The sequence below is a fragment of the Azohydromonas australica DSM 1124 genome (assembly GCF_000430725.1).
Classification (GTDB): domain Bacteria; phylum Pseudomonadota; class Gammaproteobacteria; order Burkholderiales; family Burkholderiaceae_C; genus Azohydromonas; species Azohydromonas australica.
Genome location: NZ_AUMO01000064.1, coordinates 1 through 56,922 on the forward strand (window position 1 = coordinate 1; position 56,922 = coordinate 56,922).

Below are 56,922 nucleotides of genomic sequence, written 5' to 3' on the forward strand. Positions count from 1 at the left end.
CGAGCCACCGCCGCCTGAGCTTGCAGAACTTATGGAAGCCGTCGCAGCTGGCTTCGGAATTGACCTCTATCTCCGGGAATAACAAAGTACCGATAGGGCCCGTCCAACATCTACATTCCATACTCGCTTCGCCAAGGAGCGTGTATTTCACGCAGCGGGCGCGGTCGCAAGGTGTAGTTCCATCGCAGGCTCACCAAGTGGTGCGGTAGATGAAGCTGCGCCATGTCTGCGGCGCTGACTCGTTCGCCGGCCTTCGAGTAACCCAGTTTGCGCAGCAGCCGCGACACCGTCGTGGGACATGCGCTGTGAAATGCCTGGCGCAGTCCCTGGCTGAGCGGCGTAGAGAACCGAGCGTGCGCCGTGGATCAGCAGCGTGCGAAGGTACGTATCGCCGCCCTTGCTGATTCCCAGAAGCACGTTTTTGCCGCCGCTGGAGTTCTGGCGCGGCACGAGTCCCAGCCAAGCCGCGAACTGTCGCCCGTTGGAGAAGTTCGTCGCGTCACCCACCGCCGCCACCAACGCACTGGCCGTGATCGGGCCAATGCCCGGCACGGCGGCGAGCTGTAGGCTCAGAGGGTCGTCGCGATGCCAGGCCGCGATCTGGGCTTCAACATCATCGGGCTGGCGGTCAAGCTCCTTGAGGTGCTCCAGCAGCCGAAACGCTCTCGGCATTTCATTCGTTGCGTCTTCAAGCAGCTTAGGCACCGTCCGAGCAATGTGTGTTGTGCCCTGCGGAATGATCAATCTGAACTCTGCCAGCAAGCCCCAGAGCTGGTTGGCTTGTGCCGTGCGGGCTTTGACAAAGCTTTGGCGAGCACGGTGCAACGCAAGCAACCCTTGCTGCTCGACGTTCTTGACCGGCACGAAGCGCATGTTCGGCGGCGCCACGGCCTCACAGAACGCCTCGGCATCGGCCGCGTCGTTCTTGTTCGTTTTCACGTAGGGATTAATGAATGCATGGTGCAAACACTGCAATCGCGATTATGTGAAATTCGGTGCAGTATCAACGAAGCACATTCTTTGGGTCAAAGCAGCTGCTGGAAATCATGGCGGATCGTTCGTCCGTCTACCAGTTTCATCCTTCGACGCGACTGTCGTGATAGATAAGACCTATCGCTATAGCGGCTCGCTTTCAACCTTGTTCTTCAGCGGCCTGCCTTGCCCAGCGTGGCGCGAAGTCCAGCAGGAACGCCCGGAAGGCCTCAACGGCAGGAGCCAGGGAATGGCCTGCGCGCGTCAACACCGCGTACTCTCGGTCAACCTCCGGTCGACATAGCTTGATCAACCTCAGGTCGAACCCGGAAGCCAAGCCGCCTGCATACACCGGGCACGCTGTGACGCCAAATCCGGCTTGCACCATGGCAAGCGCCGTGTTGATGCGCCGCACGAAAAGGATTTCCGTTGGGAAAGTCGGTGCTGCCTTGGAGCTGCGCCGAGCCGGCATCCATTCGTCAAAACCTCGGAAGAAGGTGACCAACTTCCGGTCCCTCACATCCGCCCATGTCACCTCGTCCGTGCGCGCAAGGACGTCGTCCTTGTGCACCGCCAGCCTCAACGGTGCCCGCATGAACGGCAAACGTTCGATCTCTGGCTGATCGACAGGCCCTGGCGCGATGCCAATGTCGACCTCGCCCCGGGCCGTGCGTGTGATCACGTCTTCGATAGGCACGTCCAGAAACCGAACTTCGACGTGAGGATGAAGCTCGCGGAACGCAGCCATGGCCCGCGGTACGAGAGTGCAGGACATGACTTCAGGCGCAGCGAGCCGAACGATGCCACGGCGCTTCTCTTTGAGGTTTGAGATGCTGACAACGGCGTCATCCAGGTCTTGAAGCACCCGCTCGGTCAGCGGGAAGAACTCCTCGCCCACCGCTGAGAGGCCGACCTTGCGCGTATTGCGGTCGAGCAGTCGAACGCCGAGCTGCGTCTCGAGTTCCTTGATCAGCCCGCTCAGTGCGGCCGGGGTCAGGTGCAGTTGCTCGGCTGCGATGGTGAAGCTGCCACTGACGGCAATAGCGCGAAACGCACGAAGCTGGCGAAGCGTCAGATTATTCATTTTTTCCTAAGAGTCCACAAGAAAACATTGCTTGTCTAACAAGTCAGCATAGTCGAAAGTTCGTTCCATCGCAGTGCAGTCCATCGGCAGTGCGGCGTCGGCAGCGTTGGAGACAAGGGACGAAACAGATGCTTAACGAGACACTGAGACAAGAAGCAGCTCACCAGTTGCTTCAGGCAGAACGGATCGGCAAGCCGCTGCCTCGGCTGTCCGATACCTATCCCGAGATGGACATCGAGGACGCCTACGACGTACAGCTCAAGGTCGTCGCAATGAAAGTCGAGGCTGGAGCCCGTGTTCGGGGCTACAAGATCGGCCTCACCTCAAAGGCCATGCAAGATGCCGTGGGCATCTCGGAGCCGGATTTCGGACACCTGTTCGAAGACATGTTCCATGCCGATGGTGCAAGGCTCTCGGCGAGCCGATACCACGCGCCCCGCCTGGAAGTCGAACTTGCCTTTGTTCTGAACCGTCGACTCAAGGGTCCTGGCGTCACGGTGTCCGACGTGCTCAGCGCCACGGAGCATGTCGTTCCGGCACTGGAGCTCATCGACTCGCGAACCGTGCTGCCTCGCAAGTTCGTCGACACCCTGGCGGACAACGCTGCCAGCGCCGGCGTAGTGATGGGCGGCCGCCCAGTGCGCCCGATGGACGTGGATCTGCGCTGGCTGGGCGCCGTGGTCTACAAGAACGCCGTCATCGAGGACAGCGGCATGTCGGCCGCCGTGCTCGGTCATCCCGCCAACGGAGTTGCCTGGCTTGCGAACCGGCTTGGCGAGCGTGGCGTCTGCCTTGAGCCCGGACAGGTGCTGCTTGGTGGCTCCTTCACCCGGCCGCTTGCCGCGGCAGCGGGCGACATCTTTCACGTCGACTACGGCCCCCTGGGCGGCATCGCAGTAGGTTTCACCGAGTAGGACTTCTCATGGAAAACATCATCGAGATCGACGGCATCCAGGTCAGCGGCGATCACTTTATCGGGGGCAAGCGAGTGTCCTCAACGGAACGCTTTCCCAACCACAGCCCGATCGACGGGCATCTCATCGGGTACGTCGCCGCCGGGTTGCCGGAGCACTGCAACGCAGCGATCGAGGCCGCCCAGGCTGCGTTCCCTGCCTGGGCCGCGCTTGGGCCGGACAAGCGCCGTGAGCATCTTCACCGCTTCGCCGACGAATTGAAGGCCTGGGGCGAGAAGCTGGCGCGCGTCGAGTGTGAAGACAACGGGATGCTGTACGCGCGCCTGAAGGGACACCAGATCGAGCGCTGTGCTCACAACATCAGCTTCTTCGCGGACGAGGCGCTGAAGTTGAAGGAGCACCGCATTGAAGGGCGCAATGCCAAGCATCATGTTCGCTTCGATCCCGCGGGCGTGTGCGTGCTGATCACGCCGTGGAACTCGCCGATGATGCTGACGACGTGGAAGCTCGGACCAGCACTTGCCGCAGGCAACACGGTCGTGATCAAACCGCCCGAGTGGGCCCCGCTGACCTGTTCGATGCTCGCCGATGTGGCGGCGGCAGCGGGCATGCCGCCAGGCGTGATCAACGTGGTGCAAGGCATCGGTGCGACCACCGGTGCCGCGCTGGTGGCCGATCCTCGCGTCGCCCGGGTTTCGTTCACGGGGTCCGTCCCGACGGCCAAGACCATCGCGAAGTCGACCGGCCAGAACCTGGTCCCGGCCAGCTTCGAGCTCGGAGGCAAGTCCGCCTTCATCGTGCTGGAAGACGCAGACCTGGACCGTGCCGCGCAAACCGCTGCATTGCAGTACCGCAACGCCGGCCAGGTATGCCTGGCGGGTACTCGCATCCTGGTCCACAGCAAGGTGGCGGACGATTTCGTGGCACGCATGCAAAAGGTGGTGGCCGGGCTGCGTGTGGGAGACCCGCGGGACGCGTCCACGGAGATCGGGCCGATCATCCATCCAAGGCAGTTTGACAAGGTCGCTGGCTTCGTCGACCGCGCACGCGATCGCGGTGCACGCATCGTTTGGGGTGGCGCCAAACACGAGGCTGGCGATCTTTACTACCAACCCACTTTGATCAGCGACGTGGACCAGGGTGACGAAGTCGTGCAAAGCGAAATCTTCGGTCCGGTACTCGTCCTGCAGCGCTTTGACAGCGATGACGAGGCAGCGAGCATGGCCAATGGGACGCGCTACGGCCTTGCGGGTGTCGTCTTCGGCTCCGAGGGCCGAGCGCTGCGCGTGGCAGAGCAACTGCGCACCGGCATGGTCTGGGTCAATTCGTTCTTCCTCAGGGATCTGGAAGCGCCCTTCGGTGGCGTCCGCGATTCAGGTATCGGACGCGAAGGCGGGCAGTGGAGCTTCGAATTCTTCTGCGACATGAAGGACGTGATGCTGCCGCAGAAGCCGTATGCGCCGGTGTTCGCCGGCCGCTGAGGACCGAGGGCTCCTGGCGTAGGCCGCAAGAGGCCGGCCAGTGTTCCGACATTCCGACATCCCTGGAGACGACGGCATGCATCGCAGAGACTTCCTTCGAACTGTAGGGCTCGGGCTGGGTTCGCTGTCTACGGCGGCAGCTGCCTGGTCCCAGCCAGGCAAGTTGCTGACCGTCTACGTTGGCTACCCGGCCGGGGGTTCTCCCGACCTCGTAGCCCGCACCGTCGCGCCGCGACTGAGCCAGGCACTGCAGCAGAAGGTGATCATCGACAACCGTGCAGGCGCCGGTGGCGGGATCGCGATGGATGTCTTGCGAAAAGCGCCCGCGGATGGCAGCGCGTTGGTGCTGACGCCGAGCCCGCCGTTGACGATCAACCCATTCGTCTATCCCAGGCTCGCCTACAACGCGTTCAGCGACTTCACGCCGGTGTGTCGTGTCGTGACGTTCGATCTTGCGCTTGCAGTGCCCGCCACTCACCCTGCAAAGACGATGCGGGAGTTCGTGGAATGGGCAAAGAAGAACCCCAACCTGGCGTCCTATGGCGTCCCGGGGCTGGGCTCGACGCCTCACTTTCTGGGATACCTCATTGCCCAAGCCTCAGGCATCGACTATCGAGTGATCGGTTACAGGGGCGGGCCCCAGATGTCGGGCGATCTGATCGGGGGGCAACTTCCCAGCGCGATTGGGGTGCTGTCCACTTTCCTGCAAGACCATCGAACTGGCAAGGTGCGCGTGCTCGCCACGGCGGGCGCCTCTCGCTCCAGCTTGCTGCCTGATGTGCCCACGTTGGCGGAAGCGCTCGGAACATCGGCCATTCGCGACGTCATGACGGCGACAGAGTGGTACGGGCTGATGGCGCCGGCAGGTACGGCGCCGAGTGTCATCGCGTCCCTCAACGCAGCCGTCGAGGACGTCTTGAGGGAGCCAAAGCTTGTCCAGCAGCTGACATCGCAGGGACACGATCCGGCGCTGCTGCGCGGTGCCGCCTTCGGTGACCTTATCCGAAAAGACCAGGATCGCTGGCGAGCCGTGGTGAAGGAGTCCGGCTTCAAGCTGGAAACCTGAAAAGCCGACCCCAAAAACTGACCCCAAGGAGACAGACATGACCACGATGACTCAACCCGCGACTGAACTGACCACCAGCGAGATCAACCTCGCTTCGATCGACACGTTCTCCAGGCCGGACCTGCCGGCGCTGTTTCGCAAGCTGCGCCAGGAGGCACCCGTGTCTTGGCATCAGCACCCTGACTCAGGAAAGAACGGCTTCTGGGCGGTTGTCTGCTACGACGACATCGTCGCGGTGAGCCGGGACACGGCCACCTTCAGCAACCGCCACGGCGTCCAAGTGCTGTTCGAGGGCGACATGCCGCACGCCGGCGAAGGGTCGATGATCGAGATGGACCCGCCGGAGCACACGCGGTTCAGGCGCCTGGTGGGCCCGACCTTCAGCTCGATGAGCGTGGCCAAACTGCAGGACCAGATCCGCTCCAGGGTGATCGAGATCCTGGACGGCCTGGAGGGCAAGGACGAGATCGACTTCGTGCGCGACTTCGCGACCCCTTTGCCGCTTGGCGTTTTCTATGACCTCATGGGCGTGCCTGCTGCCGACCAGCGCCGCATGCTCGAACTGGCGGACCGCACCTTTTTCTCGGCCGATCCTCGCTTCGGGGGTGATCAGCACGGGATCGGAGAAGCCGGCAGAGAAATCCAGGCTTACGGCCGGTGGCTGGCCGAGCAACGGATCAAGGAGCCCAAAGACGACGTCATGAGCTCGCTCGCTGCGGCAACCATTGACGGCCAACGCCTGACGCCTGCCGATCTCGGTGCCTTCTTCGGGCTGTTGGGCGCGGCGGGGGCCGATACCACGCGTGCCTCGCTGAGCTACGGCCTGCGCGCGCTTTCCGACTTCCCCGAGCAGAAGACGGCCTGGCTGCAAGACCTTGAGGGGCAGGCGGCCGGGGCCGTCGAGGAGATCGTGCGCTGGGCCTCGCCCACGATGCACATGCGGCGCACGGCGACCCGGGACACGCAGATCGCCGGTCAAGCCATAGCTGCCGGCGACAAGGTCGCGGTGTGGTACGCGTCGGGGAACTTTGACGAGTCGAAGTTCGACCAGCCCTACCGGTTCGACATCGGCCGAAAGCCCAACCCGCACATGGCCTTCGGCATGGCCGGCCCCCATTTCTGCCTGGGCGCGCATCTGGCCAAGCTTGAGATCCGCATCGCCTACACCGAGCTTCTGCGTCGTTACCCCGAGATCGAGGCAACTGGTCCGGTGGACCGCCTGCGCAGCAACTTCATCAACGGGCCGTTCTCGCTGCCGGCTCGTCTGGGCCCTCGCAAGTCCTGAAGGAGACGGGCATGGACAGGATCGCAGTGCGCGTTCGGCGCATTCACAACGAAACCGACGATGTCCGCGTCTTCGAGCTCGCGAGCTCGGACGGACAGCCCCTGCCGGCGTTTTCGCCCGGAGCACACATCGACGTGCATCTCGGTGACGGGCTTGTCCGCCAGTACTCGTTGTGCAACGGGCCTGCGGATGCCGACTGCTACATCATCGGCGTGAAGCGTGAGCCCAGCTCCCGCGGCGGTTCCTCGGCCTTGCACGACTTGGTGCAAGAGGGGGACATGCTGCAGATCGGTGCCCCGCGAAACAACTTCGAGTTGCGCGACACGGCAGGGCACTACATGCTCGTGGCTGGAGGCATTGGCATCACGCCGATGCTGTCGATGGCACGCCATCTTCTGGCACGCGGCGCATCGTTCGAGTTGCACTACTTTGCGCGTTCCATTGCGCAAACCGCATTTCACAAGGTGCTGTCAGCGCCGGCCTTCGCCGGACGCGTGGACTTCCACTACGCGCTGGAAGCGGATGCCGTGCGCTCGAAGCTGCGCAAGCTCCTCTGGGAGCGCCGGGCCAATGCACATCTGTACCTGTGCGGTCCCCGTCCCTTCATGGACACGGTGCAGGACGTTGCAAGCGCCACTTGGCCGCCCGATGCTGTCCACCTCGAATACTTTTCGGCGGATGCCAACGCGCTTGCCGCACCGTGCGCCTCATTTGTCGTGAGGCTGGCACGCAGCGGTGGCGACTACGTGGTACCGGCTGAACAAAGCATCGTGCAAGCGCTTGCGCAGTACGGGGTAGCGGTGGACGTGTCGTGCGAGCAGGGTGTGTGTGGCACGTGCCTGACCGGCGTGCTGGCCGGAGAGCCCGATCACCGGGACTCGTTTCTCACCGATGACGAAAGGCGCGCATGCGACAAGCTGATGCCGTGCGTGTCCCGCTCGCGTACTGACGTGCTGATTCTTGACCTGTAGACCTTTGAGGAAGACTGACATGGGACACATCGTCGGCGCGGCCATCGTGTCGCACCATCCTGGCCTGTTCCGGACCCAGGCCGATCGCATCACGATGGGCAACGGACGCGACTCGGACCTGATCGAAGGCTATGCCCGGCTGCGCAACAGGATTGACGCGGTCCAGGCCGACACGCTGATCATCTTCGACACGCACTGGTTCACAAGCGGGCGCCACGTCGTGGCAGGCGCGCCGCACTACAAAGGCATCTACACGTCCAACGAGATGCCGTGGATCCTTCACGACATTCCGTTCGACTATGACGGTGCACCGGATCTCGCAGCCGAGATGGCACGCGTGGGTGAGCAGTGCGGCGTACCGGTGGAGAACGCGCGCAACGAGCACATCGAACCGGAATACCCGACCGTCAATTTGCTCGGGCCGCTGTGGAGAGGCGAGCGCGTGCTCTCGGTGGGCATCTGCCAGAACGCTCGCGCGCACCATTTCCTGGCAATGGGCGAAGTCATCGGGGAAGCGATCCGCAACACTGACAGCCGGGTCGTCTTGCTGGCATCCGGTGCACTGAGCCACCGCATGGTGGACCTCGACTTCCTGGCGAGGAATCCGCGCTGGTGGGATCCGGAGAACATCAGCGATCCCAAGCATGTGCAGCTCGATCACGAAGTCATGGCTTCCTGGGCGAAGGGCGACCACGCGAGTGTGATCGACCGGTATCCCGAGCTGCGCGCTGCCGCCTACGAAGGACTTGGCGGGCATTACCTGCAAATGGTCGGTGCTCTTGGCGGACGCCAGTGCACGGCGCGCGGGGAACAGCTGTCCGAGTACGAGAACGCCATGGGCACGGGCAACGTGCACATCTGGTTTGAAACGCAACCGCAAGAGGCATCCGAATGAACGTGCTACAGGGACCGCGCCACGAGGTGCGCCGCGTCGTCTACAACGGTTCGACCCACTGGGCGACGGTCGAAGGAGAGGGGCTGCGGCTGGCCGATGGCCGACAGGTGGCGGTGGCGGATGTCGTGCATCTGCCCCCCTGCGATCCGAGCAAGATCATCTGCCTGCACCTGAACTACGCGTCGCGTTACTACGAGCTGCGCGGCAAACGTCCGGCGGACAAGGCCGAGTTCGGTACGCCCAACTACTTCATGAAGCCGATCACGACGCTCAACGCGCACGGCGGCGAGATCGTGCGGCCCCAGGGCTACCAGTACCTCAACTATGAAGGCGAGATTGGCATCGTCATCGGCAAGCCCACGCGCAACATCACTCCCGAGGAGGCCTGGGATCACATGGCAGGCTTCACCTGCGCGCTGGACATGGGGCTTCAGGACATGCGCGACACCGATGCGGGGTCGATGCTGCGGGTGAAAGGCTCCGATGGCTTCTGCCCTGTTGGGCCTGGGATCGTTTCCGGCATTGACATCCGGGAGCAGACGCTGCGCACGTGGCGCAACGGGCGGCTGGTGCAGGAGGCCGTGCTGGCCGACGAGATGATCTTCGGCTTTGACTACCTGGTCGCCGATCTGGCCCGCCACATCACGTTGATGCCCGGCGACCTCATCCTCACCGCTACGCCGGCCAATTCCCGACCGCTCGACGTCGGTGACCTGATCGAGGTTGAGGTCACCGGCCTGGGCCGCCTTTCCAATCGGGTGGTCGCTGCACCTGCGCCGCGCGCCAGCGTGGGACACCAGCCCAACAGCAGCTCCGAGGTGGTCCGCGTGGCTTACGGTGATGACAGCCGCCTGCCCGAGCACCTGAAACCGCGCTGACGGTTGATCGGCACCGTTCTCGCATTCGCGCCGACAGGCGCGTCCATTACACGACGGAGACAAACCATGCATTCACGCCGTCAGGTTCTGAGGACCTGTCTTGCCGCCGCATTGGCCGCGGCCGCATCGACCGGTGCGGTTGCCCAGAGCAGCAAGCCGATCACCATCCTGGTGGGTTTCGCGCCGGGCGGCGCCCCGGATGCCGTCGCACGCATCGTAGCCGAAAAGCTGCAAACCAAGCTCAAGCGAACGGTCATCGTCGAGAACAAGTCCGGCGCCAACGGGCAATTGGCTCTGACTGCTTTGCAAAACGGTCCGACCGACGGCAGCGTCTATGCGCTGACGCCGCCTGGGATGCTGACCATTCATCCCACGCTCTACCCGAAGCTCGCATACGACGTTTCCAAGATTGAGCCGGTGATTTCGGCATGCACGTTCGAGCACGCCGTGGTCACTGGGCCGAGCAATCCGTTCAAGACGCTGGCCGAGTATCTCGCCTGGGTCAAGGCCAACCCGAACCGGGGCTTCTATGCGGTACCAGCGCTGGGATCCGCACCGCACTTCGTCGGGGCCCTCCTGGCGAAGGAAGCCGGTGTGAGCCTGCAGCCGACACCCTACCGCGGTGGCCCTCCGATGCTGCAGGACCTGCTCAACGGCGAAGTTCCCCTGGGCATCAACGTCCTGTCCAACTTTACCGAATTGCATCGCAGCGGGAAGTTGCGCGTGCTCGCCACGACCGGTGAAAAACGCAGCGCACTGCTTCCGGACGTTCCCACTCTGGGAGAGCTTGGCTACAAGCAGGCACAAGCGCAGGAGTGGTTCAGCTTTGTCGTCAAGGCCGGCACGCCAGCGTCTGAAACCGAGGCATTCGCGTCGGCCGTTCGCGAGATCGTCGGGATGAAGGACGTCGGCGCATCGCTGGCTGCCGCAGGCTTCACTCCGGCAGCCCTTGGAGCGGACGAGTTGCGCCAGGACATTGCCTCGGACACCAAGCGCTGGGCCCAGGTCATCAAGCAGACCGGCTTCAAGCTGGAGAACTGATCACACGGCGCAGCGGCACGCGACATGACACATCATCCCAACTACATAGGCGGCGAGTGGGTCGCCGCAGAGGCTCACGTTCCCAACGTGAATCCATCCGACACCGACGACATCGTTGGCGAATACGCGTTGGCGGATGCTTCACAGGCCCGTGCCGCCATCGCTGCCGCCAGGCAAGCGTTCCCTGCTTGGGCTGCTCTTTCTTCCCAGCGCCGGTTTGAGTACTTGGACCAGATCGGCAGCCTCCTCATCGCGCGCAAGCATGAACTGGGCATGCTGCTGGCACGCGAGCAGGGCAAAACCCTGTCCAACGCGATGTTCGAAGTCGAGCGCGCGGGATATACGTTCAAGTTCTTCGCCGGTGAGTGCCTGCGCATGCAAGGTGACCACGTTGCATCGCTGCGCCCGGGCATCGACATCGACGTGACCCGGGAACCACTGGGTGTGATTGGCGTGATCACGCCCTGGAACTTTCCGATCGGTATCCCGGTGTGGAAGATTGCGCCGGCGCTGGCGTACGGCAACTGCGTCGTCTTCAAGCCGCCTGAGCTGGTACCGGCCTGCGGCTGGGAACTCGCGCGCATCATCCATGAGGTGGGCCTGCCGCACGGCGTGTTCAACCTCGTCGTGGGCAAGGGGCGTGTCGTGGGCGAGGCCATGACGACAAGCCCGGACGTCAACGGCATCAGCTTCACCGGCTCGGTGGCCGTGGGGCGCCAGATCGGGCTGGCCGCCATGCAGTCCGGCAAGAAGGTGCAGCTGGAGATGGGAGGCAAGAACCCCATGGTCGTGCTCGACGATGCCAACGTGGACCTGGCTGCCGATGCTGCCTTGGATGCGGCGTTCTACTTCACTGGCCAACGTTGTACGGCTTCGTCCCGCTTGATCGTGACCGACGCCATCCACGACCGCTTCGTGGCGGCGTTACGTGAGCGCATGCGCCGGATAACGGTCGGGCATGCGCTGGACCCCGCCACCATGATCGGACCCGTCGTCAGCGAGGCCCAACTGGCGCAGAACCTGGAGTACCTCGATGTCGGCAAGCGCGAGGGTGCCCGGCTCGTCGAAGGCGGCGAACTGCTCGAGCGGCCGACGAAGGGGTATTACATGTCCCCGGCGTTGTTCGTCGACACCGCCAACGGCATGCGCATCAACCGGGAGGAAATCTTCGGACCTGTCGCGGCCGTGATCCGGGTTCGCGACTACGAGGAGGCACTGCACCTTGCCAACGACACGGAGTTCGGCCTTGCTTCCTCGATCTGCACGAGCTCCCAGAAGCATGCGGCCCACTTCCGGCGCTACAGCCAGGCGGGACTGGTGATGGTGAACCTGCCTACCGCCGGATTCGAGTACCACGTGCCGTTTGGCGGCACGAAGGCGTCGAGCTACGGCTCTCGCGAGCAGGGCCGCTATGCCCAGGAGTTCTTCACGACGGTGAAGACTTCCTACATGCGACCGATCTAAGCACGAGGGAAACTTCCATGATTCGTGATCAAGTTCAATTGCAGGCACTGCTTGAGCGAACCCGCCAATGGGTCAGGGAACGCGCCATACCGGCGGAAGACCTGGTCGCCGAGAGTGATGAAGTGCCTTGCGATCTCGTGCAGGAAATGCGTGCCAACGGATTCTTCGGCTGGAGCATTCCGCAAGAGTATGGCGGCGCGGGTCTGACAACCGAAGAGCTGGTGCTCGGTGCGTTCGAGATCTCGCAGTGCTCCGTTGCTTTCCGCGCGCGGGTCGGCACCAACACCGGGATTGGCTCCGAGGGCATCGTGGTCGACGGCACCGAGGAGCAGAAGGCGCGTTATCTGCCACGGCTGGCGAGCGGCGAGTGGACCGGATGCCTCGCCGTGACCGAGCCCGAGGCAGGGTCCGAGGCGACCAATGTCCAGACCACTGCCCGGCGCGAAGGTGACCATTACGTGCTCGACGGCACCAAGTGCTTCATCACCAATGCGCCGATCGCCGACGTCTTCACGGTGACGGCCCGCACCGAGCCTGGCACTGCGGGAGCCAAGGGTGTATCAGCTTTCATCGTTGAGCGAGGGATGCCTGGCCTGTCCACGGGTGCTCCATACCGGAAGATGGGCCAAGCCGGATCTCCCGTGGGAGAGGTGGTCCTCAAGAACTGCGTCGTGCCGGCCGCCAACCTGATCGGTGGCGACGAAGGCCGCGGCTTCAAGACGGTGATGAAGACGCTCAACAAGCAGCGTATTCACTTGGCAGCGCTCTCGACGGGGCCGGCCATGCGCATGCTCGAACTGGCCATCGCGCACACCACCAAGCGTGTCCAGTTCGGACAGCCGGTGGCCAACTTCCAGCTGGTACAGGCCATGATCGCCGACTGCCAGACCGAGATCTACGCGGCTCGATCGATGATCCTGGAAACAGCGCGCAAGCGCGACCGCGGAGAGGACGTGGTGCTCGAAGCCTCGATGTGCAAGTACTTCGCCACCGAGATGTGCAATCGCGTGGCGGACCGATGCGTGCAGATGTTCGGCGGCTCCGGCTATGTCGCGGACTACTCCTGCATCGAGCGCTGGTACCGCGACGTGCGCCTGTTCCGGTTGTACGAAGGCACGAGCCAGATCCATCAACTCAATATCGCGAAGCAGACGCTCGCACAGGGCTGAGGCAACATGTCACGCTTTGAGAAGTTCTTCAATCCGCGCTCGGTTGCGGTCATCGGTGCATCGCAGGACCTGAGCTCCATCAGCGGACAGCCGATCGCCCATCTGAAGTCCAAGGGGTACAAGGGCCAGGTATTTCCGGTCAACCCTCGGTATGCCGAAGTGGCCGGCTACACCTGCTATCCGGATGTGGATGCCTTGCCTGAGGCTCCGGACGTGGCGGTGATCGCGGTGGCAGCCAAGCGCGTTCCGGACGCGCTGACACAACTCGGCAAGAAAGGCTGCCGATTTGCGGTGGTCCTGTCGTCCGGGTTTGCGGAGGCTGGCGAGGAGGGCGCACAGGCCCAACGTGCGCTGGCCGAGATCGCACGTTCCTATGGCATGGAAGTCATCGGGCCCAACTGCCAGGGCTACATGAACGTCAGCGAGGGTATCCATGTCGGATTCGGCGCCCCATACGGGCTCGCCTATCCCGCGGGACAGCTTAGCCTGACCTCGCAAAGCGGCGCATTCGGCAACTCCATCGTGATGGTCGCCAGCGCGGAGGGCGTCGGCTTTCGCCATTACGTGTCGACCGGAAACGAGTCGGTCACGACGTCGCTCGACTTCATGGAGGCCATGGTCGACGATCCGGGTACCCGCGTGATCGCTGGTTACGTCGAAGGCTTCAAGGATGCACACCGACTGCTGGACATCGGCCGCCGCGCGCTGGCCGGTGCAAAGCCGATGCTGGTCTGGAAGGTCGGTGTCTCGGAAGCTGGTGCCAAGGCCGCCGCCTCCCACACCGCGAACCTCGGTGGCGCGATGGCCCTGTACCGGGCGGCGTTCCGCCAAGCCGGCATTATTGAAGTCGATGACATTGGCGACATGGCGGATTGCGCCAAGGCGCTGCTTCCCGCGCGGTGGCCGCGCGGAAACCGCCTGGCGATCGTGACCATTTCGGGCGGCGCTGGCATTGCAATGGCGGACCGGGCCGCGCTGGCCGGCGTGACGTTGCCGGCACTGGCCGAAGACACGGTGACTGCTTTGCAGGAGGTGCTGCCCTCGTTTGCCGCGGTGGCAAATCCGCTCGATGTGACGGCTTCGCTCTTCAACGATGCAAGCCTGCTGCGCACGACGCTCGACAAGCTGGCCCGTGATCCCAATGTCGACATGATTGCACTCGCGCTGGCAGCGGCCAGTGGCAAGCTGGCGGTCGAACTGGCCAATGAAGTGGTTCGCGTATCCAGGGAAACGGGCATCCCGATCTTCGTGGCCTGGAATGCCGACCCGCAGACGAACCGGGCCGCCTACGACATCCTCGACCGCGAGGGAATCCCCCGCTACACCTCGCCGGTGCGTTGTGCACGGGGCATCGGTGCCTTGTGGGCGTTTGCTGCCGCCATGCAGCGTACGGCACAGGCTCAGGGCGAGGAGCCTCTGGTGCTGAAGGTGCCGCAGTGGGAGAGGGTCCTGCGCGCTCACGGCGGCCGCGACCTCACGGAGTCTGAATCCAAGCAACTGCTGGCGTCGTACGGCATTCCGGTCACGCGCGAGGAGCTGGCGCGGGATGCCGGAGAGGCCGTTCGCATCGCGTATGCCATCGGCATGCCGGTCGTGATGAAGATCCAGTCGCCCGACATCCCTCACAAGACGGAAGCGGGTGGCGTGCGGGTAGGGCTGCGCAGCGCGTCCGAGGTGCAGTTAGCCTTCGAGCAGATCATGGCCAACGCGCGTGCCTATGTGCCGACGGCGGTCATCGAAGGTGTGGTGGTCCAGGAAATGGTGTCTGGTGGCACGGAGCTCATCCTCGGTGTGAACAACGACCCGCTTTTTGGGCCAGCGGTCATGGCGGGGTTGGGCGGCGTATTCACCGAAGTCATGAAGGACGTCAGCTTCCGCATCGCGCCCATCACCCGCAGTGAGGCGGAGTCGATGCTGCGGGAACTGCGTGGCTTTGCGCTGCTCGACGGGGCGCGCGGACGTCCCAAGTCCGACGTGCCTGCCGCGGTTGACGCCTTGATGCGGCTTTCGGCACTGGCCATGGACTTGAAGGAGTCGCTGGCAGAGCTGGACATCAATCCCCTGACGGTGTTGCCTGCTGGACAGGGAGTACGGGCACTGGATGCCCTGGTAAAGCCACAGCGGAGGGATGCTCAATGAAGCTGCCGCCCAACGAGTTCAAACGAGCATTGAAAAGCGGGCGGGCACAGGTGGGCTTTTGGCTTTCCCTGGGCAACGCCTACAGCGCTGAAGTGGTGGCCGGAGCAGGCTACGACTGGCTGCTGTTGGATGGCGAGCACTCTCCCATTGGAACCGAGACCACGCTGGCCATGCTGCAGGCGGTTGCGGCCTACCCGGTGTCGGCCGTGGTCCGGCCTGCCAGCAACGACACGGTGCTGATCAAGCGGGCACTGGACATCGGGGCGCAGACACTGCTGGTGCCCTACGTGGAAACGCCCGAGGAGGCGGCCCAAGCCGTGGCCGCAATGCGCTATCCGCCACGTGGCCGGCGGGGGGTAGGGGGCGGGACCGTGCGTGCCACCCGCTTCGGTCGCATCGCCGACTACGCCACAGCTTGCGAGAACGAGTTGTGCCTGCTGGTGCAGGCCGAGACACGGCGTTCGCTGGACAACCTGGAGGCCATTGCAAGCGTCGATGGTGTGGACGGGGTCTTCATTGGACCGGCTGACCTAGCCACCGACATGGGGTACCCGGGGCAAGCCAGCCATCCACAGGTGGTGGCGGCCATCGAGGACGCCATCGGGCGCATCAATGCCTGCGGCAAGGCCAGCGGCATCCTGACCCTCGATGCGGCATTCGCCAAGCGTTGTCAGGAGTGGGGCGCGCTGTTCACGGCAATCGGTGTGGACGTCGTCCTGCTGGCTCGTGGCTGTGAACGCCAACTGGCCTCGTTCAAGTCCGACACCGCTGAGCCGCGCGCTCCTGCGTCGTACTGAAGCAGCGACGCCAAGTGCCGTCCAGCTACCGCGACCTCTTTTCATCGAAGCATCATGACTGCCACACGCCCCAACTTCATCTTCATCCTGGCCGATGACCTTGGCTATGCCGACCTGGGTTGCACTGGTGCGCGTGACGCCTACAACCGCCCGGCAGATGTGTCTCCCAACTTGGATCTCATGGCTGCGCAGGGCATGCGCTTTACGCACGGCTATGCGAACTCGGCCGTCTGCTCTCCCACGCGGTTTGCGCTGATCACCGGGCGATGGCAGTACCGGCTTCGCGGTGCAGCCGAGGAGCCGCTGGCCAACGCGCGCGGCGACAAGGTGCTCGGGCTGCCCCCCGAGCACCCCACATTGCCGTCGCTGCTTGGTGCCGCAGGCTATGCCACCGCCCTGGTCGGCAAGTGGCATCTGGGCTTTCCGCCGCACTTCGGTCCGCGCCTTTCAGGCTATCAGGAGCATTGGGGCTTTCACTCCGGCGGCGTGGACTACTTCGCGCACACGGATCCTCGTGGCAACCCGGACCTCTGGCACAACGAGGAGCCGGTCGAGCAGGCTGGTTATCTCACCGACTTGCTCAGCCGTCGTGCGGTCGAGTTCATCGAACGGCAGTCGACGCAGCGCCCATTCCTGCTGAGCCTGCACTACAGCGCCCCTCACTGGCCGTGGTTAACGCGCGATGACGAGGCGGAGTCGGCGCGTACCCGGGCAAACGGCGTGCATCTGGACGGCGGCTCCATCGCTACCTACCAACGCATGATCCATCACATGGACGAGGGCATCGGCTGGGTGCTCGCAGCGCTTGAAAGACAAGGCTTGGCCGACAACACCGTGGTGGTCTTCACCAGCGACAACGGCGGCGAGCGTTTCTCGAACAACTGGCCGTTTATGGGCCAGAAGATGGACCTGCTCGAAGGAGGCATCCGCGTGCCGCTGCTCGCGCGCTGGCCCGCGCGTATTCCGGCCGGCACTGTCAGCCACACGCCAAACCTCACGATGGACTGGACTGCGACCATGTTGGCTGCTGCGGGAGTCGCTGCCGATCCGGCTTATCCGCTCGACGGTGTCGATCTGAGTCCGGTGTTCGATGACACCGGCTGGACACGGCCAAGTGATCTGTGCTGGCGCATGAAGCACCGGGAGCAGCGTGCGCTTGTTCGCGGTCGCTGGAAATATTTGCGCTCCGATGGCGTGGACTTTCTTTTTGATTTGCAAACCGATGCCCGTGAGCGCGCCAACCTCGCGCGCCGAGAGCCCGAACATTTGGCAAAACTGCGGGAAGCTTGGGAAAACTGGGATGCTTCATTGCCTGCAATTCCACCCGAGGCACGAGTTTATAAGCTCTACTCGCACAACGACATGCCCGTTGCGAGCGCGTGATAACACTCCTATTTCAGACGCCTTCGAAGTAAAACTCCACAAGCAATAAGCTTCAACGCCGTTCATGTGAGCGGCGGGGCGAAGGCTTGCCGGAGAGGAAATGTTGATCCATGCGCGTCAATGGTGGCATGCACAATTCCGGGTCTAAGACGCCTGCAGTCTAGCCAAATCGCCGGGTCGCCGCAGGCGTGGCATTGATAAGCTGGGATTCTGGAATCCGCTGTTGTGTGAGATCTTGGAAAAGACCGCTTGAATCTAATCTCGGGTCCTGCGATGAACGTGCCATTTTGCGTTGAATCGGCTGCTTGGTCATAGATGCGTCTGTACGCGTTAGCAGCAAAACTTCTAAAAGTCGTTCCAATGGAGACAATGACCGTGAAAAAATCGATTTTCGTCCTGGCACTGCTGGGAGCCGTTACGGGAACAGCCACGGCCCAATCCTCTGTCACGCTGTATGGACTGGTTGATGTCAGTTACCAGAACATCCGTTCAGGCCACAACTCCGCACTGGGCGGGGCATCGCTTAACCGCTTGGCTGATGGCAGCACTTTCGGACCAGGTTCCCGCTGGGGCATCCGCGCTGCGGAAGATTTAGGAAGCGGCCTGAAGTCCAATGTGGTGCTGGAGTCCGGCTTCTTCACCGACGTAGGCTCCTCTGCACAGGGCGGCCGGCTGTTCGGCCGCCAAGCCTTCATCTCGTTGGCATCTACCAGCTTGGGCGAGATTCGTCTGGGACGTCAGTACATTTTCCATGATGAGGTGACAATACTGAACAATCCGTATGGTAACGCCACGATATTGAACACCGGAGCACCCATTACTTTGCCCAACGGATTGATTACGATGTTCATCGATGCGCCGCGCATCGATAACGCCGTACAGTATCTTTCGCCCGTATTGGGTGGCTTCAGGGTGCAGGCGATGGTTGCTGCAGGCGAAGGAGTCGCTGATCGCTACCATGGCCTGAAGGCAAGTTATGTGCGGGGTCCGCTCAATATTGCTTTGTCTTACGAGCAAAGCAAATCACGTGCAGGCCGACCGGCCAGTCCAGGCACTTCTGCCATTGCGGCGGGCGATGGTGTGAATAAAATAGTTGAGATGGGTGGGAATTATGATTTCGGCGCATTCAAGGTCTTCGGCGGCTACCAACAGGGCAAGGACCTTACGACTGGCACCTTGGGTGTGCCGAGCACGGGTGGGGTCGGTACGCAAATCACATCGCTGACCATAGCTGGATTGACAGGAGCGGCTACCGAGTTGAAGGCCTATACCGCTGGACTATCCGTTCCGTTTGGATCAACAGTACTGGCCGCCAACTATACGCGCAGCAAGTTTGAAAATTCGGCGGGTGCAGGCCGCACACTGTCCCGCATCGGCCTGGGGGCACATTACAACTTATCCAAGCTGACGTCGTTATATGCTGCCATCGGGGTACATCAGGGCGATTTGAGGGAATTTGTCAACGAGAAAACTGTTTTCCAGTTAGGCATGCGCAAGGCTTTTTGAAATTCTCCGGGGGTCAGGATCATTTTTGATCCTGTTGCGCGCCCTACGGGGCGCCTTTTTCCCTCCCACATCGCTGTAGTTGGGTGATTCATACGAAGTCTGGTCCATGTCAAAGGCAATCGGGGCTCCAATGGCGTCTTATAGGAAACCGCAGGGCAACGGTGTATCGGAAGGCTGGTCTTGTGCGCAGCGACTGCGCGGCAGCCTAATGTTGCCCACGTCGTTGCGAGCTGACCTGCTGGCCGGACTGCTGGGCGCAGTACTGGTGTTGCCGCAGGGCATCGCCTTCGCCACCTTGGCTGGGCTGCCGCCTCAGTACGGCCTGTACTCAGCCGTGGTGCCCTGCATCGTTGCGGCGCTCTTCGGCTCCAGCCGCCACGTTGTCTCGGGACCGACCAACGCCAATTCGCTGGCTTTGTTCGCCATGCTGGCACCGCTGGCCACCGTGGGCAGCCCGGCCTACATAGAGCTCACCCTGGCGGTAACGGTGCTGGTCGGGCTGCTGCAGTTCGCCACAGGCGTGCTGCGGCTGGGCGCGATCGCCAACTTCATCTCGCCCACGGCGCTGCTTGGTTTCACGGCTGGCGCAGCGGCGCTCATTGCCGTGCACGCGCTCAAGGACGCGCTGGGGTTGACGTTGCTGCCCGGGTCCGGCGCCGCCGGTGTGTTGAATGCAGCCTTCGACCAGGCGCCGCTGCCCGGTGCGCTGCTGGTGTCCGCCATGACGCTGAGCGTGGCGGCGGTGCTGCGATGCTGGCGGAGAGGCTCGCCTTTCATGTTGATTGCGCTGAGCGTCGGAACGCTGTTGGCGTGGGGACTGAATCGCTTGGCGTCACCCGCATGGCACGTGCACCTGCTGGGGCCGCTGCCGTCGCCGCTGCCGCCTTGGCATGTGCCCAGCGTGCAAGTGCAGCAGCTGCCGCAGTTGCTGGGTATCGCCGCGGCCTTGACCGTGGTGGCGCTGGCGCAGTCCATCGCCATCGCCAAGGCCGTGGCTGCCCAATCCGGCCAGCGTATCGACGCCAACCGCGAGTTCCTGGGCCAGGGCCTGTCGAACCTCATCGGCGGTTTCTTCTCCTGCTACGTTTCCTGTGGCTCATTGAACCGCTCCATGCCCAATCTGGAGGCTGGTGCGCGCTCGCCGCTGGCGGCGGTGTTCTCGGCGTTGCTGGTTGCTCCGCTGGTGGCGCTCACGGCACCGGTGCTGGCACTCATTCCATACGCCGCCATCGCCGGCCTGCTGATCCTGGTGGGTTGGACGCTGCTGGACCTGCCGCGCTGGCGCCGCCTGGGTGCCGCCAGCCGCCAGGAGCTGGCTGTCGCACTGATTACCCTCGCCGCCACGCTGACGTTGCGCCTGGAAGTGGCGGTGCTCATCGGCAGCGCGCTCTCGTTGGGTCTGTATCTGCACCGCACGTCGCGTCCGGCCATGCGCACCATGGGACTGGCTGGCATGCAAAGCGATCCGCATCGCCCCTTCGTGGTGATGGCGCACACGCCCGAAGCGCTGCCTGAGTGCCCGCAACTGAAGCTGCTGCGCATGGAAGGCTCTGTGTACTTCGGCGCCACCGCGCACGTATCTGATCGGCTGCAGGCCTTGCGAGACCAGCCGCATCCGCAGAAGCACTTGCTGGTGATGGCCAAAAGCATGAACTTCATCGATGTGGCCGGCGCCGAGGTCTGGCATCAGGAGTTGCACGCGCGCCGGACCTTGGGTGGTGACCTGTACTTTCATCGTCCCCGCCCGCGAGTACTGGACCAGTGGCGGCGCGACGGTTTCCTCGACGAATTAGGTTGCGATCATGTCTTTGACGACAAGCGCTCTGCCATTAGCACCATCTGCAGCCGGTTGGACCCGGCTATCTGTGGCCACTGCAGGGTGCGCGTTTTCCAGGAGTGCGCAGACCCGGCAATCGTTGCGCCGTTTCATGAAGCAGAGAAGCAATCGCTGACTGCATCTGTTTCAGGAGAAGAGTCGGTTATTGATGTTTCTTCAGCAACTACAACGGACGGGAAAACGGCATGAAGATCAATCGAATTGGCATTATTGGCGCGGGCACCATGGGCAACGGCATCGCGCAGGTGTGCGCCGTGGCCGGGCTGCAGGTGGTGATGGTGGACATCTCGGACGAGGCGGTGCGGCTCGGCGTGAAGACGCTCGCCGGCAGCCTGGACCGTCTGGTCAAGAAGGAGAAGCTCACCCCCGCGCAGAAGGATGAGGCGCTGGTCCGCGTGCAGGGCAGCACCGACTACGCGGCGCTCAGGGACGCGCAGATCGTCATCGAGGCCGCCACCGAGAACCCCGACCTGAAGCTGCGCATCCTGCGCCAGGTCGAGGCCATCGTCAGACACGAGGCCGTGATCGCATCCAACACCTCGTCCATCTCCATCACGCAGCTGGCCGCGGTGCTGGACAAGCCCGAGCGCTGCATCGGCATGCATTTCTTCAATCCGGTGCCGCTGATGGGGCTGCTGGAGCTGATCCGCGGCCTGCAGACTTCCGACGAGACGCACGCGCTGGCCGCGGCCTTCGCGCAAGCGGTGGGCAAGACGCCGGTGACGGTGAAGAACAGCCCCGGTTTCGTGGTCAACCGCATCCTGTGCCCGATGATCAACGAGGCCATCTTCGTGCTGCAGGAGGGCCTGGCCACGGCCGAAGACATCGACGCGGGCATGAAGCTGGGCTGCAACCATCCCATCGGCCCGCTGGCGCTGGCCGACCTGATCGGGCTGGACACCATGCTCAGCATCATGGAGGTGTTCCACGAGGGCTTCGGCGACACCAAGTACCGCCCCGCGCCGCTGCTGCGCGAGATGGTCCAGGCCGGCCGCCTGGGCCGCAAGAGCGGGCGTGGCTTCTACAGCTACGCTTGACCCTCCATCGGTTGATTTTTTCGGCAAACCAGTCGGGCTTATGTTAAATCAGTTGCGCTTGCAACTTGATCAGCGCATTGGATAAACGTAAACATTGTTCTCGTACTGCTCAAACCAGTTCCAAGTTTTGCAGCCGTAGTGCCACTGGAACTCTTGGTGGATCACTTTTGGTTTAGCCCGTTTTCTTCTGCGATGCAGCTATTGTGATTCTCGGCCGCCTGCGCCAACCTGCAGCCGCGCAACAGTACGCAGAACTCTTCACCGCCCCAGCGGTACACGAAGTCCCAGACGCGGGTGTACTCAGCGATCAGGAATGCCGCAAGGCCAAACTGCAGGTCACGGCAATCAGTTGTCTCTCGGCTTGGCTGAACGAACTACAGCAGCGCGGTGGTTCCGGTTCGCCGCTCACGAAACATTCCTTCGGTTCTCTTCAATAGGATTCCGACTGGGCGAAGCCTACTCTTCGGACATGGCACAAAGGAGTCCGATATGTATACGACTCAAAGCACGCGAGAGCTGAATTTCCATCTCTTGAAGGACGGCACGTGCGGCTTTGCCTTTCCATGCGACGAGACCGGGCAGGTGAACCTTGACACGCTGAGCGAGCATGCGCGCAACCAATATTTCTATGCTCGCGCCCTGGTCGGCCGGGTCTTCCATGCACCGACGGTCAGGGCCGCGGACTTGCGCCACACACCTTCGACTGGGTTACAACGGCCCCGGCAACACGCTACAAGCTGAAGGCAGGCCCAGCGCTGAGCAGCTGCTGTAGGTTTGACGCCGCCCGCGCCAGGCGTTGGCCGGATAACACGCTGACCAACGCCATTCGGGGTACCGACGTCAAACGGGTGCGTGCTGCAACCCAGAACCGGCGCTTCACTTTGGCCGAATCGGTCCTTCGAGAATTGCGACTTGGTGGGTAAGGGGGCTTCACCTACGCTGGTGATGCCTTGTTGCGGACGATGACGTCGCTGCCAGGCGAGCTTTTCCTCAAAGCATGAACCTCTCGATCGCCACGACGCCACCGCCCTTGATACCCGCCTGGCCTCGAGCCGATGAGCGGCTCCCGGCTTATGCGCCCAGGTCGGTGGTGACCCCATTCGCGCGCGCCCTTTCGCTGCTTGAGGCCTTCACGCCGCACGACTGCTGGTTGAGCAGTCGCGAGCTGTCGGTGCGCTGCGGCATGCCGGCGTCAACGACCTGGCGCATTGCGCAGTCGCTGGTCATTCTCGGCTACTTGCTGTACGACGACGCATTGCGCAAATACCGGCTGGCGGCATCCGTGCTGGCGCTCGGCTACGGTGCGGCTCACAACAGCGGACTGCAGCGATCCGCGCTGGAGCAGATGCAGACCTGCGCCGATCACCATGCTGTGCACATCAGCCTGGGCACGCGTGATCGGCTGGAGATCGTCACGATCACCAGCTGCAGGCCGATGCGAACGATGCGGGACCTTCCGACTCCCCGGGCGCATGCGGGCCTGTCGTCGTCGCCGATGGGATGGGCGCTGCTGTCTTCGTTGCCGGAGTCCGAACGCAGCTTCCTGATGCACAACGCCGAGCGACGCGCGCCGCAAGACGGCCCGCGCCTGCGCCGCCAGCTCTGCCGGGCGGTCGCGCAGGTGCGCGAGCTGGGGTATTGCACGTCCATCGGCGACTGGGATCGCGACGTCGGCATCCTGTCGGCACCCGTACTTGTGGAGGGCCGGGCGCCACGGGTAATCAGTTGTATGTGTGCGGCCAGCCGGTTCACAACCGCTCGCGTCCAGCGCGAGCTCGGCCCGCGCCTGCTGGCCCTGGCCGCAGCAATTCAACGATCGGGCGGCGCTGAATGAGCGCGGTGCCTGCGCTGCACGGCGATGCCGCGGCCTTGCTCACCGTCAGCCGGGGCCTTGCCGTGTTGCGCGCGTTCCGGTCGGACGGCACGCCGGTGTCCAATACCGAACTGGCGCGGCGCACCGGCTTGCCTAAAGCCACGGTCTCGCGCCTGACGAGCACGCTGCTTCAATTAGGCTTCATCCGCCGGGTGCCTGGCGGTCGCGAATTCGAGCTCACGGCCGGCGCGTACGGCATGGGTCATGCGCTGGTGGCTGCCAGCGAACTGGTCCGGACCGCCGAGCCTGTGATGCAGACGCTGGCCGACCGCCTGCAAGCATCCGTCGCGCTGGCGATGCCGGACGGTCTGGACATGCTCTATGTCGCGTACCGGGCGGGCTACGGCGTCGCGACGCTGAGGCTCGGTCGGGGGACGGTGCTGCCGATGGCCACCACGGCCATCGGTCACGCCTATCTCGGCGGGCTGGATGAGCCCGAACGACGGCGCCAGCTCGACCGGCTGACCACGGTGGCCGGCGACGATGCGCAGGCCATCGCACGAGGCATAGCACGCAGCCTGGCTGATCTTGCAGCGCAGGGGGCCTGCACGGTACTGGGCGGCTACCAGCGCGATGTCGGCGCCACCGCGGTACCGCTGCGCGTTGGTCGGCGGGCCGTGCTCATGGGCATGAGCTGTGGCAAGGCAAGCCTGCAGATCGATGTGGAGCTCGATGCTCGCGTCGTCGTGCCTGCGATCAAGGACGCTGCCGTCGAATTGCAGGAGCGGCTGGCCCCGCTGGACGGGCTGTTGTGAGAGATGCGGCCGAACGATGGCAGCGGCTCTGCGGCCGGCGTCCTGGTGGCATGACATGAACTGGAGAACGACACCATGAACGCTGGAGAGCGGCTTCCCGGCACGCCGGAGCCAACGCACGTCCAATTGACCGCCGACGGTTTGCGCATTGCCTTCGACACCTGGGGTGATCCAGACGCACCAATGGTGCTGTTTGGCCACGGTGGCGGGCAGACCCGCCATGCCTGGACGTCAACGGCGCAGCGCTTTGCTGCGGCCGGCTACTGGGCGGTGGCCTTCGACCTGCCAGGGCATAGCGATTCGGACTGGATGCCCGATGGCGACTACAGCTTCGAGGCGCGCCTGCGCCACCTCGAGTCGTTCGTGCAACTGCTCAGCAAACCACGGCCCGTGCTGATCGGCGCGTCGCTGTCCGCCGAGACCTTCCTGCTGGCCGCCGGCGAGCGGCGCATCGATGCCGCGGCATTGGTGCTGGCGGACTTTGCACCGCGCACGATGGACGAAGGCTTCGAGCGCAATCGTGCATTCATGCGAGCGCACGCAGCCGGATTCGCCTCGCTGCAGGAGGTGGCCGACGCCATCACGCAGCACCGGGGGACAACGCGGCCGCTCCGGCATGATGGTCTGGCGAAGGTGGTGCGTCGTGGCCGCGACGGGCGTTACCACTGGCATTGGGATCCACGGCTGCTCGACTGGCGCACAAAGGAGTTTCCGCTGCGCCACGCGCGCATGGTAGCGGCCTCGCGGGAACTTGCGGTGCCGACGCTGCTGGTGCGCGGGGAGCATTCCGACGTGCTCAGCGAAGACGGCGCGCAAGAGTTCCTCCGTCTGGCGCCGCATGCGCACTATTCGGTCTTGCAGGGGGCCGGCCATATGGTCGCCGGTGACCGCAACGACGCCTTCGGCGACGCTGCGCTGGCGCTGCTGCGGAATGTGCCAGCGGCTGGCTCCTGAGGCCAACTACTTCACGCCGAAGACCACTCCTTGCCGCACGAGCACCTGGTGGGCTTGGCGCTCAAGCTCGGCCCGGTGCTCCGGCGCGGCCACGTCGAGCATGCGTTGCACGCGGCGTGACAGCGTCTGTCCGCGCAGGTCGGCCACGCCGTGCTCGGTGACGATCAGGCCGGCATCGCACCGCGGCGTGCTCACTGGGCCAGAGAGCCGCGCGACAACGCGCGTCGCTCCCCTGGCCGTGGCGGGCAAGGCGACGATCGGCAGGCCTCCGCGGCTGCGCGCAGCACCGCGCAGGAAGTCCACGGCACCGCCGACGCCACCGACGTAGACGCCGCCCGCTACCTCGGCATTCACCTGCCCGGTGAGGTCGACCTCGATCGCGGAATTGATGGCCACCAGCGCGTTGAGGCTGGCCAGCACGGCCGGGTCGTGCGTGTACTCGGTGCCGCGCACGGCCAGCGCCGGATTGCGATGCGCCCAGCGACGCAAGCGCTCGCCACCCATCAGGATGCCGGCGACGCCGACGCCCGGGTCGCGGCCCTTGCGCGCATTCGTCAGGACACCGGCCTCGGCCAGCGCAACGATGCCGTCGCCGGCGGCACCGGTGTGCAGCCCCAGGTCGCGCCGGTCATGCAGTGCGCACAGAACGGCTTCGGGCAGCTTGCCGATGCCAACCTGCAGCGTCGCGCCGTCTTGCATCAGGGCGGCGATGCGGCCAGCGATGGCCTGCTCGACCGGCCCGGGCTCCGCGCGTTCCGGATCCGGCAGCGGATGCTCGGCATCGACAAGCAAGTCAAAGTCGCTCGCCGCCAGCGCCACCCCGCCGTGAGTCCACGGCACGGCCGGGTTCACCTCGCCGATCACGACGCGCGCTTTCTCTAACGCTGCCGAGAGATATTCGTTGGCCAGCCCCAGGCTGTGCCGACCCTGCTCGTCAGGCGGCGAGACCTGCAGCAGCACGACGTCCGCCGCCAGTGCGCCGCAGCGGATCAGGTCCGGCAACTGGGAATAGTGGCTGGGGATGACGTCCAGCACACCCGCCTGCGCCAACAGCCGATTCGTGCCACCGGTGATGCAGCCGAAGAAGTCGATCACGTCCGCATGCTCGGGCTTCAGCGTGTCGCACTGCCCGATGCAAGCGAACATGCGCAGCCGGCCACCCTGCGCCAGCTCGCGGCGGTGCCGGACGATGGCGCGCGTCAGCGTCTGCGGCTCGGCCGCAGCCTGTCCCCACCACAGGGTATCGCCGGGGCGCAGCAGGTCGCGAAGCGGCGACGCAAGATCCTGTTTTGGTTGACGCATCATCTTTCTCCGGTAGAGGTCGATCGATGCTAGCGCTCGCGACGGCGAGGGGCGTGCCGCTCGCCGCCGAATTCCGTACACCGAGATGGACGCAGCGCTTCGGCCCCGGCGAAGACGCGATTCATGAACCCTCAATTGATGAAAGGCGGAGGCGTTCGTAGAGTCAATTCAAACGGAGGTGACGATGAGCCAGAGCACGGCGAAACTGAAGGTCGACAGCATCGAGGTCGCACTCGACGCCATTGCCCATGGTCGGATGGTCGTCGTGATGGACGACGAGGACCGCGAGAACGAAGGCGACCTCATCATGGCCGCCGAATTTGCCACACCGCAAGCCATGGCCTTCATGGTGCGCTGGACCAGTGGCGTGCTGTGTGTGGGGCTGCCCGGCGAGCGGCTGCAGGCTCTGGACCTGCCGCTGATGGTGCAGGCCAACGACGATGCGATGGGCACGGCCTTCACCGTGACCGTGGATCTGCGGCACGGCACTACCACCGGCATCTCGGCCGCTGACCGGGCGCTGACGGTGCAGGCGCTGGTCGATCCCGACGTCACGGCGTCCGACCTCCGGCGTCCGGGCCATCTCTTCCCGCTGCGTGCCATGCCGGGCGGTGTGCTGCAGCGACCGGGTCACACAGAAGCCTCGGTCGACCTTACCCGCCTGGCCGGCCTGGAGCCGGGCGGGGTGCTCGCCGAGATCGTCAACGACGATGGCAGCATGGCCCGTGGGCCGCAGCTGGTCGATTTCGCGCGCACGCACGGTCTGCCCATCATCACGATCCGCGACCTGATCGCCTACCGGCGGCGACACGAGCAACGCGTCGAGCGTTGCTCGTGTGCACGCATGCCGACCCGTCATGGCGCCTTCACGGCGCACGTCTACGTCGACCGGCTCACCGGGATCGAGCACGTCGCCATGGTGATGGGCGACATCAGCCGGCAGCCGGACGTGCTGGTTCGCGTCCATTCCGAATGCCTGACGGGAGAGGTCTTCGGTTCGCTGCGCTGCGACTGCCGGCCCCAGCTCGACCTGGCACTGCAGCGGGTGGCGCAGCAGGGGAGCGGCGCGGTCGTTTATCTGCGTGGCCACGAAGGCCGAGGCATCGGCCTGACGCACAAGCTGCGCGCCTATGCGCTGCAGGACGAGGGTTGCGACACGGTCCAGGCCAACCTGGCGCTGGGCCGGCAGGTGGACGAGCGCGACTACACGGTCGGCGCGCAAATCCTGCGCGACCTGGGCGTGTCGCGCATGCGGCTGATGACGAACAACCCGCTGAAGTACGAGGGGCTGTCCAATCATGGCTTGGTCATCGTCGAGCGAGTGCCGCTGGTCACGCCGCCCACCCGCGACAACGAGCCCTACCTGCGGGCGAAGCAGCGCTCGCTCGGCCATACGCTCGGACTCCGGGTGCCGGCTTGAACGCTGCGCGCCGCGCGAGCCATGCTGCTTCCGGAACCCCGCTCGCTGACCAGCCTGGCCGAGCTGTACGGCGCCCGCTACCGGTGGATGCTGCTGGCCGTGGTGGGCATCGGCACGGTCGGCGGGGTGCTCGAGACCTCAAGTTTCAACGTCGCCATTCCGTCACTCGGCCGCGAGTTCCAGCTCGGGCAGGAGCGCGCGCAGTGGGCCATGACCGCGTTCATGGCCGCCATGTGCCTGGCGATGCTGCCGGTCTCGTGGCTGCTCGAGCGCATCGGCTTCCGCCGCCTGTTCCTGCTGGCGGTGACGACGCTGGGCCTCGCCAGCCTTGTCGGCTTCTGCTCGGAGAGCTTCGAAGTCACCGTGCTGGCGCGCGGCCTCCAGGGCGCCGCAGCTGGCGTGCTGCAGCCGCTGGGCATCCTCGTCATCGTCAGGCTCTTCCCTGTGGCGATGCAGGGCCGCGCCTCGGGCGTGCTGATGCTCGGGCTGGCCGCGACCCCGGCCGTCGCACCCGCCATCGGCGGCGTGCTCGTGGACGCGCTGGGCTGGCGGGCGGTCTTTTTGCTCTGCATGCCGTTCTGCGCCGTGGCGCTCATGCTGGGGATCTTCCTGCTGCCACGGCCCAGGAAAGCCAAGCGGCACCGCTTCGACGGCGTCGGCTGTGCGCTGCTCTGCGCGGGGACGCTGTGCCTGATGTCGGGCATCGCCGGCCTCGGATCGGGGGGCGGCTCGTTCCTCGTCGCGGCGGCAGAACTGCTCGTCGCGGCGCTGCTGGTGGCCGGCTTCGTCGCGCACGCGCGCCGCAGCGAATCGCCGATTGTGAGCCTCGAGCTGTTCTCGAGCCGTCCCTTTGCAATGGGATCGCTCGTGTCTTTCACCTACGGATTCGGGCTGTTCGGTTCGACCTACCTGATTCCGGTCTTCCTGCAGGACGCTCTCGCCTACTCGGCCGCATCGGCGGGCAGCGTGCTGATTCCCGGCGGTGTGGCCCTGGTGCTGGCCACGCCCGTAGCGGGCCGCCTGTCGGACAGCCTTCCCCCACGTCTCGTGGCCATGGCTGGTCTGCTGCTGCTGGGCGGATCTTTCCTGGTGCTCGCGGCGCTCGGCCACCAGCGTGGGCTGCTCGCCTTCGTCGCGGCGACTGTGGTTGGACGCATCGGCCTGGGACTGATCCTGCCGGCGCTCAATCTGGCCAGCATGCGACAACTGCAAGCGCAGCAACTGGCGCAGGCCTCCGTGGTCGTGAGTTTCCTGCGGCAGTTGGGCGGCGTGCTCGGCATTGCCGCAACCGCGGTTTTCGTGGCATGGCGGCAGCAGGCGCAGGGGCATCGGCCCGATGGTGACGTCGCCGCGTTTGCACAAGGCTTCCTGCTGCTGGGCGCCATCGTGCTCGCATCCGTCGTAGCTGCGGCGCGGATGGCGAACGGCCGAGATTGACCTCCCTCGTAGCACCGAGGCCCTGGGCACCGGCGCACGCCGGCCCGAATTCCTGAATGGAGACGAAAGCGATGTTTAACGAACCCGATGAGTACCAGGAAATCCGTGACGCGATCCGTCAGTTGTGCCGGCAGTTCCCCGACGAGTATTTCCGCCAAGTAGACGAGAAAAGTGCGTATCCGGAGGCCTTCGTCGATGCGCTGATCGGCGCCGGCTGGCTGGCCGCGATGATCCCGGAAGAGTACGGCGGCACGGGCCTTGGCCTGACCGCGGCGACGGTGATCATGGAGGAGATCAACCGCAGCGGCGGCAATGCTGGCGCGGTGCACGGCCAGATGTACAACATGGGCACGCTGTTGCGCAACGGAAGCAAGGCGCAGAAGGAGAAGTACCTGCCGCCCATCGCCGCTGGCAAGCTGCGCATCCAGTCGATGGCGGTGACCGAGCCGACCACTGGCACCGACACGACGAAGATCAAGACGACCGCAGTCCGGCGCGGCGACCGCTACGTCGTCAACGGGCAGAAGGTCTGGATCTCGCGGGTGCAGCACTCCGACCTGATGATCCTGCTGGCGCGCACGACGCCGCTTGCCCAAGTGAAGAAGAAATCGGAAGGCATGTCGATCTTCATCGTTGACCTGCACCAGGCGATCGGCAAGGGGCTGTCCGTGCGGCCGATTCCCAATCTGGTCAACCACGAGACCAACGAGCTGTTCTTCGACAACCTCGAGATTCCTCAAGAGAACCTCATCGGCGAAGAGGGCCAGGGCTTCAAGTACATCCTCGACGGACTGAATGCCGAGCGCACGCTCATTGCCGCCGAATGCATCGGAGACGGCTACTGGTTCATCGAGCGCGCGCGCAAGTACGCCTGCGAGCGCATCGTATTCGACCGACCGATCGGCAAGAACCAGGGCGTGCAGTTCCCGATTGCCGACGCCTTCATCGAGGTCGAGGCTGCGAACCTGATGCGCTTCGAGGCGGCACGCCTGTTCGATGCCCACCAGCCATGCGGTGCACAGGCCAACATGGCGAAGTATCTGGCCGCCAAGGCCTCCTGGGAGGCAGCCAACGTGTGCATGCAGACGCATGGCGGCTTCGGCTTCGCGAACGAGTACGACATCGAACGCAAGTTCCGCGAAACCCGGCTGTACCAGGTGGCGCCGATTTCGACCAACCTGATCTACGCCTACGTGGCCGAGCACATCCTCGGCCTGCCTCGGAGCTTTTGATGACTCAGGCCCTGCTTGAACAATTCGGCCCGCGCGAAGCGATGGAGTACGACGCCGTGGTCGTTGGCAGCGGCCCTGCCGGCCTGGCCACCGCTATCCGCCTGAAGCAGCTCGCCGCCCGGGAAAATCGCGAGATTTCGGTCGTCGTGCTTGAGAAAGGCTCGGAGCCCGGCGCGCACATCCTGTCCGGCGCGGTGATGGACCCGCGGGCGCTGGCCGAGCTGTTCCCAAACTGGCAGGAGCTCGGTGCGCCGCTGCTGCAACCGGTCACGCGCGACGACGTGCTGATGCTGTCCGAGACGGGCGCGAAGCGGGTGCCCGATGCATTCGTACCTCGCGTGCTGCACAACGAGGGCAACTTCGTCATCTCGCTGTCCGATGTCGTCAAGTGGATGGGCAGCCAAGCCGAGGCGCTGGGCGTCGAGATCTTCCCCGGTTTCGCGGCCGCCGAGATCGTCTTCAACGACGACGGCTCGGTGAAAGGCGTGGCCACCGGCAATCAGGGCATCGGCAAGGACAGCGAGCCCACCGCCGATTTCCAGCTCGGCATGGAGCTGCACGGCCGCTACACCGTCTTCGCCGAAGGCGCGCGCGGCCACCTCGGCAAGCAGCTCATTGCCCGCTACCAGCTCGACAAGGGCCGCGACCCGCAGACCTATGGCATCGGCATCAAGGAGCTGTGGGAAATCCCTGCCGACAAGGCCCAGCCCGGCCTCGTCGTCCACACCGCCGGCTGGCCGCTGGACAAGGCGACCTACGGCGGCGGTTACCTCTACCACCTGGCCGGCAACAAGGTGACGCTCGGCTTCGTCGTCGGCCTCGACTATCAGAACCCCTGGCTGGCGCCCTTCGAGGAGATGCAGCGCTGGAAGACGCATCCATCGATCCGCGCCCACCTCGAAGGCGGCACGCGGATCGGCTACGGCGCCCGTGCGATCACCGCCGGCGGGTTGCTGAGCCTGCCGAAACTCACATTCCCCGGCGGCGTGCTGGTCGGCTGCGATGCCGGCTTTCTGAACGCCGCGCGGATCAAGGGCAGCCATGCGGCGATCAAGACCGGCATGCTCGCCGCTGAAGCCCTCTTTGACGCCGTCAAGGCCGACCGCAAGGCCGACGAGCTGACGGCGTACTCTGAAGCGTTCGAGAAGAGCTGGCTGCACGAGGAACTGCGCCAGTCGCGCAACTTCAAGGCCTGGTTCAAGAAGGGACTGACCGTTGGCACGCTGATGACCGGCATCGAGCACTGGCTGCTGCCCAAGCTCGGCATCCAGAGCCCGCCCTGGACTCGACACCGCGACAAGCCCGACCACGCGTTCCTGAAGCCGGCCGCCGACTGCCCGAAGATCGACTATCCGAAGCCCGACGGGAAACTGACCTTCGACAAGTTGAGCTCGGTCTTCATCAGCAACACCAACCACGCCGAGGACCAGCCGGCGCACCTGACGCTCAAAGATGCGGCGGTGCCGGTGCAGGTCAACCTCGCCACTTACGCCGGGCCGGAAAGCCGCTACTGCCCGGCGGGGGTCTACGAGTTCGTGAAGACGGACACGGGGCAGGACCGGCTGCAGATCAACGCGCAGAACTGCGTGCACTGCAAGACCTGCGACATCAAGGACCCGACGCAGAACATCGTGTGGGTCACGCCCGAGGGGGGCGGCGGACCGAACTACGCCGGGATGTGAGGACAGCGGCGCCGCGGGCTGGCATGCGTTGCTCAGCCGCGGCGCAGCAGCCCATGCGCCGCCTGCTCGAGCGCGTCGCGGTGCTGCGGATCGGCAATGGCAATCATGCGTCGGATGCGCTTCTCGAGGCTGAGCCCTCGCAGATCGGCCACACCGTGTTCGGTCACGATGACGCAGGCATCGCTGCGCGACACCGTCACTGGACCGGCCAAACTGGGCACGATCCGGCTGCGCGTGCTCGCCACGGAGGGCAAGGCGATAACGGGAATGCCACCGCGGCTCGCCTGCGCGCCGCGAACAAAGTCAACGCTCCCGCCGATCCCGCCGACATAGCGACCGTCGTCGACTTCGGCGTTCACCTGGCCCGTCAAGTCGACCTCAAACGCGCCGTGGACGGACACGAACCGCTCGAGGCGGGCAAGGACCTGCGCGTTGTGCGTGTACTCCGGTCCGCGCAGCTCCAGTGCGCGGTTGCGGTGCGCGAACCGGCGCAGTCGCTCATCCCCGACTAGCGCGCCGGCAATGCTCGCACCGACGTTGATCCCCTTGTGGCTGTTAGTGATCACTCCGGCCTCGTGCAGCGGCACGTAGCCTTCGCCAATGCAGTCCGCGTGTACACCGAGTTCGCGCCGGTCCGTGAGCTGGGCCAGCACTGCCTCGGCGATCGCCCCGGTGCCGACCTGCAGCGTCGCGCCGTCGACGATCAGGCCTGCCACGTGGCGGCCGATCGTCCACGCCACCGGGTCCAGCGCTGCGGCCCTTGCCTGCGGAAGCGGGTCTTCCGAGGGCACGAGCATGTCGAAATCCGCCTCGTACAGGTAGGGGCCGCCGTAGGTCCAAGGAACATCCGGATGGACCTCGGCAAGGATCGTCCTGGCGGTGCTCACGGCATCCACGAGGTAGCCGCGTGCCATTCCCAGGCTGTACCGGCCGAGCGCGTCGGGCGGTGAAACCTGCAGCATGACCGCCTGTGCCTGCAGCGGACCCTGCTGGATCAGCCGCGGCAGGTGCGAATGGTGCACGGGCAGGATCTGCAGCCGGCCGGCGTCTGCCAGGGCGCGATGAGACCCCGTGCCGCACCAGGACGTCAACTCGAAGGCGCCGCTGCCGTCCCCGCTCAGCGCGCCATGCGTGCCGGTGCCGAGAAAGATGCGTACACCGGCCAGGCGTTCGCGCTGCGCCACCAGCGCACGGATCAGGCTCAGCGGCTCGGCGTGCGACTGTCCCCAGATTACCGTGTCGCCCGGGTTAACGAACCGGGAGATGTCGGGTGCGAGTGTAGGCAGGGTGTTGGTCTTCATGGCTGTGCACGAAGCTACGCGCCGACCTGTCGGATGCCAACTGAGCAAATCGAAAACGCCGATTCACCCGGCGCGAAACCGCGCCGGATGCGTGCCGCAGGCCACGCCCAGGACTATCATCAGCCCGAGCCATGACATTCAATCGATTGCACCTCATCCGCCAGGTCGACCTCTTCACACTGCGGCTGTTCCTGTCCGTGGTGGAGGAGGAACAGATCGGTCGCGCGGCAATCCGGGAGAACATCGCCGCGTCCACTGCGACCAAGCGGATCCATGACCTTGAGGAGATCGCCGGCATCCTGCTGTTCGAGCGCACACCCAAGGGGGTCAGCCCGACGGCGGCCGGTCAGGTGCTGGCGCGTTACGTCCGCGCGATCTTTGGCAATCTTGACGACATGCGCGCGGAGATCGCCGCGTTCAGCGAGGGCGTGCGCGGCGAGGTCACCGTGGCGTCGGCGCGCACGATCATCGTCCCCTTCCTCGCGCGCGAGCTGGGCGATTTCTCGCGTGACTTCCCAAAGGTCGACGTGGTGGTGCGCGAGCTCGACAACGCCGACATCACGCAGGCGGTCGCGCAGGGCGAAGCCGACGTCGGCGTCTTTGGCGTGGTGCGCGACATCAGCTTGAACGGCGTGGAGACGGCGGACTACCGCACCGATCGCCTGGTGGCCGTCGTGCCGCGTTCGCACGCGCTGGCGGATCGGGGCAGCGTCTCGTTCGAGGACCTGATGCCGGAAAACCTGATCGCCGCCAGCGCGATGCATGCGACCTTTGCCACGGCCGCCCGCCGGCTCGGCGGCGAATACCGGCCGAAATTCAGCGTGCGCAGCTCGGGTGTCGCCATCAGCCTCGTGCAGGCGGGTCTCGGCGTGACGGTGCAACCGGAGTGCGTGCTCAGTGTCGAGATGCTCGACACAGTCAGCGTCCTCAATCTGACCGAGCCGTGGGCGAAGCGGATCATCCGTATTGCCACGCCCCAAGGCCGCACGCCCAGCCCCGCGGCCCGGGCGCTGATCAAGCAGCTGCTGGACCGCCCTGCGCCGGACAGCGCGGACACGGGCGGCGCGTCGGCACAGGACTGAAGGTTGACCGAGCGCAGCGACTTCGCTGGCGCCGAATTGCAGCTTCATGAATCGCCACTTGGTTCCCGGCGTCTTCGCAACTTAATCTGGCTCCAACGTGGCGCTTGTCGCCAGTCGCGTTGAGCGAGTACCGCAGCGCAGTCTCGCATGGTGGCGGACCAGCCGCTGCGACGAAGCCGGAGAACCTCATGACTCAGAACCCCAGGGGCCCACTCGCGGGCGTCAGGATCGTCGAACTCGGCAGCATCGGGCCCGCCCCGTTCTGCTGCATGCTGCTGGCCGATCTCGGCGCGGACGTCATCCGCATCGACCGGCCGCCCGGTCACGACGGCGGTGCGCCCATAGCCGCGCGCTTCGATTTGCTCAACCGGAGTCGCCGCAGCGCGATGATGGACCTCAAGAAGCCCGAAGCCGTGGCGGCGGTGCTGCGGATGGTCCGTGATGCGGACGTGCTGGTCGAGGGCTTCCGGCCCGGCGTTGCCGAACGCCTGGGCCTCGGGCCGCAGGCCTGCCACGCGGTGAATCCGCGCCTCGTCTACGGCCGCATGACTGGCTGGGGCCAGGAGGGGCCGCTCGCCCAGGAGCCCGGGCACGACATTAACTACATCGCGCTGACCGGCGTGCTGCACAGCGTCGGTCGGGCTGGCGAGGCGCCGGCCATTCCGCTCAACCTGGCGGGCGATTTCGGTGGCGGCTCGCTGTACCTCGCGCTCGGCATCGTCAGCGCCGTCCTGGAAGCGCGCGGCTCGGGACACGGCCAAGTCGTCGATGCGGCGATGGTCGACGGCTCGGCATCCCTGATGACGCTCCTCTACGGCATGCGCGCTGCGGGCTACTGGGGCGATGAGCGCGGCACCAACCGGCTCGATTCGGGTGCTCCCTGGTACAACGTGTACGAGACCCAGGATGGCAAGCACGTCGGCATCGCAGCCAACGAGGCGCGCTTCTATCGCAACGCATTGACGCTGCTCGGCCTCGACGACGTGGATCCGCGGCAGCAGCACGACCAGTCGACCTGGCCGGCGATGAAGCAGCGCTTTGCCGCGGCGTTCCGCACCCGCAGCCGCGACGCATGGGCGGCACTGGCTGCAGGCACCGAGTCGTGCATCACGCCCGTGCTGTCGATGGGCGAGGCGCCAGCACACCCGCAGCTGCAGGCGCGCCGCACCTTTGTCGAGGTGGACGGCGTCGTGCAGCCGGCGCCGGCGCCGCGTTTCAGCCGCACGCCGCCTTCCATCCAGTGTCCACCGGCACGTGCCGGCCAGCACACGGACGAGGTCCTGAGCGACTGGGGATTCTCCCCGTCGGAAATCGAAGTCCTGCGGGTGGCTGGTGCGGCCCGCCAGTGCTGATCCGAACTTTCATCCTTGAGCGGCCCCTTGACCATGCACGAAAGATCCTCCGCATCCCCGCACGACGACCTGCCCCTTGCCGGCATGACCGTGGTCGAACTGGGCGACAGCGCCTCCGCGCCGTTTGCCGGCCACGTCCTGGCTGGGCTGGGCGCCGAGGTCTGGAAGATCGAGCGCCCCGGCGGCGATTCCTCGCGCGGATGGGGGCCGAGCCAGTGGAAAGGCTGCGGCGCTGCCTTCCATGCGCTGAACCGCGGCAAGCGCTCGATCTGCCTCGACATCAAGGACCCGGTGCAGCTCGCGACGCTGCATGACCTGATCGAGCGCCATGCCGATGTCTTCCTGCACAACCTGCGACCGGGCAGCGCCGGCCAGTACCGGCTCGACCCCGACAGCCTGCGCGCGCGCAAGCCCGCTCTGGTGGTGTGCGAGGTGGGCGCCTATGGCCACGTCGGCCCGTTCAACAAGCTGCCGGGCTACGACCCGTTGATGCAGGCCTTCTCCGGCATCATGACGCTGACCGGCGAGGAGGGGCAGGCGCCCGTGCGCGCCGGCGTGTCGATCGTCGACTTCGGCACCGGCATGTGGGCCGTGATCGGCATCGTCTCGGCGCTGCTGCGGCGCGAGCGCAAGCAGCTGGGCGCCACCGTCAACAGCTCGCTGCTCGAGACGGCGATCGCCTGGATGTCGATCGGCATCGCCAACTACGCGGCCGACGGAGAGCCTGGCGGGCGCCACGGCTCGGGCGTGGCCTTCATCGTGCCCCACCGGGCCTACGAGACCGCCGACGGCTACGCGATCATCAGCGCCGCCAACGACCGCCTGTTCGCGCGTCTGTGCGAGGCGCTGGGTCGGCCTGAATGGGCGAGCGATCCGAAGTTCGCGACCAATGCCGGGCGCCTGGCAAACCGCGCGGAGATCGACGGCCTGATCGGACAGCGGATGAAGGAGCGCACGCGCGAGCACTGGCAGAAGCACTTTGACGGCTTCGGGCTGCCGTGTGCGCCGGTGCAGACCACGGCCGAGCTGTTCGCGCACGAACAGACCAAGACGCTGGGCATCCTGGGCAAGACGAGCGACGACGAAATCGAGCTGGTGGGCGTGCCGCTGTCCTTCGACCGCATGCGCCCGCCGCCGCTGGACGCAGCGCCCGGGATCGGGCAGGACAACGAGCGACTGCAGCGCCTGCTCGACGCAAGCTCGCACTGAGCGGTTGCGCCGACAACATCCCTCAAGCCATCGCGACATCCCATCATGTACCCAACATCGAAACTTCTGCTGGCCACCGCGGTGGCCTGCTGCTTCCTCGCGCCCAACACCGGCGCGGCACAGGCCTTCAAGGCACCGATCAAGGTCGTCGTCCCGTATGCCGCCGGCGGCGGGACCGATGTGCTGGCCCGACTGCTCGCACCCGGCCTGTCAAAGGAGCTTGGCCAGTCCATCATCATCGAAAACAAGCCGGGCGCGAGCGGGCAGATCGGTACCCAGCAGGTGCAGGCTGCGCCGCCGACCGGGGCGACACTGCTGTTCACCGTCGACCATGCGTTGATCGCAGTGCCGCTGACCGTGGCGGAAGCGCGCTACAGCGCCCGGGACTTCGTGCCGCTGGGCCAGGCGGCGCGCTCGTACTGGACCTTGTCGATACCGCCCGGCGGGCCGTACGGCGATTTCGCCGGCTATGCGGCTGCCGCCAAGCGCGACCCGCAGCTGCGCTCGTATGGCGTACCGCTGCTCGGCGGCGGGCCGACGGTGATCGGCGACGCGATCGGCAAGCAGCTCGGCGTGCACATGGTGCCGGTGCCCTTCAGCGGTTCGGCGCCGGTGATCTCGAACGTGATGGCGGGCCAGGTCCCTGCCGGCATCACCGGGATGCCGGAAGCCATGTCGGTGCATCGCTCGGGCAAGGCCCGGATCGTTGCGGTCTCCGGGGCGACGCGGTCAGCGCTCCTGCCACAAGTGCCCACGTTCCGGGAACTCGGTATAGAGGGACTCGAGTTCCACAGCTTCATGGGCTTCTTCGCGCCCAAAGGGTTGCCCGCGCCGATGGTACAGGCCTTCAATGCGGCCCTGCGCAAGTCGCTCGCCGATCCGGCGGTGCTCGAGCAGATCCGGCAAATGTCGCTGCAGGCAGCGCCCACGACCCTCAATGAAGCGAGTGTCGAGGTCGAACAGACCGAGCGCTTCTGGAAGGCCACCCTGTCCGTCAGCCGATGAGCACGCCGTCGAAACTGGCCACCGGGATCGTGCGCGACGGGGGCGGCGTCGGGATGACCGACGCGATCGCATCGCATGTCACCCAGGTTGCAAGCACGCCGCTGGGCAATGCTGACGTCGAGGGCGTCCGCCTACTGCTGCTCGACAACTTCATCGTGTCGCTGTGGGGTGCCACGCGGCCCTGGACACGCCAGATAGTGGCGTGGACGCGCCGCTTCGCCGGTACGGGCGACAGCCCTGTCCTGGGCGGCGACTGGTGCGCTGACCCTTCGGTGGCGGCGCTCGTGCACGGCACGGCGGCGCACAGCTGCGAGCTCGACGATACGCACGACGAAACGCTGAGCCACCCAGGGTCGGCCGTCATCCCGGCCGCCCTGGCCGTGGCCGCCGGCCAAGACGCCTCGCAGGCCGATCTACTGCGCGCGCTGGCCGCCGGCTATGAGGCCATGGCGTTGCTGGGCGCGTCCGCGGGCGGCATGGACACCGTGCATCGCGGCTTTCACCCGACGTCAGTCTTCGGCGCCTTCGGCGCGGCGACGGCCTGCACCTGCCTGCACGCCTGGGACCGCGGTGAGGTCGTCACGCCCGACCGGCTGATCTCCGCCTGGGGCCATGCGCTGTCGCAGGCCAGTGGCTCGATGCAATTCTCCGTTGAGCCGGTCGGCGGCGAGGTCAAGCGCGTGCATGCGGGCCTCGGCGCACGCAACGGTGTGCTGGCGGCCGAGTTCGCGCTGCTGCCCGCCGTCACGGCGCCTCGGCACGTGGTGGAGGGCCCGTACGGTCTGGCTGCCTCGTTCGGTGGTGCGCTGCGCAGCGTCGCGCCCGCCGACCGGCTGCAGGTCCACAACATCAGCCTCAAGCCCTACGCGTGCTGCCGGCTCTTTCACTCGACCATCGACGCGCTGCGCGAGGTGACGCAGGGCTTCAGCGTGCCGCCGCAGCGGATCGCCACCATCACCATCAGTGGACCGCAGCTGATCGCCGATCAGCACATGCTGCGCCGCCCTGAGGGCAGCATGGCCGCCCAATACAGCGCACCGTTCATCGTCGGGGCCACGCTGGCTCATGGCCCGCGGCGCTACGACGCCTACTCCGACGAGCATCTGCGCGACCCGGCCATCCTCGAGATCGCCGACAAGGTGCAGTTCGAGCTGAGCGAGGAGCTCACGCGCCTTTACTACCCGAACCGCTTCGCCACCGGCGTATGCATACGCTTCACCGATGGCAGCGAGCGCAAGGCGGTGGTCGTCGACAGCGCCGGCACGCCGCGCCGGCCGTTGAGCAAGGAACAGGTCCTGGCCAAGGGCGACGGTTTGGGCACGGGCGAATGGGCGTCTATCGGCGCCCGGTTGCAGGCGTGCCTCTGGGACGCCAGCCAGGGCGCCCGGTCGCTGGCGCACCGCCTGGCACGGCCAGCGGCCTGACGATCGGGCGAGGGCGTCAGCAGTCGTGCCCGGCCGCGATCAGCTGGTAGACCACCGCGATGGCCTCGCTGCCGGGCGGGACGGTGAAGTCGCCAGAGCTCTCCCCAGCCAGCGCGACGACCGAGGTCATCACCGCGCCGCCCGCCTCGGAGCGACGCAGAGCCGCGGCCTCGGAGCGCTCGCTCAGGCCGCCGCACGCTTTGACGACGAGGTGCACGCAGTAGCCTCGGGCGATGCCCGACAGGACCAGCCACTGCACCACGATTTCGGTGGCCACGCCGCCGACGATCAGCGTCGTGTCGACCAGTGGCCTCGACGACCTGGCGGAAGACGTCATCCTCGAACGAGTCGGGCCGGGCGCGCATGATCTGCTGCAGGCAGCTGCGCGTGCGGGTGACTTCGGGAATGATGGCCAGGTGGGTGTCTGCGCCCTTGGGAATGCACAGCGCGATGGTGGGAATGTCGAACAGCTCGGCCAATCGCGACAGCGCCCATGCGGAGCGCTTGAGGCCCGCCTCGCTCATGGTCAGCGGCAGGTCGGTGATGCCGGTCTGGAGGTCGCCGAAGACCAAGATCGCGTTCGTCAGCTCGGAGCTTGTGAGAAGCTATGGGCAACTCACATGGAGATCAGAAGGGGAGGGCGACGTAGCCGGCTCTTGCGTCCCTGGGCACCGACAAAGCACAGCCACTGCGACATCCGCGGCCCGCTTGGAACTGAACTTCCCACGGCCCGGCAACTCCCTTCGATTCCAACCAGCGCGTCCACGTTGACGACGTCGCAGATGAAGTTTCGCGTGGCCGGGCGGCGGCGGACGAGACCTGCGCCGTGGCCGGCCGCACCCGGCCTGGCTGACCAATAGCGCGGCAAGCCTGCGCCATTGATGGCGAGGTCAAGAGCGCGGGACCGCCTGGGCGGCTCTTTCAATCCGGTGTCTTCTGCTGCTCGATGTACTGCCGCACGATGCCGATGGGCGCGCCGCCACAGGACGCCGCGAAGTAGCTTGGCGACCACAGCACTCCTTGCCAGTAGCGCGCGGCCAGGTCGGGCCGGTCGCGTCGCAGCAGGCGGCTCGACACGCCCTTGAGGCTGTTCACCAGCGCCGAGACCGCCACCTTGGGCGGGTACTCCACCAGCAGGTGCACGTGGTCGTGCTCGCCATCCATCTCCACCAGCCGAGCCTCGAAGTCCTCGCAGACCTTGGCGAAGATCACGCGCAGCTGTGCAATGGCGTCGCCGTCGAAGACCTTGCGGCGGTACTTGGCGACGAAGACCAAGTGCACATGCATGGCAAAGACACAGTGCCGGCCGCGGCGAATAGCGATCTCTTGCGTCATAGGCCAAGCTTGCTACGATGGGCTGGCCATGTCGATCAAGGCTTACCGCTTCCAGTTGCGGACCCGGCCCGGCGTTGAGCGGCTGCTGCGCCGCTTTACCGGCTCGTGCCGCTGGGCCTGGAATGCGGCCATTGCCGAGCAGCGGCGCCGGCGCGAGGCCGGGGAGAAGTTCTCGCCCTACGCGGCCATGTGCCGATGGCTCACCGAGTGGCGCCACGCCCCTGAGACGGCTTGGCTGGCCCAGGCGCCGATCCATCCGCTGCAGCAGACACTGAGGCGGCTCGAGGCGGCCTACCAGCGCTTCTTCGCTGGCCGGGGCGGCTACCCCAAGTTCAAGCGGCGCGGCCAGGAGCCGGGCCTGCGATTCCCCGACCCCAAGCAGTTCGCGCTGGACCAGGGCAACGCCCGCGTGAAGTTGCCGAAGCTGGGCTGGCTGCGCATGCGCCAGTCGCAGGCCGTGGTGGGCGAGCTGCGCAATGCCACCGTCACCGCCGAGCGCGGCAAGTGGTTCGTGTCGCTGCAGGTTGAGCAGCCCGACGTGCTGCCGTCCGCGGAGCTGATGCCGACACTGGGCATCGACCTGGGTGTGGCATTGTTTGCCGCCCTGTCGGACGGCCGCACGGTGGAGCCTCTGGACGCCCTGAAGCAGCAGCAGCGCAGGCTCAAGCACGCGCAGCGCGCGGTGTCGCGCAAGGTTAAGGGCTCGCGCAACCGCCGCAAGGCCGTGGACCGCCTGGGGCGGCTGCACGCGCGCATCGCCGCGCAGCGTAACGACTGGCTGCACAAGCTCACCACTGAGCTGGCTGATCAGCACCCGGCGATCGCCATCGAGGAACTGAAGGTCGCCGCCATGTCGGCCAGCGCCGCCGGCACGGCTGACGCGCCGGGCCAGCGCGTGCGTCAGAAAGCAGGCCTCAACCGCGCCATCCTGGATCAAGGCTGGGCCGAGTTCAGACGCCAGTTGGAATACAAGTGCGCTGCCCGGGGCGGCGCCGTCGTGGCCGTGAACCCGGCTTACACGAGCCAGACCTGCAGTCGCTGCGGCTGCGTGGACGCCGGCAACCGCACGGCGCAGGCGATCTTCGCCTGCCTGGCCTGCGGGCACGCCGAGAACGCGGATGTGAACGCCGCGCACAACATCCTGGCCGCGGGGCGCGCGGTCTGGGCCGCAAGGCCCACTGCCTGTGGAGCGGAGGTTAGCCGCGCCAGTCCCGCAAGGGGCCGGCGTGCAGCCGCGGTGAAGCAGGAACCCACCGAGGCGACCCCGGCTGCTGCAGCCGAGGCGCGGTAGGAATCCCGGTGCCTTCAGGCCTGGGAGGACGTCAACGAGGTGCGGGTTCGTGTCGCGACTACAGGTTTTCCTTGTAGAAGGGAATCAGCTTGCTCAACGCCTTGGCGACCGGTTCGGGCTTGTCGTACAGATCGTAGTGGGACCAACCCTGGAGCACCACCAGCTCCTTCTTCTTCGATGCTGCACGGCCGACGATCTCGCAGCCGTCTCGATACGCGCCGAAGGCCCCCACCTTGTCGCCGACCACGACCATCAGCGGCTGGGTCAACAGCACTTCGGCCAGATGGAAGGCATCCCAGCCGACGGCAGCAGCCTGATGCGAGTAGAGCGAGCGATTCAGCCCGTTCGGCTTCTGGCCTCGCGGCGTACGGTAGTACTCCGTCGCCTCGTACAGATCGATTTCAGTTAGTCCACGCTTCTTCGCTTCCTCGGGAGACGGTGGCAACAGATCATCGATCCGCAGGGGCTCGCCGCGAGCCTCTGCCGTGCGCTGTTTAGCCATGGCTTCTAGCGCACCGATGGGGTTGTAGCCGCTGAATCCTTCGCGCATCAGCCGGCCGTAGTTCGCGCCAGTGACCGTTCCTACCGCCTTGATGCGGCGCTCGGTCATCGCGGCATTGATGGCGTAGCCGCCGCCGCCGCAGATGCCGAGCACGCCGATGCGGTTCTCATCGACGTAGGGCAGCGTCACCAGATGGTCGGCGACGTGGCGGAAGTCCTCGACGCTCAGGGTCGGGTCCTCGATGGAGCGCGGCTCGCCGCCGCTGGCGCCCTGAAAGCTGCGGTCGAAGGCGATGACGACGAAGCCTTCCTTGGCCAGCGCCTGGCCATAGACGTTGCCGGAGGTCTGCTCCTTGCAACTGCCGATCGGGTGTGCGCTGATGATTGTTGGGTACTGTTTCTTCGGGTCGAACTCAGGCGGGAAATGCAGATCGGCGGCGATATGCCAGTACATGTTCGTGCTCTTGATATTCACGCTTTCCATTTGCTACTCCTTGGGTGAAGCGTTCGAGCTTCGGCTCAAACCTGGCCGTCTCAGTCGGCCGAGGCGGAATCGGTCGCGACGCGGGCGCCGCCGGCACGCAGCACCGCACTCACCTCGTCCGTGCCAAAGCCATACTCGTGCAGTATTTCGGCGGTGTGCTCGCCAAGACGCGGTGCCGGATAGCGCAGGGCCGCCGGAGTTTCGCTCCACTCTTGCGGGATACCGATGCTGCGGATTCGGCCTTCGCTCGGGTGCTCCTCCTCGGCGAAGAAGCCCACGGCGCGCATGTGCGGATCGTCGATCAGCGTCTCGGGTGTGTTCATCGCGGTGACCGGGATGTCCGCTTCGGCCAGCAGGGAGACCCATTCTGCGCTCGTGCGGGTCGAGAAGATGGCGGTCAGGAACGCATACAAGTCGCCCATATGCCGGGCGCGGGCGTGCACATCGACATACCGGACGTCCTGTGCCATCTCCGGGCGGCCGACGGCGTGGAACAGGCGCTGCCAATGCCTGTCGGTGTAGACCTCGACGCTGAGGTGCCCATCGGCAGTGGCAAAGGGCCGGCGCTGCGGGTTCGTCATGCGTTCGTAACCCCAGTCGCCCAGCGACGGAACGAAGGTATGCCCGTACATGTGGTCGCCCATCGTGAAGTGGGCAAAGGTCTCGAACATCGGCACCGACACCGCCTGGCCGCGGCCCGTCTGCGCTCGGCTGACCAGCGCGCCGAGCACTGCGTTGCTCATGGCCATGCCGACGATGCGATCGGCGATCGCGGTGCCGACGTAGGTGGGCGGGCCGTCGGTTTTGCGCGCCTGCACCATCGGCACGCCGACCGCGGCCTGGATCAGGTTGTCGTACGCGGGCCGTGCCGCATAGGGGCCGCGCTGGCCGAAGCCAAAACCGCCACAGTAGACGATGCGCGGGTTCAGCTCGCACACCTGCTCGTGGCTCAGGCCCAGCCTCGCCATCGCCTGCGGCCGCAAGGTGTAGAGCAGCACGTCGGCCGAGCGCAGCATGCGCTTCAACGCGGCGATCCCGCTTGGGTTCTTCAGGTCCAGCACCATGCTGCGCTTGTTGCGGTTCAGGTGCAGGAAGATGGCGCTCATCCCTTTGTGGCGACTTGGGCCGACGGCGCGGGTGGTGTCTCCCTCGGGCGCCTCGACCTTGCATACGTCCGCGCCCATGTCGGCGAGCAGCAGCGAGGCATAGGGCCCCATGAAGTTTGACGTGAGGTCGATGATGCGGATGCCCGCCAGAGGTCCAGTCATGGTGCAGCTCCCGTTGGGTTTCAGTGGATCGTCAGGCCACCGGTCGGACTCAACGTCGCGCCGGTGAGATAAGCCGAGTCTTCGGAAGCCAGGAAGGCGACCACGCCGCCGATGTCCTGCGGTGCGGCGACGCCGAGCGGCGCACCGGCGACGATCTTTTCGTACTGCTTGCGGTGGTGATCGGAGACGCCGCCTTCGCCGTCGAAGGCGGCTGCCCACGAGGGGCTGTCGCGAACCACCGTGACACAGACGCAGTTGACCCGGATCCGGTCGCGGGCAAGCTCCTTCGACAGCACCTTGCTCGCCATGATCAGCCCGCCGGAAAAACTGGCCATCGCCGTTTGGCCGGGGGTCGGCGTTCGTCCGCCTTCCGAGGTCACGAAGACCACGCTGCCTCCGCCGCGCTTGCGCATGTGCGCGACGGCGGCCTGCACGACCATCAGCTTGCCCGCCAGTGCCTGGGCGACGAAGTTCGTCGCGCGTGCCAAGTCAATGTCGGCAAACGGGCCACGCACGGCCGGGTCGCGGGCCTCGTCGTCGTGGCCGCCGGCACTCGGCACGACGATGTCGATGCCGCCAAAGCGCACCACGGCCTGCGCAGCCACCGCCTCCATGTCGGATCGGGAGCGCACGTCGCCGGCAACGAAGCAGCCCTCACTGCCCAAGCGTGCGACCTCCTCCAGCACTGCCCGGGCACGCTCTTCGTTGCGGCCATTGATGACGATGCGTGCCCCACGCGCCGCGAGTTGCAGCGCGACACCCTTGCCAATGCCGCCGCTGCCCCCAGTGACGATGGCCACCTTGCCGTTCATGGAATTCATGACCTAAGGCCTTTCAGTGAAGTTTGGACAGACGGTAGGAGGCCGCATTCCCAGGGTCAATTGACCGAACCGGAGGCACCGATTCGACGGCGCCGAATGCCGCGCGGTTCGGAGCCGCCGAATTCCCGCTTCGGAAATTGCAACTTGGCTGCCCCGGGGGCGCCCCCTACGCTTCGTTCCACGTCAAGGCGAACAGACGACAAAAAAGTCGCCACCCACCCCGATCAGCACGAAGGAGATGCAGAGATGTCGAACTTCCTCGACGAGTCCCAGACGATGTGGCTCGACACGGTCAACAAGTTCATGGATAACGAGGTCACGGTCGAGTACATCCGCAAGTGCGACATGAACCGCGACTACCCGTACGAGGCCTACGCGAAGATTGCCCAGCAAGGCTGGCTCGGCCTGCTGTTCTCCGAGGAGGAAGGCGGCGTCGGCGGCAGCGTCTTCGACTACGTGCTGATGTCCGAGGGCCTGGGCAAGTACGGCTTCGACTTCGCCGCCGCGATCCTGGTGCCGACCTTCACCGCGATGAACATCGCCAAGTACGGCTCGCAGAAGCAGAAGGACATGTACATCAAGCCCTTCATCGAGGGCAAGATCCGTTTCTCCGTGTCGATGACTGAGCCTAACGCAGGCTCGGACGTGTTCGCGACGAAGACCCATGCCAAGAAGAACGCTGACGGCGACTGGGTCATCAACGGCTCGAAGTTGTACTGCTCGGGCGCGCATGCCAAGGACACCGTCATCGCGATGCTCGTGCGTACTGACATGAACGACAAGCACGGTGGCCTGTCCATGGTTCTCATCCCGAACACCACCCCGGGCATGGTCATCAACAAGCTGCCCACGCTGTCGCGCCACGCGACCGGAACCACCGAGATCTTCCTCGATAACGTCGTAGTGCCCGGCGATGCGATCCTCGGCGTCGAAGGCCAGGGGCACGAGATCATCCTCAATCACCTGGAGCTGGAGCGCTGCGCCGTCGCCGCCGCCTACGTCGGCAACGCGCAGGAGGCCGTGAGCAACGCCAACCGCTACGCGCACCAGCGCACGCAGTTCGGCCAGCCGATCTTCAACTTCCAGGTGCTCAAGCACATGCTGGCGGAAAACCAGACCCGTGTCGATGCGGCCCGTCTGCTGGTTTACCGCGCGGCAGTGGCCAAGAACGAAGGCAAGGCCGCTCCGACCGAGACATCCATGGCCAAGCTGTTCGCTTCCGAAACGCTCAAGCAGTGCGCGCTCGACGGCATGCAGATTCTCGGCGGCTTCGCCAACCTGCCCGAGGCCGACATGGAGCGCTACTTGCGCGAATCCATCCAGTGCACCATCGGCGGCGGTACGTCGCAGATCCAGCGCACCATCATCGCCAAGTCGCTGCGCCTGAACTGAGGAAGACGAGCATGAGCCTCATCAACAACCAGATCTACCAGACCTTCGACGAACTTGAAGAAGGCCAGGTCTTCAACTCCGGTGGCCGCACCATCACCGAGACCGACGTGGTGAACTACTGCGCGCTGACCGGCAACTGGATCGCCATCCACTCCAACACCCTGTACGCCTCCAAGACACGTTTCGGCAAGCGCCTGGTGCAGGGCGCTCTCACCTACTCCATCGCCACCGGCCTGATCCAGTTCGGCCTCGGCATCCAGGCCAACTACGGCATCGACAACATGCGCTTCCTGAAGCCCGTGCTGATCGACGACACCGTGTTCGCTAAGGCCACCGTGATCGGCAAGAAGGTCAAGGACGAGAAGTACGGCGTGATCCAGTTCCTGATGCAGGTGCTGAACCAGGACGGCGACGTGGTGCAGCAAGGCGAGTGGAGCCTGCTGATGCTGCGCCGGCGCGCGGACCTCGACGCGCTGGTGGCCTCGACGCTTCCGGCACCGAAGGGCTGAGCACTATGAAGACCATCCGCGTGGGCTCCGGCAGCGGGTTCTGGGGCGACAACCTCGACCCGGCGATTGAGATCGCGAAGCACGGCAACGTGCAGTACCTCGCTTACGACTTCCTCGGCGAGCCGACCATCCCGCTGCTGCAGAAGATGCGGCAGAAGAACCCGGCGCAGGGCTTCGTGCCCGCGATCCGCGCGGTGGTGCGCGGCGTGCTGCCAATCTGCCTCGAGAAAGGCATCAAGATCCTGACCAACGCAGGGGCAGCCAATCCGCAAGCGTGTGCCGACACCATCCTGGCCGCGGCCAGGGAGATCGGCATCACGAAGCTGAAGGTCGGCATCGTCACGACGAACGACATCCAGAAGAAGGTCGAGGAACTGCTGGACCAGGGCGTGAAGTTCACCAACCTGGACAACGGCGATGACGATCTTGGCGAGGTGCGCAACCGCATCGTCGGCTCCTACGTCTACTCCGGCGCGTACGGCTACGTCAAGGCGCTGCAGCAGGGTTGCGACATCATCATCTCCGACCGCGCGACCGACGACGCCGCCATCCTCGCGCCGCTGGTGCACGAGTTCGGATGGAAGTGGGACGACTGGGACAAGCTGGCCATCGGCATCACTGCCGGCCATCTGATCGAGTGCGGTGCGGCCTGCTCTGGAGGTATCACCGGCCTGTGGAAGGAAGTGCCCGAGCCCTGGAACATCGGCTATCCGATCGCCGAGGTCAACGAGGAGGGTGAGCTGTTCATCACCAAGGTGGACGGCACGGGTGGCCTGATCAACAAGATCACGCTGACCGAGCACCTGCTGTACGAAGTGCACGATCCGGGCAATTACCTGATGCCCGAGGTCGTCACGGACTTCACCCACGTGCAGATGGAAGAAGTTGCCAAGGACCGCGTGAAGGTCTGGGGCGCCAAGGGCAAGCCCGCGCCAGCCACGTTGAAGGCGGGCATCGCCTACATGGACGGCTACATCGGCGAGGTCGAGTCATCGGTCACCTGGCCGGACGCGGTGGCGAAGGCCCGGCGCTCGTTCGAGATCATCAAGAAGCGCTTCGAGATGGTCGACCTGAAGGCCGACGAGGTGCGCTTCGACATGATCGGCGTCGATTCCTGCCATTGGTCGGCGTCTCCAGAGCCGGACGAGAACATCAACGAGGTGCGCATCCGCGTGGCCGCGAAATGCAGCGACCGCAGTGAAGCCGGCAAGGTCGCCCGCGAGTGCGTGATGCTGATGGGCACCGGCCCGATCGGCTCCACCGGGCAGCTGAACACGCCGGCGCCGCGAGAGGTGTTCGCGCTGTGGCCCACGCTGATCGCGCGCGAGCAGGTCGTCCAGAACATCGAGATCCGGGAGCTTTGAAGTGGCCAGCATTCAACTGAAAGACGTGGTCTACGCCCGATCCGGCGACAAGGGCGACATCAGCAACATCGCCGTCATCGCCAAGGATCCGCGCTTCTACCCGCTGCTGCAAAAGCACCTGACGGCCGAGCGCGTGAAGGCGTTCTTCGGCGAGATGGTCAAGGGCCGCGTGGACCGCTACGAGGTACCGACCCTGCACGCGATGAATTTCGTGCTGCGCAACTCGCTGGGTGGAGGCGCCACGCGCAGCCTGCGCAGCGACTTCACGGGCAAGACCATGTGCCAGGCCGTGCTGCGCATCGTGCTGGAGGTCGACGAAAGCGACCTGCACCTGATCCACTGACGACGAAGGACTGAACATGAGCAAGAAGGCCCAGATCATCGGCGTCAACATGGTGAAGTTCGCGAAGCCTGGATCGCATGAACCCTACGAGGTGATGGGCGCGAAGGCCATCCAGGGCGCGCTGGAGGACGCCGGCATCGGCTACGAGGAGGTGCAGCAGGCCTTCGCCGGCTACGTCTACGGCGACAGCACCTGCGGCCAGCGCGTGGCCTACGGCGTGGGCATGACCGGCATCCCGGTCTTCAACCTCAACAACTACTGCGCCTCGGGCTCGTCGGCGCTCTTCCTGGCGCGGCAGGCGGTGGAGGCTGGCATCGTCGAGTGCGCGCTGGCCTTCGGCTTCGAGGAGATGAAGCCCGGCGCGCTGGCCAGCGCGTTCGGGGACCGAACCTCGCCGGTGGGCTGGATTTACGAGCGGCAGAGCGAGCTGGCCCCCGGCCTGCCGCAGGATGCGCCGCGCGCCATCAAAGCCTTCGGCGGGGCAGGCTACGCCTACATCGAGCGCTACGGCGCCAATCCGGACATCTACGCGAAAGTGGCGGTGAAGACGCGCAGCCACGCCGTGAACAATCCGTACTCGCTGTTCACCAAGCCGCTGACGGTGGACGAGGTGATGAGCGCGACGCCCATGTATCCCCATCTCACGCGGCTGATGGCCTGCCCGCCGACCTGCGGCGCGGCGGCGGCGATCGTGTGCAGCGAGGAATTCGCCGCGCGGCACGGCATCACGAAGGCCGTCGAGATCGCGGCCCAGGCGATGACGACGGATACCGATGCCAGCAAGCTCGACCTGATCAACCTGGTCGGCGCCGACATGACGCGCCGCGCGGCGCAGCAGGTCTACGACACGGCGGGCATCGGCCCGGAGGACGTCGACGTGGTGGAACTGCACGACTGTTTCACTCCGAACGAGGTCATCAGCTACGAGGGCCTGGGCCTGTGCCCCGAGGGCGGCGCCGAGAAGTTCATCGCCGATGGCGACAACACCTACGGCGGTCGGTACGTGGTCAACCCCTCGGGCGGCCTGATGTCCAAGGGCCATCCGCTGGGCGCGACTGGCCTAGCGCAGTGCACCGAGCTGGTCTGGCACCTGCGCGGCCAGGCCGGGCGCCGCCAGGTCGAGGGCGCCCGCATTGGCCTGCAGCACAACATCGGCCTGGGCGGTGCCTGCGTCGTGACCCTGTACCGCAGCACCTGAGCGTCCGGCCCTCTGCCCGCCGGGGCGGTAATTCCCGATCCGACGGTCCGGCGCGGCGAGCCCGCCGTCGGGTCGACTTCGCATTCGTACCAGAACAATCCAGGAGACCTGCATGACTGCCCTCACTCATTCCCGCACGCGGCGCCGCTGGCTACGCACCGTGCTCGCTGCCCTCGCCGGGGTCTGCGGTGCCGCGCCCGCCGCCCATGCCGACGCCTGGCCGAAGCAGCCGGTGAAGATCGTGCTCGCGATCGGTCCCGGCTCGTCGGGCGACACGCTCGCGCGCATGCTCGGCCCCAAGCTGGAAGCACGCTGGAAGCAGCCCGTCATCATCGACAACCGGCCTGGGGCGAGCGGCGTGCTGGGGACCGAGGCCGTCGTTCGCGCCACCGATGGCCATACGCTGCTGCTGGGCACGCAGAGTTCTTTCCTCTCCAAGTTCCTGGTCAAGGGCCTCAAGTTCGATCCCGAGGTCGACCTGATGCCGGTCCGCAGAGTGCTCAACTACCAGCTGGTCATCGCGGTCAACGCAGAGACGGCCAAGCAAGCCGGCTCGTTGAAGGACCTCGTCGCGCTCAGCAAGAAGAGCGAAAAGGGCATCTTCTTCGCCGGCCTCGGCCCGACTTCCGTCTTCAACCTGACGCTGGGCGTGCTCAACCAGCAGCTGGGCCTCAACTACGTCGCGGTGAACTACAGCAACGTTGGCCAGGCCAACTTGGCGCTGATGCGCAACGACGCGCAGTTCATCATCAACAACCCGGCATCGATCAGACCGTACTTCGCCAACGGCGCCGTCGTGCCGATCGCCGCGCTCGCCGCGCAGCGCTATCCGCAGCTGCCGAAATTGCCGACGCTACAAGAGGCCGTGGGCTACAAGGGTTATGTGCCGCAGCTGTGGACGGGCTTCTTCCTGCCCAAGGGCACGCCGGCAAGTGTCGTCGAGCAGGTCAACCGCGACGTGGCGGCCGTCCTCAACGACCCGGCCTTCCGCAAGGAGGTCGAAGACAGGCTTGATGCGACGGTAGTGAACTCGTCGCCGGAGGCCTACGCCAGGGACATCCACGACGAGATGGCCGTCTGGCAGCAGCTCTTCAAGACCCTGAACATCCAGCCGGAGTAATCGACATGCCTGGTCCGCTTGCGGGCGTTCGGGTCCTGGACCTGACGTCGAATTTCATGGGCCCCTATGCCTCGCTGCTGCTCGCCGACATGGGCGCGGACGTGTGCAAGATTGAAGCGCCCGAGGGTGACACGACGCGCGGCATCGGGCCGTCGCGCCACAAGGGCATGGGCCCGATCTTCCTGCACCTGAACCGCAACAAGCGCAGCATGGTGCTGGACCTGAAGCACCCGGACGGCGTGGCCGCGCTCAAGCGCATGCTGGCTTCGGCCGACGTGCTGATCTACAGCCTGCGGCCCAAGACGATGGCCAAGCTGGGGCTGGCCTACGAGGACGTGCAGAAGATCAACCCGCGCGTCATCTACTGCGGCGCATTCGGCTTCGGCCAGCGCGGGCCGTACGCCGGGCGTCCCGCATACGACGACCTGATCCAGGCGGCGGTCGGCATGCCGGTGCTGCAGGCGCGCAAGTCCGGGCCGCCTTCGTACGTGGCGACGGCGATTGCCGATCGCGTGGTCGGCATGGCGCTGAGCACGGCGGTCTCGATGGCGCTGTACCACCGCGAGAAGAGCGGCCGTGGCCAGGCGGTGCAGGTGCCGATGTTCGAGACCTTCGCCCACTTCGTGATGGGCGACCACCTGTACGGCCACAGCTACGTTCCTCCGATCGGCGACTGGGGCTACGCGCGCATGATGAGTGCGGAGCGCCGTCCGTACCGCACCCAGGACGGCTACGTTGGCGTGCAGGTCTACAACGACAAGCATTGGCGGCGCTTCTTCGAGGTGACGGGCCACGCCGAGATGGCGGCCGATCCGCGTTATGCCGACATCGCTGGACGTACTCAGCACATCGCCGATCTCTACGAGTTCCTCGCCCGCACCTTCGAGACCCGCACGACAGCCGAATGGGTTGCGCTGCTGACCGAGGCCGACATCCCGATCATCGAGATGAACACGCCCGAGACGCTGCTCGACGATCCGCACATGCGCGCCGTCGGCTTCTTCCGCGAGGAGGAGCACCCGAGCGAAGGCCGGATCCGCAGCATCGGCATCCCGCAGGACTGGAGCGAGTCAACGCCCGAACTGCGCTTCCCCGCGCCGCGGCTGGGTGAGCACACGGCGGAACTGCTGAACGAGTACGGGATGGAGGCGCAGGAAGTGCAGGCCATGCTTGCCAGCGGCGCGGCACGCGGCATGGTAGAGGAGGGCGCCCATGATGGTCGCTGATCGGCCTGCGCCGCGCGCCGGAATGGACCCGCGTCGCCTGCTGGCACGCAAGTTCGCGCCGATTGCGCACCGCTACGAGTGCTGCGATGCGCAGCTGTATGCGCTGGGTGTCGGCCTGGGCGCCGACCCGCTCGACGTTGGTCAACTGCGCTACGTCTACGAAGGCGCGGACGGCGCTTCGCTGCAGGCGCTGCCGACGCTGGTCAACGTGCTGGCCTATCCGGGATTCTGGGCGCGCGAGGCCGATACCGGCATCGACTGGACGCGGCTGGTCCACGCCGAGCAGCAGATCGTGCTGCATGCGCCGCTGCCGGCGCAGGGCACTGTTGTCGGACACAACCGCGTGTCGGCGCTGTGGGATCGCGGCGAGGGAAAGGGCGCCTTCATGCAGCAGACGCGTGAATTGCGGGACGCTCTCCACGGCGGCCTGCTCGCCACCGTGACGCAGCTGACGCTGTTGCGCGGCAACGGCGGCTTCGGCGCCGGCGGCAGCGAGGGCACGCCGCCCGCACCGCATGCCATCCCGCCGCGGACCCCGGACCACGTCTGCGACCTGCCAACCGTGGCGCAGGCCGCATTGATCTACCGCTTGTGCGGCGACCTGAATCCGCTGCATGCCGACCCCGCCGTGGCGCGCGCGGCCGGCTTTGAGCGCCCGATCCTGCACGGCATGGCGACGATGGGTATAGCGGCGCACGCAGTGCTGCGCGCACTGCTCGGCTACGACGCACAGCGCTTCGCGGCGATGCGTGTGCGCTTCACCGCACCGGTGCTGCCCGGCGACACGCTGCGCACCGAACTCTGGGTCGATGGCAGCGTGGTGTCGCTGCGCACGACCGCCATCGAACGCAGCGTGGTCGTGCTCAACCACGGCCGCGTCGACCTGCACTGATCACGAGGGATCGACAGATGGATTTGGGACTGAAAGACAAGGTGGCCATCGTCACCGGCTCGGCGCGCGGCCTGGGGGCAGCGATGGCACGGCGGCTCGCCGAGGAGGGCGCCAAGGTGGTCGTCACCGACATCCAGGCCGAACTGGCGCACGCGACTGCCGAGGCGCTGCAGCAGGCGGGGCTGCAGGCGCATTGCGTGGTCGGCGACATCACGCGCGCGGCCGAGGTGCAGCGGCTGGTGGACGAGACGGTCGCCACCTTCGGCGGCGTGCACGTGCTGGTCAACAACGCGGGCATGCCGCGCGACAAGTACCTCGTCAAGATGAGCGAGGACGACTGGGACCGTGTGATGGACGTGATGCTCAAGGGCGCCTTCCTCGCCACCCGCGCGGTGATGCCGCATTTCATCGAGCAGGGCTGGGGCCGCGTGATCAACATCAGCTCGCGCGCGCACCTCGGCAATCCGACCCAGGCCAACTATTCGGCCGCGAAGGCCGGGCTGATCGGCATGGCCAAGGCGCTGGCGATTGAGGAAGGCCGCTACGGCGTCACCGTCAACTGCATCGCGCCTGGGTTCATGGACACCGAGATGGTCCGCGCGCTGCCAACCTACGAGTCGATCAAGGAGCGCGCGATCCAGGCCCAGCCGATCAAGCGCGCAGGCCAGCCCGAGGACGTGGCCGATGCGGTGGCCTTCCTGGCCAGCGAGCGGGCCGGCTTCATCAGCGGCGAGGTGCTGCACGTCAGCGGTGGCCGCTACGGCTGAATCAATCTGAGGAGAACGTCCATGAAACGAGCAGCCATCGTTGCCCCGCTGCGCACGCCGATCGGTGCCTTCGGCGGCGCCCTGAAGAGCGTTCCGGTCGAGGAGCTTGGCGCCATCGTCGCACGCGCCGTCGCCGAGCGCAGCGGGCTGGACCCGGCGCGGATCGACGACCTGGTTTTCGCGCAGAGCTACGCCAGCGGCGAGACGCCCTGCACTGGACGCTGGATCGCGTTGCAGGCGGGCTTTCCGATCGAGGTTTCCGGCATGCAACTGGATCGCCGCTGCGGCGGCGGGCTGCAGGCCATCGCCACCGCGGCAATGATGGTGCAGACCGGCGCGGCCGACGTGGTGATGGCCGGCGGCGTGGAGAGCATGAGCCGGGTCGAGTACTACACGACCGACATGCGCTGGGGCGCGCGTGCCGGCTCGGTCAAGCTGCACGACCGGCTCGACCGCGGCAGGGAGCGCTCGCAGCCTGAGGAACGCTTTGGCCGCATCAGCGGCATGATCGAGACGGCCGAGAACCTGGCGCGCGACTTCGGCATCACGCGCGACGCCGCCGATGCGTTCGCACTGCGCAGCCAACAGCGAGCGGCGGCCGCGTGGGCGTCCGGACGCTTCGGCGACGAGGTGGTGCCGGTCGGCGTGCCGCAACGCAAGGGAGAGCCGCTGTTCGTCGACCGCGACGAAGGCATCCGTGCCGACACCACGCTGCAGAGCCTGGCGAAGCTCAAGCCGGTGATGAAGGACGGTACGGTCACCGCCGGCAATGCCTGCCAGCAAAACGACGCGGCCGCGGCCTGCCTGGTGGTGGCCGAGGACAAGCTCGCCGAGCTGAAGCTCGAGCCGATCGGCTGGCTGGTCGGCTGGGCGGCAGCGGGCTGCGAGCCGTCGCGCATGGGCATCGGCCCGGTGCCGGCGGTGCACAAGCTGCTGCAGCGCACCGGCCTGACGCTGGGACAGATGGACCTGATCGAGCTGAACGAGGCATTCGCGGCGCAGGCGCTCGCCTGCGTCAAGGGCTGGGGCGCGTCGATGGACGAGCTCGACGACAAGCTCAACGTGAACGGTTCGGGCATCTCGCTCGGCCACCCGGTCGGTGCCACGGGCGCGCGGATCATGACGACGCTGCTGCACGAGCTGAAGCGTCGCCAGGGCCGCTACGGGCTGGAAACGATGTGCATCGGCGGCGGCCAAGGCATCGCCGCGATCTTCGAGAGCGCCTGACGGCGGTTCGACCGGGCCGCGCGGGCCCGACACATTCAACCATGGACGGAGATTTGCAACGATGAAGATTCTCGTGGGCGTGAAGCGCGTGGTCGACTCGAACGTGAAGGTGCGGGTCAAGGCCGACGGCACCGGCGTCGAGACCGCGGGCCTGAAGATGAGCATGAACCCCTTCGACGAAATCGCCGTCGAGGAGGCGGTGAGGCTGAAGGAGAAGGGCGTGGCCACCGAGGTGGTCGTTGTCTCGTGCGGCGTCGCAGCCTGCCAGGAGACCTTGCGCGCCGCGCTGGCCCTCGGTGCCGACCGAGCGATCCTGGTGGAAACCGGCGAGGAACTGCAGCCGCTGGCGGTCGCCAAGCTGCTGACCGCGATCGCCGACAAGGAGAAGCCGGGCCTCGTGATCCTCGGCAAGCAGGCGATCGATGACGACTGCAACCAGACCGGGCAGATGCTCGCCGCGCTCACCCGGATGCCGCAGGCCACCTTCGCCAGCAGGATCAACCTGGCCGGCAATGATGCGGTGTCGGTGACGCGCGAGGTCGACGGCGGACTCGAAACGGTCCGCCTCAAGCTGCCTGCCGTCGTCACGACCGACCTGCGCCTGAACGAGCCGCGCTACGTGACGCTGCCCAACATCATGAAGGCAAAAAAGCGGCCGCTGGAGACCGTCAAGCCGGCGGACCTGGGCGTCGACGTGGCGCCGCGCATCAACACGCTGAAGGTCGCCGAGCCGCCCAAGCGCGCGGCCGGCATCAAGGTGGCCGACGTGGCCGCGCTGGTCTCCAAACTGAAGAACGAAGCGAAGGTGATCTGACATGGCCTCTCTCGTCATTGCCGAACACGACCACGGCACCCTCAAGCCTGCGACCCTGAATGCCGTGACGGCAGCACTCGCCTGCGCAAGCGAGGTGCACGTGCTGATCGCCGGTGCCAATGCCGGCGGCGCGGCAGAGGCCGCGACCCGGATCTCGGGCGTCGCCAAGGTCCTGCACGCCGACGGGCCGAGCTTGGCCGAACAGCTCGCCGAAAACGTGGCCGCGCAGGTGGTCGCGGTGGCGCGGAATTACACGCACCTGCTCTTTCCGGCCACGGCGCACGGCAAGAACGTCGCGCCGCGCGTCGCCGCGCTGCTGGACGTCGCGCAGATCAGCGACGCGACCCGGGTCGTCAGTGCGGATACCTTCGAGCGTCCCATCTACGCTGGCAATGCGATCGCCACCGTGCAGTCGAGCGACCC

At 65.7% G+C, this 56,922-nt stretch carries 50 protein-coding genes and 1 pseudogene (1 of these 51 only partly in view); 41 read left to right on the plus strand and 10 right to left on the minus strand.

Annotated elements, in window-relative coordinates:
* Nucleotides 1-147: 147 nt before the first annotated feature.
* Both H537_RS42275 and H537_RS42280 read right to left on the minus strand, forming a co-directional pair.
* Nucleotides 148-981 (minus strand): annotated as a pseudogene (locus H537_RS42275) (IS110 family RNA-guided transposase); the annotation flags it as partial.
* Nucleotides 982-1,132: 151 nt separating this feature from the next.
* Nucleotides 1,133-2,056, minus strand: a complete 924-nt coding sequence (locus H537_RS42280; RefSeq protein ID WP_043458543.1) for a LysR family transcriptional regulator — start codon at nt 2,054-2,056, stop codon at nt 1,133-1,135.
* A 128-nt stretch (nt 2,057-2,184) separates the two neighbouring features.
* Here H537_RS42280 and hpaH point away from each other — a divergent pair, with 128 nt between their 5' ends.
* From hpaH to H537_RS0110835, 16 genes are all read left to right on the plus strand, one after another.
* Entirely contained in the window at nt 2,185-2,970 is a 786-nt protein-coding gene (gene hpaH, locus H537_RS0110765; RefSeq protein ID WP_028997922.1) for a 2-oxo-hept-4-ene-1,7-dioate hydratase, read from the plus strand.
* Nucleotides 2,971-2,978: 8 nt separating this feature from the next.
* Entirely contained in the window at nt 2,979-4,451 is a 1,473-nt protein-coding gene (locus tag H537_RS0110770; protein ID WP_028997923.1) for an aldehyde dehydrogenase family protein, read from the plus strand.
* A gap of 76 nt (nt 4,452-4,527) precedes the next feature.
* Entirely contained in the window at nt 4,528-5,517 is a 990-nt protein-coding gene (locus H537_RS0110775; RefSeq protein WP_043458544.1) for a Bug family tripartite tricarboxylate transporter substrate binding protein, read from the plus strand.
* A gap of 37 nt (nt 5,518-5,554) precedes the next feature.
* Nucleotides 5,555-6,802 (plus strand): cytochrome P450, encoded by a 1,248-nt coding sequence (locus H537_RS0110780; protein ID WP_051242360.1) that lies wholly within the window; start codon nt 5,555-5,557, stop codon nt 6,800-6,802.
* A gap of 11 nt (nt 6,803-6,813) precedes the next feature.
* Nucleotides 6,814-7,773 carry a PDR/VanB family oxidoreductase gene (locus tag H537_RS0110785; RefSeq protein WP_028997926.1) on the plus strand — a complete coding sequence of 320 codons (960 nt, stop codon included), beginning with the start codon at nt 6,814-6,816 and terminating at the stop codon, nt 7,771-7,773.
* A gap of 19 nt (nt 7,774-7,792) precedes the next feature.
* A complete protein-coding gene (locus H537_RS0110790) occupies nt 7,793-8,668 on the plus strand; it encodes a DODA-type extradiol aromatic ring-opening family dioxygenase (protein WP_028997927.1) in 876 nt (291 codons plus the stop codon).
* Nucleotides 8,665-9,546, plus strand: a complete 882-nt coding sequence (locus H537_RS0110795) for a fumarylacetoacetate hydrolase family protein (RefSeq protein WP_043458545.1) — start codon at nt 8,665-8,667, stop codon at nt 9,544-9,546. Before H537_RS0110790 ends, H537_RS0110795 begins: the two co-directional genes overlap by 4 nt.
* 66 nt (nt 9,547-9,612) lie before the next feature.
* Entirely contained in the window at nt 9,613-10,587 is a 975-nt protein-coding gene (locus tag H537_RS0110800) for a tripartite tricarboxylate transporter substrate-binding protein (RefSeq protein ID WP_043458546.1), read from the plus strand.
* A 24-nt stretch (nt 10,588-10,611) separates the two neighbouring features.
* Nucleotides 10,612-12,051: an aldehyde dehydrogenase family protein gene (locus H537_RS0110805; protein WP_028997930.1), complete on the plus strand. Its 1,440-nt coding sequence runs from the start codon at nt 10,612-10,614 to the stop codon at nt 12,049-12,051.
* A gap of 17 nt (nt 12,052-12,068) precedes the next feature.
* On the plus strand, nt 12,069-13,220 hold the full coding sequence (locus tag H537_RS0110810; protein ID WP_028997931.1) for an acyl-CoA dehydrogenase family protein: 1,152 nt from the start codon (nt 12,069-12,071) through the stop codon (nt 13,218-13,220).
* 6 nt (nt 13,221-13,226) lie between these two features.
* Complete coding sequence (locus tag H537_RS0110815; protein WP_028997932.1) at nt 13,227-15,359, plus strand: acetate--CoA ligase family protein; 2,133 nt, start codon at nt 13,227-13,229, stop codon at nt 15,357-15,359.
* Entirely contained in the window at nt 15,356-16,156 is an 801-nt protein-coding gene (locus H537_RS42285) for an aldolase/citrate lyase family protein (RefSeq protein WP_043458547.1), read from the plus strand. Before H537_RS0110815 ends, H537_RS42285 begins: the two co-directional genes overlap by 4 nt.
* A gap of 54 nt (nt 16,157-16,210) precedes the next feature.
* Entirely contained in the window at nt 16,211-17,539 is a 1,329-nt protein-coding gene (locus tag H537_RS0110825; protein WP_028997933.1) for a sulfatase family protein, read from the plus strand.
* Nucleotides 17,540-17,914: 375 nt separating this feature from the next.
* Entirely contained in the window at nt 17,915-19,045 is a 1,131-nt protein-coding gene (locus tag H537_RS50850) for a porin (RefSeq protein ID WP_169516987.1), read from the plus strand.
* Between the two features lie 208 nt (nt 19,046-19,253).
* The gene (locus H537_RS42290) at nt 19,254-21,071 is read left to right on the plus strand and encodes a SulP family inorganic anion transporter (RefSeq protein WP_064735947.1); all 1,818 of its coding nucleotides are present in this window, start codon (nt 19,254-19,256) and stop codon (nt 21,069-21,071) included.
* A complete protein-coding gene (locus H537_RS0110835; protein WP_028997934.1) occupies nt 21,068-21,919 on the plus strand; it encodes a 3-hydroxybutyryl-CoA dehydrogenase in 852 nt (283 codons plus the stop codon). The genes H537_RS42290 and H537_RS0110835 overlap by 4 nt, the downstream gene beginning before the upstream one ends.
* Before the next feature lie 161 nt (nt 21,920-22,080).
* Here the strand turns inward: H537_RS0110835 and H537_RS56720 are convergent, their stop codons facing one another.
* Entirely contained in the window at nt 22,081-22,254 is a 174-nt protein-coding gene (locus H537_RS56720) for a diguanylate cyclase domain-containing protein (RefSeq protein WP_084150587.1), read from the minus strand.
* A gap of 662 nt (nt 22,255-22,916) precedes the next feature.
* Between H537_RS56720 and H537_RS42295 the strand changes: the two genes are divergently transcribed.
* The 3 genes from H537_RS42295 to H537_RS0110850 all read left to right on the plus strand — a co-directional run bounded on the left by H537_RS42295 (nt 22,917) and on the right by H537_RS0110850 (nt 25,501).
* Nucleotides 22,917-23,753, plus strand: coding sequence for an IclR family transcriptional regulator (locus tag H537_RS42295; RefSeq protein ID WP_084150588.1), 837 nt, complete (start codon nt 22,917-22,919; stop codon nt 23,751-23,753).
* Nucleotides 23,750-24,547 carry an IclR family transcriptional regulator gene (locus tag H537_RS0110845; protein WP_028997935.1) on the plus strand — a complete coding sequence of 266 codons (798 nt, stop codon included), beginning with the start codon at nt 23,750-23,752 and terminating at the stop codon, nt 24,545-24,547. The genes H537_RS42295 and H537_RS0110845 overlap by 4 nt, the downstream gene beginning before the upstream one ends.
* Nucleotides 24,548-24,622: 75 nt before the next feature.
* Nucleotides 24,623-25,501: an alpha/beta fold hydrolase gene (locus H537_RS0110850; protein ID WP_028997936.1), complete on the plus strand. Its 879-nt coding sequence runs from the start codon at nt 24,623-24,625 to the stop codon at nt 25,499-25,501.
* 6 nt (nt 25,502-25,507) lie between these two features.
* On the opposite strand, the gene H537_RS0110855 is transcribed toward H537_RS0110850, so the two are convergent.
* Nucleotides 25,508-26,803: an acetyl-CoA hydrolase/transferase family protein gene (locus H537_RS0110855; RefSeq protein ID WP_028997937.1), complete on the minus strand. Its 1,296-nt coding sequence runs from the start codon at nt 26,801-26,803 to the stop codon at nt 25,508-25,510.
* Between the two features lie 184 nt (nt 26,804-26,987).
* Here H537_RS0110855 and H537_RS0110860 point away from each other — a divergent pair, with 184 nt between their 5' ends.
* From H537_RS0110860 to H537_RS0110875, 4 genes are all read left to right on the plus strand, one after another.
* The gene (locus tag H537_RS0110860; protein WP_084150589.1) at nt 26,988-28,223 is read left to right on the plus strand and encodes a bifunctional 3,4-dihydroxy-2-butanone-4-phosphate synthase/GTP cyclohydrolase II; all 1,236 of its coding nucleotides are present in this window, start codon (nt 26,988-26,990) and stop codon (nt 28,221-28,223) included.
* Between the two features lie 21 nt (nt 28,224-28,244).
* On the plus strand, nt 28,245-29,660 hold the full coding sequence (locus H537_RS0110865) for a DHA2 family efflux MFS transporter permease subunit (protein WP_028997939.1): 1,416 nt from the start codon (nt 28,245-28,247) through the stop codon (nt 29,658-29,660).
* Between the two features lie 71 nt (nt 29,661-29,731).
* The gene (locus H537_RS0110870) at nt 29,732-30,892 is read left to right on the plus strand and encodes an acyl-CoA dehydrogenase family protein (RefSeq protein WP_028997940.1); all 1,161 of its coding nucleotides are present in this window, start codon (nt 29,732-29,734) and stop codon (nt 30,890-30,892) included.
* A complete protein-coding gene (locus H537_RS0110875; RefSeq protein ID WP_043458548.1) occupies nt 30,892-32,574 on the plus strand; it encodes an electron transfer flavoprotein-ubiquinone oxidoreductase in 1,683 nt (560 codons plus the stop codon). The genes H537_RS0110870 and H537_RS0110875 overlap by 1 nt, the downstream gene beginning before the upstream one ends.
* A gap of 32 nt (nt 32,575-32,606) precedes the next feature.
* Here the strand turns inward: H537_RS0110875 and H537_RS0110880 are convergent, their stop codons facing one another.
* On the minus strand, nt 32,607-33,875 hold the full coding sequence (locus H537_RS0110880) for an acetyl-CoA hydrolase/transferase family protein (protein ID WP_043458549.1): 1,269 nt from the start codon (nt 33,873-33,875) through the stop codon (nt 32,607-32,609).
* A 131-nt stretch (nt 33,876-34,006) separates the two neighbouring features.
* Here H537_RS0110880 and H537_RS0110885 point away from each other — a divergent pair, with 131 nt between their 5' ends.
* From H537_RS0110885 to H537_RS0110905, 5 genes are all read left to right on the plus strand, one after another.
* The gene (locus tag H537_RS0110885; protein ID WP_028997943.1) at nt 34,007-34,957 is read left to right on the plus strand and encodes a LysR family transcriptional regulator; all 951 of its coding nucleotides are present in this window, start codon (nt 34,007-34,009) and stop codon (nt 34,955-34,957) included.
* Nucleotides 34,958-35,145: 188 nt separating this feature from the next.
* Nucleotides 35,146-36,309, plus strand: coding sequence for a CaiB/BaiF CoA transferase family protein (locus H537_RS0110890; RefSeq protein WP_028997944.1), 1,164 nt, complete (start codon nt 35,146-35,148; stop codon nt 36,307-36,309).
* Nucleotides 36,310-36,342: 33 nt separating this feature from the next.
* Nucleotides 36,343-37,518: a CaiB/BaiF CoA transferase family protein gene (locus H537_RS0110895; protein WP_028997945.1), complete on the plus strand. Its 1,176-nt coding sequence runs from the start codon at nt 36,343-36,345 to the stop codon at nt 37,516-37,518.
* A gap of 45 nt (nt 37,519-37,563) precedes the next feature.
* A complete protein-coding gene (locus tag H537_RS0110900; RefSeq protein WP_043458550.1) occupies nt 37,564-38,523 on the plus strand; it encodes a tripartite tricarboxylate transporter substrate-binding protein in 960 nt (319 codons plus the stop codon).
* 53 nt (nt 38,524-38,576) lie between these two features.
* Nucleotides 38,577-39,947 (plus strand): MmgE/PrpD family protein, encoded by a 1,371-nt coding sequence (locus H537_RS0110905; RefSeq protein ID WP_238446656.1) that lies wholly within the window; start codon nt 38,577-38,579, stop codon nt 39,945-39,947.
* 16 nt (nt 39,948-39,963) lie between these two features.
* Here the strand turns inward: H537_RS0110905 and H537_RS42300 are convergent, their stop codons facing one another.
* Both H537_RS42300 and tnpA read right to left on the minus strand, forming a co-directional pair.
* Nucleotides 39,964-40,284, minus strand: coding sequence for an isochorismatase family protein (locus H537_RS42300; protein ID WP_028997948.1), 321 nt, complete (start codon nt 40,282-40,284; stop codon nt 39,964-39,966).
* Nucleotides 40,285-40,868: 584 nt separating this feature from the next.
* Nucleotides 40,869-41,282, minus strand: coding sequence for an IS200/IS605 family transposase (gene tnpA, locus H537_RS0110915; RefSeq protein WP_028997949.1), 414 nt, complete (start codon nt 41,280-41,282; stop codon nt 40,869-40,871).
* A 28-nt stretch (nt 41,283-41,310) separates the two neighbouring features.
* Here tnpA and H537_RS0110920 point away from each other — a divergent pair, with 28 nt between their 5' ends.
* Nucleotides 41,311-42,573 (plus strand): RNA-guided endonuclease InsQ/TnpB family protein, encoded by a 1,263-nt coding sequence (locus tag H537_RS0110920; RefSeq protein WP_043458552.1) that lies wholly within the window; start codon nt 41,311-41,313, stop codon nt 42,571-42,573.
* Between the two features lie 58 nt (nt 42,574-42,631).
* Here the strand turns inward: H537_RS0110920 and H537_RS0110925 are convergent, their stop codons facing one another.
* The 3 genes from H537_RS0110925 to H537_RS0110935 are packed head-to-tail and all read right to left on the minus strand — an operon-like array spanning nt 42,632 to nt 45,647.
* Complete coding sequence (locus H537_RS0110925; RefSeq protein ID WP_028997951.1) at nt 42,632-43,558, minus strand: alpha/beta hydrolase; 927 nt, start codon at nt 43,556-43,558, stop codon at nt 42,632-42,634.
* Nucleotides 43,559-43,608: 50 nt separating this feature from the next.
* A complete protein-coding gene (locus H537_RS0110930) occupies nt 43,609-44,826 on the minus strand; it encodes a CaiB/BaiF CoA transferase family protein (protein ID WP_028997952.1) in 1,218 nt (405 codons plus the stop codon).
* Between the two features lie 20 nt (nt 44,827-44,846).
* The gene (locus H537_RS0110935; RefSeq protein WP_028997953.1) at nt 44,847-45,647 is read right to left on the minus strand and encodes an SDR family NAD(P)-dependent oxidoreductase; all 801 of its coding nucleotides are present in this window, start codon (nt 45,645-45,647) and stop codon (nt 44,847-44,849) included.
* Nucleotides 45,648-45,893: 246 nt separating this feature from the next.
* On the opposite strand from H537_RS0110935, the gene H537_RS0110940 reads away from it, so the two are divergent.
* From H537_RS0110940 to H537_RS0110995, 12 genes are all read left to right on the plus strand, one after another.
* The gene (locus H537_RS0110940; RefSeq protein WP_028997954.1) at nt 45,894-47,039 is read left to right on the plus strand and encodes an acyl-CoA dehydrogenase family protein; all 1,146 of its coding nucleotides are present in this window, start codon (nt 45,894-45,896) and stop codon (nt 47,037-47,039) included.
* Between the two features lie 11 nt (nt 47,040-47,050).
* A complete protein-coding gene (locus H537_RS0110945; protein ID WP_028997955.1) occupies nt 47,051-47,548 on the plus strand; it encodes a MaoC family dehydratase in 498 nt (165 codons plus the stop codon).
* A gap of 5 nt (nt 47,549-47,553) precedes the next feature.
* Entirely contained in the window at nt 47,554-48,912 is a 1,359-nt protein-coding gene (locus H537_RS0110950) for an acyclic terpene utilization AtuA family protein (protein WP_028997956.1), read from the plus strand.
* A 1-nt stretch (nt 48,913) separates the two neighbouring features.
* Nucleotides 48,914-49,255, plus strand: a complete 342-nt coding sequence (locus H537_RS0110955) for an AtuA-related protein (RefSeq protein ID WP_028997957.1) — start codon at nt 48,914-48,916, stop codon at nt 49,253-49,255.
* A gap of 16 nt (nt 49,256-49,271) precedes the next feature.
* Nucleotides 49,272-50,453: a lipid-transfer protein gene (locus H537_RS0110960; protein ID WP_028997958.1), complete on the plus strand. Its 1,182-nt coding sequence runs from the start codon at nt 49,272-49,274 to the stop codon at nt 50,451-50,453.
* 112 nt (nt 50,454-50,565) lie between these two features.
* Complete coding sequence (locus H537_RS0110965; protein ID WP_028997959.1) at nt 50,566-51,573, plus strand: Bug family tripartite tricarboxylate transporter substrate binding protein; 1,008 nt, start codon at nt 50,566-50,568, stop codon at nt 51,571-51,573.
* A 5-nt stretch (nt 51,574-51,578) separates the two neighbouring features.
* A complete protein-coding gene (locus tag H537_RS0110970) occupies nt 51,579-52,799 on the plus strand; it encodes a CaiB/BaiF CoA transferase family protein (RefSeq protein ID WP_028997960.1) in 1,221 nt (406 codons plus the stop codon).
* Entirely contained in the window at nt 52,786-53,691 is a 906-nt protein-coding gene (locus H537_RS0110975) for a MaoC family dehydratase (protein WP_156901605.1), read from the plus strand. Before H537_RS0110970 ends, H537_RS0110975 begins: the two co-directional genes overlap by 14 nt.
* 17 nt (nt 53,692-53,708) lie before the next feature.
* The gene (locus H537_RS0110980) at nt 53,709-54,458 is read left to right on the plus strand and encodes an SDR family NAD(P)-dependent oxidoreductase (protein ID WP_028997962.1); all 750 of its coding nucleotides are present in this window, start codon (nt 53,709-53,711) and stop codon (nt 54,456-54,458) included.
* A 21-nt stretch (nt 54,459-54,479) separates the two neighbouring features.
* Nucleotides 54,480-55,685, plus strand: a complete 1,206-nt coding sequence (locus H537_RS0110985; RefSeq protein ID WP_028997963.1) for an acetyl-CoA C-acetyltransferase — start codon at nt 54,480-54,482, stop codon at nt 55,683-55,685.
* A 61-nt stretch (nt 55,686-55,746) separates the two neighbouring features.
* A complete protein-coding gene (locus tag H537_RS0110990; RefSeq protein WP_028997964.1) occupies nt 55,747-56,499 on the plus strand; it encodes an electron transfer flavoprotein subunit beta/FixA family protein in 753 nt (250 codons plus the stop codon).
* A 1-nt stretch (nt 56,500) separates the two neighbouring features.
* On the plus strand, nt 56,501-56,922 hold the 5' end (the start) of the coding sequence (locus H537_RS0110995; protein WP_028997965.1) for an electron transfer flavoprotein subunit alpha/FixB family protein. The gene runs 511 nt beyond the window's last position; the window shows 422 of its 933 coding nt (coding positions 1-422); it begins with the start codon at nt 56,501-56,503; the stop codon falls past the right edge of the window.

Excerpts from the sequence above, each read along its gene's own strand:
- H537_RS42280 (WP_043458543.1), bottom strand. The coding sequence starts at position 2,056 with ATGAATAATCTGACGCTTCGCCAGCTTCGTGCGTTTCGCGCTATTGCC.
- hpaH (WP_028997922.1), top strand. The coding sequence starts at position 2,185 with ATGCTTAACGAGACACTGAGACAAGAAGCAGCTCACCAGTTGCTTCAG.
- H537_RS0110770 (WP_028997923.1), top strand. The coding sequence starts at position 2,979 with ATGGAAAACATCATCGAGATCGACGGCATCCAGGTCAGCGGCGATCAC.
- H537_RS0110775 (WP_043458544.1), top strand. The coding sequence starts at position 4,528 with ATGCATCGCAGAGACTTCCTTCGAACTGTAGGGCTCGGGCTGGGTTCG.
- H537_RS0110780 (WP_051242360.1), top strand. The coding sequence starts at position 5,555 with ATGACCACGATGACTCAACCCGCGACTGAACTGACCACCAGCGAGATC.
- H537_RS0110785 (WP_028997926.1), top strand. The coding sequence starts at position 6,814 with ATGGACAGGATCGCAGTGCGCGTTCGGCGCATTCACAACGAAACCGAC.
- H537_RS0110790 (WP_028997927.1), top strand. The coding sequence starts at position 7,793 with ATGGGACACATCGTCGGCGCGGCCATCGTGTCGCACCATCCTGGCCTG.
- H537_RS0110795 (WP_043458545.1), top strand. The coding sequence starts at position 8,665 with ATGAACGTGCTACAGGGACCGCGCCACGAGGTGCGCCGCGTCGTCTAC.
- H537_RS0110800 (WP_043458546.1), top strand. The coding sequence starts at position 9,613 with ATGCATTCACGCCGTCAGGTTCTGAGGACCTGTCTTGCCGCCGCATTG.
- H537_RS0110805 (WP_028997930.1), top strand. The coding sequence starts at position 10,612 with ATGACACATCATCCCAACTACATAGGCGGCGAGTGGGTCGCCGCAGAG.
- H537_RS0110810 (WP_028997931.1), top strand. The coding sequence starts at position 12,069 with ATGATTCGTGATCAAGTTCAATTGCAGGCACTGCTTGAGCGAACCCGC.
- H537_RS0110815 (WP_028997932.1), top strand. The coding sequence starts at position 13,227 with ATGTCACGCTTTGAGAAGTTCTTCAATCCGCGCTCGGTTGCGGTCATC.
- H537_RS42285 (WP_043458547.1), top strand. The coding sequence starts at position 15,356 with ATGAAGCTGCCGCCCAACGAGTTCAAACGAGCATTGAAAAGCGGGCGG.
- H537_RS0110825 (WP_028997933.1), top strand. The coding sequence starts at position 16,211 with ATGACTGCCACACGCCCCAACTTCATCTTCATCCTGGCCGATGACCTT.
- H537_RS42290 (WP_064735947.1), top strand. The coding sequence starts at position 19,254 with ATGTTGCCCACGTCGTTGCGAGCTGACCTGCTGGCCGGACTGCTGGGC.
- H537_RS0110835 (WP_028997934.1), top strand. The coding sequence starts at position 21,068 with ATGAAGATCAATCGAATTGGCATTATTGGCGCGGGCACCATGGGCAAC.
- H537_RS42295 (WP_084150588.1), top strand. The coding sequence starts at position 22,917 with ATGAACCTCTCGATCGCCACGACGCCACCGCCCTTGATACCCGCCTGG.
- H537_RS0110845 (WP_028997935.1), top strand. The coding sequence starts at position 23,750 with ATGAGCGCGGTGCCTGCGCTGCACGGCGATGCCGCGGCCTTGCTCACC.
- H537_RS0110850 (WP_028997936.1), top strand. The coding sequence starts at position 24,623 with ATGAACGCTGGAGAGCGGCTTCCCGGCACGCCGGAGCCAACGCACGTC.
- H537_RS0110855 (WP_028997937.1), bottom strand. The coding sequence starts at position 26,803 with ATGCGTCAACCAAAACAGGATCTTGCGTCGCCGCTTCGCGACCTGCTG.
- H537_RS0110860 (WP_084150589.1), top strand. The coding sequence starts at position 26,988 with ATGAGCCAGAGCACGGCGAAACTGAAGGTCGACAGCATCGAGGTCGCA.
- H537_RS0110865 (WP_028997939.1), top strand. The coding sequence starts at position 28,245 with ATGCTGCTTCCGGAACCCCGCTCGCTGACCAGCCTGGCCGAGCTGTAC.
- H537_RS0110870 (WP_028997940.1), top strand. The coding sequence starts at position 29,732 with ATGTTTAACGAACCCGATGAGTACCAGGAAATCCGTGACGCGATCCGT.
- H537_RS0110875 (WP_043458548.1), top strand. The coding sequence starts at position 30,892 with ATGACTCAGGCCCTGCTTGAACAATTCGGCCCGCGCGAAGCGATGGAG.
- H537_RS0110880 (WP_043458549.1), bottom strand. The coding sequence starts at position 33,875 with ATGAAGACCAACACCCTGCCTACACTCGCACCCGACATCTCCCGGTTC.
- H537_RS0110885 (WP_028997943.1), top strand. The coding sequence starts at position 34,007 with ATGACATTCAATCGATTGCACCTCATCCGCCAGGTCGACCTCTTCACA.
- H537_RS0110890 (WP_028997944.1), top strand. The coding sequence starts at position 35,146 with ATGACTCAGAACCCCAGGGGCCCACTCGCGGGCGTCAGGATCGTCGAA.
- H537_RS0110895 (WP_028997945.1), top strand. The coding sequence starts at position 36,343 with ATGCACGAAAGATCCTCCGCATCCCCGCACGACGACCTGCCCCTTGCC.
- H537_RS0110900 (WP_043458550.1), top strand. The coding sequence starts at position 37,564 with ATGTACCCAACATCGAAACTTCTGCTGGCCACCGCGGTGGCCTGCTGC.
- H537_RS0110905 (WP_238446656.1), top strand. The coding sequence starts at position 38,577 with ATGACCGACGCGATCGCATCGCATGTCACCCAGGTTGCAAGCACGCCG.
- H537_RS42300 (WP_028997948.1), bottom strand. The coding sequence starts at position 40,284 with ATGACGTCTTCCGCCAGGTCGTCGAGGCCACTGGTCGACACGACGCTG.
- tnpA (WP_028997949.1), bottom strand. The coding sequence starts at position 41,282 with ATGACGCAAGAGATCGCTATTCGCCGCGGCCGGCACTGTGTCTTTGCC.
- H537_RS0110920 (WP_043458552.1), top strand. The coding sequence starts at position 41,311 with ATGTCGATCAAGGCTTACCGCTTCCAGTTGCGGACCCGGCCCGGCGTT.
- H537_RS0110925 (WP_028997951.1), bottom strand. The coding sequence starts at position 43,558 with ATGGAAAGCGTGAATATCAAGAGCACGAACATGTACTGGCATATCGCC.
- H537_RS0110930 (WP_028997952.1), bottom strand. The coding sequence starts at position 44,826 with ATGACTGGACCTCTGGCGGGCATCCGCATCATCGACCTCACGTCAAAC.
- H537_RS0110935 (WP_028997953.1), bottom strand. The coding sequence starts at position 45,647 with ATGAATTCCATGAACGGCAAGGTGGCCATCGTCACTGGGGGCAGCGGC.
- H537_RS0110940 (WP_028997954.1), top strand. The coding sequence starts at position 45,894 with ATGTCGAACTTCCTCGACGAGTCCCAGACGATGTGGCTCGACACGGTC.
- H537_RS0110945 (WP_028997955.1), top strand. The coding sequence starts at position 47,051 with ATGAGCCTCATCAACAACCAGATCTACCAGACCTTCGACGAACTTGAA.
- H537_RS0110950 (WP_028997956.1), top strand. The coding sequence starts at position 47,554 with ATGAAGACCATCCGCGTGGGCTCCGGCAGCGGGTTCTGGGGCGACAAC.
- H537_RS0110960 (WP_028997958.1), top strand. The coding sequence starts at position 49,272 with ATGAGCAAGAAGGCCCAGATCATCGGCGTCAACATGGTGAAGTTCGCG.
- H537_RS0110965 (WP_028997959.1), top strand. The coding sequence starts at position 50,566 with ATGACTGCCCTCACTCATTCCCGCACGCGGCGCCGCTGGCTACGCACC.
- H537_RS0110970 (WP_028997960.1), top strand. The coding sequence starts at position 51,579 with ATGCCTGGTCCGCTTGCGGGCGTTCGGGTCCTGGACCTGACGTCGAAT.
- H537_RS0110975 (WP_156901605.1), top strand. The coding sequence starts at position 52,786 with ATGATGGTCGCTGATCGGCCTGCGCCGCGCGCCGGAATGGACCCGCGT.
- H537_RS0110980 (WP_028997962.1), top strand. The coding sequence starts at position 53,709 with ATGGATTTGGGACTGAAAGACAAGGTGGCCATCGTCACCGGCTCGGCG.
- H537_RS0110985 (WP_028997963.1), top strand. The coding sequence starts at position 54,480 with ATGAAACGAGCAGCCATCGTTGCCCCGCTGCGCACGCCGATCGGTGCC.
- H537_RS0110990 (WP_028997964.1), top strand. The coding sequence starts at position 55,747 with ATGAAGATTCTCGTGGGCGTGAAGCGCGTGGTCGACTCGAACGTGAAG.